This window comes from Roseateles depolymerans (assembly GCF_003387155.1).
GTDB lineage: Bacteria > Pseudomonadota > Gammaproteobacteria > Burkholderiales > Burkholderiaceae_C > Roseateles > Roseateles depolymerans.
Map to the genome: position 1 here is coordinate 1 of NZ_QUMT01000003.1, position 57,671 is coordinate 57,671.

The following is a 57,671-nucleotide window of genomic DNA, read 5'->3' on the forward strand; positions in this document are numbered from 1 at the left end:
GTGTCCAGCGCGTTCTCAAGCTTGACGTCCCGCCCCGCCTGCACGGCGGTGGCGGCGTCAGACACCACATTGGAGCCCTGCACCCGAATGTCCTGACCGGCCGTGATCGCCACGGTGTCGCCGGAGATCGTCGAGCCGGTTGCGGTGGTGCGCTCCAGCTGCGTTTTGCTGGTGGTGGTCGTGGACTTCAGGAAGCCTTTGACCGTGTGTTTGGACGCCTCATCCAGCGACTCGGTCGATTGCGCCGCCACCAGTTGCACATCCCGGGCAGCGTTCAGCTGCACCGCCCCTGCGCTGTTGACCGAAGCTCCTTGAGCGGTGAGGTCCTGCCCGGCGCTAAGCAGCACCGTGCCCTTGGCTTCCAGAGAAGTGCCCACCTGCTGGGTCCGGCCCTGCTGAAGGTGGTTGTTGGCATCAAACGTCGCCCGGTCGCTGCTGGCGGTCTGAACCGTCGAGAGCTTCAGATCGCGGCCGGCCTGCACAAACACCCCGCCCGTGGTGTCCGTGCTACCCGTCTGCCGGACCTGAGCCGCCTCCAGCACCACATCCTGCCCCGCCTGCATCAGCATCACACCACCAGCGGTCAAGCTGGCCACCCGATCCAGCACGGTCCGCTGGCTCGTGGCGGTCGTGCTGCTCGCCGTGGTGGTGGTCACGATCAGGTCGCGGCCGGCCTTCAGGCTCATCGCGTCAGTCGCCGTGAGCGAGCCACCGATGTTGCGAAGATCGTCCGCCGCACTCAGCGCCAACTGCGCGCCCCGCATGCTTCCGCTGTTGACGATGTTCTGCGCCGTGGCTCGCAGTCCCTTAGACGCCCGCAGATCACCGCTGTTGTTCAGCGTGCCGCTGAGCGCCAGGTCCACCCGGCTACCGGCAATCAAGGCACCGCTGGCCTGCAGATCTCCGTCGCGCGGCAGCAGGTACACCTGCGGCACCAGCACACGCTGCGTACTGCCATCGGCCAGCGTGATCGATTGCTCCACCAGCCACACCAGGTCGGTGGTCAGCTGCGACATCTGCTCGGCCGTCAGCGCAACGCCAGGGCGAAGCTCATGGGCCGCTGCAAAGCTCGCGCCGTTGGTCAGTAAGGCGCGATACATCTCCTCATCGCTTGAATACCCCTGCAGGAACGTGGAGCCGGTGAGCTGACCGATCTGCTCACGCACCAGTCGCTGCTCATAGAAGCCGTCTCCCAGACGCTTCTGCACCGTGGCCGGATCCACCGCCAAGGCCTGCAGCAGATAGTCGCTGGAGAGCCAGTTGCGGTAGTTCGCGTAACGCGGGTCCGTCTCGACCAGGTAGCCGCTGCTCGTGTCCGTGCGCAGTTTGAAGAGGCTGTTGGTCGGCAGACTCAGGGACACCGGCACGGCACGCAGGCGTCCGTTGGCATCCAAGCCCTGGACCGCCACCGCAGGCTTCAACGACGTGCTCAACCCGCCCGGGCCCGTACGGACCATGGTGATGGCCCGCCGCGCCTGGGCTTGCTCGCCCTGCTCGACGTCCTGTCGCTGCATGCCCACGAGGCTGCCCAGCGGACCCTGCTCGCCGGCACGCAAGGCGGTGGCCTGGCTCAGGCTCTGCCCCTGCGCACCATCGGTTCCGGTCACCCCGCCGGCTTGCTGCCGACCGCCGGGAGCGGACCCCGACACCGCACCGCCCGCCCCCAGTTCCGGCAGCGTCAGCACCACCGTGCCGTTGATCGCAGCGTCGGTAGTGGTGTACTCATACTCGGTGTTGGGCACGCCGGAGCCGCCGTTGTAGGTGCGGTAGACATCTGTGTGCTCCGAGCCACTCACCGCCACGCTGGTGCTGCGGTTGTCAATGGAGGCCGACCGGATGTCCACACCGTCGCGGCCGATGATGCGGCTCATGTCATTGACGATGCGTCCGCCTTCAACATCGAGCGTGCCACCCACGATGATCTGACCGGCCGCGCTCTGCGTGACCTTGGCGCTTTCGGTGGTGCGGCTGTAGCTGAACGCGGTGAAGTCGCCCACCAGGCGGCTGTTCGCATCCGCAAAGAATGCAGCCACAGCGGCGTCCAGCGCAGCGTCGTCCCCCGGGGTGACCCCAAAGTCGGACCAGATACGGTCGGACGCCGGGTAATGCGCGCCCGGGACGGCCACCTCTTGGATCACGCCGTCGTTGTCCGGATATTGGTAGACGTGGTCCGCACTCAGCCGCCAGACAAAACTGCGATCGGCGGAGCCGTCTACATCGCCGCCCAGCCCGCCGAGGTAGCGCCCGAAAATCTCATTCGGATAGCGCGTGGACGGCAACAGCATCTTGCGGTTGTAGGTGTCCTTCGACCAGTTCGACGTCTTGGGGTGGAACTCGTAAACAAACGGCTCCAGCGACCCTTGCGCATTGCTGCCCCACGGACTGGACCACTGCTCCCCATCAAAATTCATCGCCCACAGCACGCGGATCTGGTCCGGCGTGTAGCGCACCGTGCTGCCGGGCGCCTGGAACTCCCAACCGCTGGTGGTGGTGCCCGCCACCTTCTGCCACTGCAGATATGGGTTCAGGTTCTGAATGTCGCCAGACTGCAGCAGCAGGTTGCCGCGTACTTCGATCGTGGCGCCGCTGTTGATCAGCTGGCCCGTGCTCAGTCGCATGTCCCCACCGCTGCTGATGAAGGCCTTGCTGGCCAGCACGCGCGGGGCGTTGGGGTCTTGCGGCAATGCATCCGCGCCGTCGTGGACGCTGCGGTTGGTAATGGCGCCGCTCACGTCCATCTGCAAACTGCGGGTGGCTTCCAGCGTGGCGTTGGTGTTGTCGACGCTGGCAGCGGTGAGGTGCAGATCGCCGTCCGCGAAGATCAGCCCCTGTGCGCTGTTGCTGACCGCGCCGGTCAGTTGCAGGGTGAGGTCGCCGCGTGAGGCAATGACAGCCGCCTGGCCGTTCTCGGCGCCGTTGGTGAGCTGTCCGCCGGAGAGCGTCAGATCACTTCCATAGATGCGGCCGGTGCCCAGGTTGCTCAGCTGGCTGGCCGTGATGCGCACCCGCTCGCCATCGATGAGGCCGCGGTTGGTGAGCGTGTTGGCGGCGGTCAGGCGGGTGTCCGCGCTGCTCAGTTCGCCGGAGGCGCGGTTGTCGATGCTTCGCGCCTGGATGTCCAAGGCGCCGCCCGCACGCAGGATGCCTTCGTTGACGAAGGTGCCGCCCAGCGTGAGGCCGATATCTCCACGCGCCTGCAACAAGGTGCCCGTGCCGTAGGTCAGGTCGCCGCCCAGCGTCAGCTGGAGCGATCCGCCGCTGGAGAACTCCCCGCCGCCCGTGAGGCTCGCGGCGGTGACGGCCAGGCCGGTGCCGCCCCACACAGTGCCGCTTCCGTTGCTCACCGCCAGCGCCGATGTGCGTGCATCCGCGCTGCCGTCGCCCACCACAGTCCGGCCCAGGCCACTGAGCACGCCCCCGCTGTTGTCCAGCGACTGGGCGGCTGTGATGCGCAGGTCGGCATTGGCGCGGACCTGACCGGAGCGGTTGTCGAGCTGTGATGCCTGAAGCGTCACCGCGTCGCCTTGAAGGCCCAAGTTGGTCGCTTGCGAGCCTTGGGTATTGCCTGACGTGTTGCGGTTGTCCAGCAGGCCGGTGGCACGCAGGTCCAAGGTCCTGCCGCCGTAGATCAGCCCGCCCTGGTTCAGGATGCTGGCCGCGGCCGCCGTGGTGCTTTGCAGTCCCACCAGTTGGCCGCTGCTGTTGTCCAGGGTGCCCGCGATGGTCAGTGCCAGCGTCTGGCCCGACACGGTTTGACGGTTGGTCAGCGAGGCCGCATTGAGCGTGACCGCTGACCCGCCGATGCCGGCGCTGTTCTCCACAGCCCCCGCGTCAATCTGCATCGCGCCTTTGGACCGCAGGCCCGTGGGCGTGATAACGGATGCATCGAGCGTATTGGCCAGCGCCGCGCCGGAGGTATGGATCGTGAGCGTGTCGTCCGATTGCAGCAGGCCACCGAAGTTGTCCAGCGCGCCACTGCGCACGGTCATCGCTTCGCTGGACAGCACCTTGCCACCGCGGTTGTTGAACGCCTGGCCGAAGGTCTGCACAGACACGGTGGTGCCGGAGAGTTCCCCGCGCACATTGGTCAGGCCAGACGTGTTGATCGTCAGGGCACCGGCGGACAGCACCGACCCCTGGGTGTTGTCGAACAGCCCCCGCGTGGCGATGGACACGGCACTGCCGGCACCACCGCCACTGGCGATGCGCCCCTGCTGGTTGTCCAGCGTCTCCGACGTCAGATTCAACGCTTGCTGCGCCAGCAAGCTGCCTTGTGCGTTGAGCACGGCCCGCGTCGTCTGGAGGCTCAGCGCGCCATCGCTGCCCACCCAGCCGCCTCGGTTGTCCAGACGGCTCACGTCCAGGCGCATGTCCGCGCCACTGCGCAGACGTCCGCCCTGGTTGTCGAGCCCTTGGGCGCCGGCGAGCCCGGTCGATCCGTTCAGGTCCGTTGTGTGGACCTGCAGAACGCCTCCGGCCTGCATCAATCCACCTGCCGCATTGCTCACTCGGCCGGCGTCCACAGTCAGGGCCGTGCCGGCGACAAGCGTCCCGCCCTGGTTGGTCAGCCCATCCATCACGTCCAGGCGCATGGCCTGGCTGCTGACCATCTGGCCGCCGTCATGGGTCAGGCTCCCTGCCTGGATGTGGAGCGTGTCCGCCTGCGTGGTGGCGCCGTTGAGCGCCAGCGCGCCGGTCACCGTCCAGTCCAGCGCACCGAGCGCCAGGACCTGCCCCTGCGCACCATTCCAGGCATCCGCATGAAGCGTCAGGTCACCGCCCGCCTGGGCGATGCGACCGGCGGTGTTGTTGACCGCTGCCGCACGCAGGGTCCATCCCCGACCCGCTGATTCGATGGTGCCGCGCTGATTGTCGAGGTTGCGGGACAGCGTCGAGACGAGCGCACCGTCGGCCGTCGTCTGCGTGACACGGCCAGCGGTATTGATCCAATCCCGGCCGGTCAGCTCCATCTGACTGGCGCTGATCAGCCCGCGGGCGGTGATGAGGTCCTGCTGGGCACTCAGAGACAAGCCCTGGGCCGCCACCGTGGCGCCGTCCAGCGACAGATCACCCGCGGTCGCTCGCAGGTTCACCGCGCGGGATTGCAGTTGCGCTCCCTGGAGTTGCACCGTTGCACCCGTCGCGGACAGCTCACCCACGGATGTCATGGCACCGCTGAACTGAAGTGCCTGGGACGCGGTGACACCCAGGTTGCCTTGCGCTGCCAGTGTGTTGTCCGCCCGCAAGCCGGCAGCCAATCCCCCCGCGCCGCTCAAAGCGCCGACGGTGACACCCACATCGCCTTGCGCAGCGACCGTGCCCGGATTGACCAGTTGGTCCGCGCGAACGGAAGCGGCGCCCTGCGCGTACACCCACCCAGCATTGCTGAATGTGCCGGAGACCGCGACGTCTGCCGCGCCGCTGCTTTGAAGAGCCCCCGTGTTGGACAGTTCACCCGCCTGCACGGTCAGCACGCCCTTGGAAGCCTGCGCGTCGGCCAGCGGCGTCAAGGTGCCATCCGCGCGCAGGCCGGCTGCGATCAGCCCCGATGCCAGCACTCGGTCCGCCCGAAGCTGAAGCGCGCCCCCTGCGCCCAGCACTCCGGCGGTTTGCAGCGACTCCGCCGCGATGTTGGCCTGTCCCCGCGCGTAGACCGTGCCGGCGCCGTCCCAGCGAGTGGCCTTCACGATCAGCGTGGAGGCTTCCAGACGACCGTCGCCGTGTTGCCATGCGCCGACGTCTACCGCTGCTGTCTGGGTCGCCGAAACCAAGCCACCCGCATTCAGCACCTGCCCTGCGGCCAATGCCACCTCCGCCGCGCCCAGTTGTCCGCCGGTGTTGTCAAGGAGGGTAGGCCGCTGCGCAGCACCGATGGTGAGCCGCTGATTGGCCAGCAGCACACCGCCATGATTGCTCAGGCTGCCGCCATCCACGCTCAGATTCCCCACCGACGACAGCAGGCCGCCGCGGTTGTCGAGGGCCGCGGCCTGAAGCGTCAACAGGCTGCTGTTCGATTCGATGCGGCCGAGCCGGTTGTCGATCCCGCCAAGGCTGACGATGCGAGACGCTTCCGTCCCTGCCACCTGCGTGTGGCCGCCCTGATGGGAGAGCTGCCCAGTGGCCCAATCCACTGACTGAGCCACCACCTGGGTGCGATCCAGCGATGCAGCACCCGCCGCCATGTCAAAGCGCCCACCGCTCATCACTTGGGCGTCGCTGAGGTCCAGCGCTGCGCCCTGCGACTGAAGGGTGGCGGCATCGAAGGCGTCGAGACGCAGGGCAGCCATCGCGCTGCCGCTTCGCAGTGACAGGCTGCCAGCGCCGTAGTGCTCGATGCGGGCCCCACGCGCGCTGATCGACGCGGCGCTCACGCTCAAGTCGCTGGCATTGGTGGCGATGCGTGCACCATCGGCCGTAAGCGCGCCGTTCAGGCGCAGGGCCATCGCCTGGCTGCCGGTCTGCAGGAACTCACCGCCGGAGAGATCCGCTTGCTGGGCCGACAGCGTCAGCACGTCCCCCATCAGCGAGGCCTTGGTCGCGGAGAGCCGATCCCCCGCCGTCAGTTGCAACGCCCCCACGGCGGAAAGGGCCGCGCCATCCACCCGGACGTCGCCGCCGGTCACCTGAACGGTCTGCGCATGGGCCTGGGCGCCGGACAGGTCCGCTGCGCTGCGCGCGGTGACGGACAGGCTGTCCTTGGCAAGCAATGTCGCCTCTCGGGCCGTGACCTGCTCGCCATTCACTGCCATCACGGCAGACTGCGCTTGCACCCCGCTGAGGTCCAGCGACGGCGCCTGCACATCCAGCCGCGTTGGCGCGATCAATTGCCCGGCCTGCTTTTGCCGGGCGCTGGCGGTCAGCGTCAACGTCGCGGGGCCAGCGCCGACCGTCCCATCAGCCGCCATGCCAGCCGCCGTCACACTCCCGGTTGTGGACCGCAGTTGCGGCGCGGCGATGCCCACACCGCCCTGCGATGCCATCCATCCCGCATTGCGCACCCCTTCTCCCGAGGACACCTGCAACGTGGGTGCCCCCGATGCATCCGCTTGCTGCGCGTAGACCGAGCCGGTGTTGTCCAGCCACCCATCCGCCCTCAGCGTGAGCTGCCCGCCCACCATCTGGCCGCCCTGCCGCACGCCCAGCCCGGCCTCGGTGCCGACCAGGATGATGCGCTGCGCATAGATGCCGCCCAGCGCGGTGCTGTCCAGCGCATACTGCGGCCGCTCGCCGCTCGCGGCGACGGTCTCACCCGCACCCTCGCCAGCGCCAGCAGTCTCCGCCGACATCACCTGCGTACCGGTCTGGATCCGCGCTTCCTTCGCCCAGAACCCGGCGTTGAGTTCCACGGCGCGGGACAACAACGCCGTGTAGTCCGTCGAGCTGGCATCCAGCCCTGCCCCGTCGATGCGGATCAGGCCTCCCTGCACCGCGAACCCGCTGACATTGCCTGCGGCATCGAACCGTGCGGTGCCCGTCGTCAGCGTCGCACTGCTCGCATTGATGAACCCGCCCCCATCGACCTGGATACCGGCCGGGTTCGCGATGATCACTTCCGCCCGGCGCCCCGCCACTTCCACATAGCCATTGAGCTGGCTCGGTGCGCTGCTGTTCACCTCATTGAGGATGACCCGCGCCTCGCCCCGGCCCAGCCAGGGGTTGCCCTGCACCCATCCGCCCAATTGGGTGCTCACGTCAGTCCGCGAGTTGTTCAGGATGGCGCCCTGCGGCCCGACATCGAACTGGCTGTAGGTATTGCGCGAGACCCCTGCGGCACTGGGCGTCTGGATGTTGACCAGCGGGGTGCCGTTCGGTGCGGTGAGCACGGTGGGCTGCTGGCTCTTCGGCGCGGAAGGATCGGCCACGATGCGGGTCGGCGGCTTTTGCCGGGACTGCAGATCCGTGCGCGACGGTGACTGGGCTTGTGCCTGCGCAGGCGGGATCGGCAACAAGGTCAACACAGCCCCGGCCGCCAACGCAGCCGCCAGCGCGATCAGGCTCGGCGGGCCGCAGGCGGTGGGGACCACCGTCTCCGCTGTGACCACGCCACGCCGCGACGGACCCTCGGTCTGCCCAGCCGCCTTGGTCTGCGCACGGACCGTCTCCGCCACGGCCATCAACTGGCCGCGTTGCTTGTTGAAAACGATGCGGTACTGGAGGCGGTTCATTGCGAATAGCTCAGAGAGAAACCGGCCGTGAATCGGGCGACCGGGAAATTGCTCGGTTGCTGGACGGGCGTGGCGGCGAACAGATCCACGGAGAAGCCCTGCCCCCGCAGCCGCGTGCCGATGACGGCGCCCACCAGATGCTTGTCCGCCAGTCGGCCGGCGCTGGGGCCGGACACCACACCAGCGTCCAGGCCCAGGTACATCGAGGCCATGCCGGTCAGTGGCAGCTCCGCTTCGTTGCGGGTGAGCAGACCGTTGTCAGCGGACAGCGAGGCATCGCTGAAGCCGCGCACCGTGTAGCGGCCGCCAATGGAGAAGCGGTCCTGCGGCGTGAGCGGTCGCAGCGCATACTGGCCGCGCCACTGCGTGCTCAGTTGCAGCTTGCGTTGACCCAGCGGCACCGCACCCGCCACGCCAAAACTGCCCTGCAGCAGGTTCATGCGTGAACTGCCTTCTCCGAAGGCTTCCTCCGGCGCTTCCAGCGCATGGAAGGCGCCGGTGCCATGCTTCAGGCTCAGTTCCATGTCGGTGGACACACTGCCCACCTGGCGGCGCAGCGTGACGCCGGTTTCCCATCCGCCGATGCGCCGCCGCTGCACTTCCACTTCCGTGTCGTCGATGTAATTGCGAGACGAGCGGCCAAACAGCTTGGCAAAGCCGCTGAACTTGTATTGGGAATCGCGCCAGAGCATGCGGGTGAGCTTGAGCTCCCCATTGCTGCTGGTGCCGCGGTAGACATAGCGCTGATTGGCGCCAATGACCACCTGTTGGTAGCCATTGCGGCTGAAGGTGATGCTCAGGAGCGAGTGGCCCCACGGTAGCGAGTAGTGCAAGACATGTCCTCCGGTGCCAGGCATTGGCCCCGGTTTGTCATGCAGGCGTTGATTGAGTTCGCGGGTATCCCGATTCAGGGTGATGTAGAAGAGGTCGTTGAGCGTGAGCGGATGGTCCAGCGACGCGGTGAGCGACAAGGGATAACGGCCGGTCGATTCGCTGCCGCTGTCGTCCAGCGACATCTGCCAGCGCCAGTTTCGTCCGCCCTGGTAACTGACCGCCAAGTCGCTCCAGCCCGGCTCGGTGGTGTCCTGCGAGGGTTGCACCTGAATATCGGCTTGGGCGCCGGGCACGCGTTGCAGGTTCTCCAGCGCCTGCTCCATGTCTCGCAGGTTCAGCACATCGCCTTCCCGGATGGGCAGCGCATTGGCCAGGCGCACTTGGGGGGATGTGCCCTCCCGAAGGCGGATGCGGTGGACACGCCCTGGCACCACCGTCAGCACGAGGCGGCCGCTGGAGAGATCCTGCGGCGCGGCCAGCACGCGGGTGGTGATGTAGCCGGCCTCGATGACCGCGTCCTGCATGCGCGTCACCACGGTGCCGATGCCCTGCGCCCCCAAGCAACGACCGATGGGGGCGTCATCGCCGGCGGGCCCGTCGACGGCGCGGATCAGCCGCGCAAGGGCCGGCAAGTGGTCGGCGCCTTTGAGCTCGATATGCTGAATGACAAAGCAGGGGGACTCGTCGTCCCGCAGGCGCTGACGGCTGGGCGGCGCGCTGGCTTGCAGGCGCACATCCGGCTCTCGTTCCAGCGACTGGCGTTGCTGCGCCTCCCGCAGCTGCTGCAGTTGACGCTGGGCGTCCGGATCCACCACGCCCGGGGGCGAGGACTGGCCCCAGGCCCACCCGGCGCTCAGGCCGAGGCTCAGGCCAAAGCTCAAGCCGAAGCTCAAACGAAAGGCCGTACGGACGGCCTGTTGAATCAGGGACAAGGAAGAACCGACACCTGCCTGGCCCTCCCCATGCAGGTGCAAAGAATGCAGCTTCATTTCTCACGCGCTGGTTGAATTCTTGTGAACCCAAGGTGCGCAGCACGTCAGAAGAAGCCGTTCAGCTGGATGGCAACCGCATGGTGACAATCGCGCTGGCGGCCCCGCTATCTCCATGGCCGTGAAGGCGGGGAGACCGGAGGCTTTGCGTCACCGGCTCGCGCCGGTTTTGCCCTGGGGGCCCGCGTCTGAGTCGTCGCTCAGTGAGGGGCCAACGTGGTGGGAATGTATCCAGGCGTATCTACTTCGTGAACCAACCCGGAGGGGGTGGTTGACGGAAGCGCCATGCAGGCGTTAGCAATGCCGCAGTTTTTCTCTCTGTGGGCCCCCGAGGTTGACGCGTGCAACCCACATCGCTTCGGCCCCTGCGTGCGACAACAGAACAAGGCCTTGCCCGCATGCCGATGTGCGTGAGGAGTAGAGTAGAGCGATCGGGGTCTCGGACCTGCCTCGGCGGTCGCCGTTGGACGTCCCTACGCTGTTGTTACGCGGCTGGGTAAAGTCTTGTTGCCTGGTCAACGGCGCAGCGGCCCAAGGCGTTGGCCCCCTATCAAGATGGAGTTCTGATGATGAAAAAGCTGCTGATTGCCTCCCTGGTGGCCGTGCTGGCCGCCTGCCAGACCACCAATCCTGATGTGATCCAGCGCGGCGATGCGCAGCGCCTGTCTCAGGTGCAGGACGCCACGCTGCTGTCGGTCCGCCCGGTGACGGTGGACGGCAGCCAGAGCGGCGCCGGTGCAGTGACCGGTGGCGTGGTGGGTGCCGTGGCCGGCGGCAGTGTCGGCGGCCGTCGTGAAGGCCTGGTGGTGGGCGTGCTGGGGGCTGTGGCCGGCGCCGCCTTGGGTAACGCCGTGGAGCGCAGCGCGACCAAGGAAGATGCGGTCGAGCTGCTGCTGCAGATGCGCAATGGTGAGCGCCGGGCCATCGTCCAGGCCAAGGGCGCAGAGGTGTGGCAGCCGGGTGAGCCGGTCATCCTGGTGACTACCGGCGGCCGCACCCGCGTGATGCGCGCACCGGCCACCACCGGCGCTCCGCAGTCCAACTACCAGCAGCCGCAATACCAGCAGCCGCAGTATCGCCAGCAGTAAGCCTTCGTCGGCTCGCTAACGAAACAGCCACCGCATGCCGGTGGCTGTTGTCATTTCAGCGGCCCCACGAGATCACTTCACCCGCTGCTTCTCCAGCTTGCGGGCCAGTGTGCGCCGATGCATGCCCAGTCGCCGGGCCGTTTCCGAGATGTTGAAGTCGGTGGCCGCCAGGGTTTCGTGGATGTGTTCCCACTCCAGCGTTTTGATGGAGGTGGTGGCCCGCTCCGTCACCTCCACCTCCGCGTCCCCCTGGGCGCGTGAGAACGCCGCCTCGATGTCATCGGTGTTGGCCGGCTTGGCCAGGTAGTGGCGGGCGCCCAGCTTGATCGCTTCCACGGCCGTGGCAATGCTGGCGTAACCGGTCAGCACCACGATGACCATCGCCGCGTCATGCTCATGCAGCGTCTGCACGCAGGACAGGCCCGATCCGCCCGACGCCAGCTTCAGGTCCACCACCGCATACTCCGGCGTGTCGTCCGGCCCGCGTTCCGCCAGCAGCTGCTGCACCTGCTCGTGGGTGGACGCGCGAAGCACCGTGTAGCCGCGTCGCTCGAAAGAGCGAGTCAAAGTGCGGGCAAAGGCGTCGTCGTCCTCAACGATCAGCAGCAGGCGGTCTTCTTCATCGGCCATCATGGGCTGCATTGTCCGCGAGGCCCTGAGGCACCAGTGCGGACAGTGGTAATCGGATCTCCACCTCCGCCCCGCTGCCCTCCTCCGGGGTCAGGTTGCGCGCCTGCAGATGACCGCCGAGCGAGCGCGTCACATTCAGCGCCAGGAACAGGCCCAGGCCGCTGCCGGGTCGTCCCTTGCTGGACTGGTAGGGCTTGCCCAGACGGTCCAGCATCTCGGGCAGGAAGCCGGGGCCGCGGTCGCGCACGCGCAGCACCAACTGGTCGTCCTCGGCGAAGGCCCGCAGCAGGATGGGCAGGCCGGCCGCCGCTTCCAGCGCGTTATCCAGGATGTTGTCGATCATCTGCTTGAGACCGACATCCGAGACGATGTGCAGGTCCGGCAGGTCCGGGTCGGGCCGGTACTCGAGCCGGCCGGTCGTGCGGGTGCGTCGCCAGTGACCCACCAGGTCATCCAGGAAGGCGTGCATCGTGGTCACGGTCGGCGCTTCGCCGCGCATCTCCCCGGCGGACATGAGGATGCCGCTGACGATGGACTTGCAGCGCTGCAGCTGCACCTGCATTTCCTCGATCTCCTGGCGCAGCTCCGGATCGCCGGCAAACGGCGCCATGCGGGCCCAGTCGCCCAGGATCACCGACAGCGTGGACAGCGGCGTGCCCAGCTCATGCGCCGCGCCCGAGGCCAGCAGGCCCATGCGGACGATGTGCTCTTCCTCGGCGGCGCGCTGGCGCAGGTCGGCCAGGCGCGCATCCCGCTGGCGCAGGTTGCCGCTGATGCGGTGGATGAAGGTGACCAGCAGCGACGCATTGATCGCAAAGCAGATCAGCAAGCCGCCCACATAGTGCGGCGGCAGGGACAGGCCCGCCAGGTCCGGCAGCCGCAGCGGCTCGTGCCACTGGGTCAGCGCCAGGAAGCAGGCGGCCGTGAGCCACACCATCGGCCAGATGTATCGAGCCGGCAGCAGCACCGCGCCCACCGCGATCTGCAGCAGATAGAGAAACACGAAGGGATTGGTGACACCGCCGCTGTAGAACAGCTGGCCGCTGAGCACCGCCACATCCACCAGCAGGCCGGCAAACAGCTCGGCGTTGCTGACGCTGGGGACCCAGCGGGTGCGCACCCAGCAGGCCAGGTTGAACAGCAGCAGCACCAGCAGCAGCGTGAGCATCTCCGCCACCGGCAGGTGGATGCCCAGTGTGTAGTGCACCGACACGACGGTGGCGAACTGGCCGGCCACGGCCAGCCAGCGCAGCTGCACCATCTGCATCAGGTTGGAGCGGCCGGCCTGGCTGTCCGGCGCCAGCGCACCGGACAAGGCGGCCAGGCCCGGCAGGCCGGACAGACCCATCCAGCGGCTGGACCAGCGGCTCTCGCCGGGGTCCCGATCAGGGCGTCGGAGGGGCACGGGGGGCCTCGTCATCCTCGTCCAGCAACCCCTCACGCAGACGGCGACGCCGCTCGCGCCACAGCCAGATGCTGATGCCCGCCGTCATCGCCGCCATGGCATACCAGGTCAGCGCGTAGGACAGATGGCTGTTGGGGAACCGCACCACGGTGAGCCCGCCGCGCGGCCAGGTCTCGGTCGTCGGACTGGGGCGTGTGTCCGCTTCGTCGATGAAATAAGGTGCCAGCGGGCCTTCGAGCTTCTGCGTCCGGCCGATGGCCTCGACATCCCGCGAATACCAGCGCCCCGCTGCCGGGTCGTTCTTGCGCAGCAGGCTGCCGCCCGGCTCGGTCAGCCGCAGCAGGCCGGTGACCTCCACCTCGCCCTGCGCTTCCGTCGCCGTGCGCGACACCCGGGCCTTGTACTCCGGCGGCACGAAGCCCCGGTTCACCATCACCCAGTTGCCGTCGCGGCTGCGCAGCGGCGTGAGCACCCAGTAGCCGGTGCCCAGCACCGTGCTGGCGCCCACCAGCACCTCGCGCGAATGGTCGAAGGCGCCGTGCACGACCACCCGGCGGTACTCATCGTCCGCCTTGGTGATGCGGTCCCAGCGGTCCGCGGGCGGTGCTGCCACCGGCGGTGCCGACAGCCGTTTTTCCACCCGCGCGATGAGGTCCTGCTTCCAGGCCAGCCGCTGCACCTGCCAGGTGCCCAGCGCAATGAAGGCCACAAACAAAAGGGCCGCGCCCAGCTGCAGCGCCCGGCGGGCGATGCGGCGGCGCGGCCGTGTGACCGGAGTCAGGTCCGTCATCAGGGCATGTTACGCATGTCGTGGACGGTGGGCATCATGTTGCTGTTCAGGTGGAACATCACCCACACCGAACCGGCCAGCATGATCACCACGATGGCGACGGTGAAGATCAGCGCCAGCATGGACCAGCCGCCTTCCACCTTCGAGTTCATGTGCAGGAAGTAGACCATGTGGACCACGATCTGCACCGCGGCAAAGGCCAGCAGCACCAGCGCCATCGTGCTCGACGACTCGATGCCCTTGGTCATCACCAGCGCGAAGGGGATGGCCGTCAGGATGACCGACAGGATGAAACCGACCACGTAGCCCTTGACGGTGGCGTGGTAGCCGACGTCGTCGTCGTGATGATCGTCGTGGTGGTCGTGATGATCGTTCTTGTGCTCGCTCATGGCAGCACCCCCATCAGATAAACAAAGGTGAAGACACCGATCCAGACCACGTCCAGGAAGTGCCAGAACATCGACAGGCAGATCAGCCGGCGCTTGTTTTCCTTGGTCAGGCCCAGCTTGGCCACCTGGACCATCAGCACCACCAGCCAGATCGCACCGAAGGTGACGTGCAGGCCGTGGGTGCCCACCAGGGCGAAGAAGGACGACAGGAATGCGCTGCGCTGCGGGCCGGCGCCTTCGTGGATCAGGTGCGCGAACTCATAGAGTTCCACGCCCAGGAAGCACAGGCCCAGGATGCCGGTGATGGCCAGCCAGCCCAGCACGCCGGCCTTCTTGCCCTTGAGCATCGCGATCATCGCGAAGCCGTAGGTGATGGACGACAGCAGCAGGAAGCCGGTGTTCACGGCCACCAGCTTCAGGTCGAAGAGGTCCGCGCCCGACGGGCCGGCCGCATAACTGCGGCCCAGCACGGCGTAGGTGGCGAAGAGCACCGCGAAGATCAGGCAGTCACTCATCAGGTACAGCCAGAAACCCAGCAGGGTTCCGTGCTGCGGATGGTGATCGCCGTTGTCGTAGAACACCGGCGTGCCGGTGTTGTTCGTCAGGGTCGTTGCTTGCATGTTGAGTTGCTCGCTCGGGTTCAGGCCTGTGCGGCCAGCACACGGGTGCGGGCTTCTTCCGTGCGGGCCACTTCATCCGCGGGGATGTAGTAGTCGCGCTTGTAGTTGAAGGTATGGACGATGGCCGTGGCCACGACCGCCAGCAGGGCAATGCCGGCCACCAGCCACATGTGCCAGATCAGCGCGAAGCCCAGCAGGGTGGACAGTGCCGCGATGATCACGCCGGCGCTGGTGTTCTTGGGCATGTGGATCGACTTGAAGCCGCTCACCGGACGCTGGTGGCCGCGGGTCTTCATGTCGAACCAGGCGTCATGGTCGTGCACCACCGGGGTGAAGGCGAAGTTGTACTGCGGCGGGGGCGACGAGGTCGACCACTCCAGCGTACGGCCGTTCCACGGGTCGCCGGTCACGTCACGCAGTTGGTCGCGCTTGAGGTAGCTCACCACCAGCTGGATCAGGAAGCAGCCAATGCCGGCGGCGATCAGCAGCGCACCCAGGGCGGCGATCTGGAACCAGATCTGCAGCGACGGATCGTCGAAGTGGCTCATGCGGCGGGTCACGCCCATCAGGCCCAGCACGTACAGCGGCATGAAGGCCACGAAGAAGCCGATCTGCCAGAACCAGAACGAGCACTTGCCCCAGAACGGATCCAGCTTGTAGCCGAAGGCCTTCGGGAACCAGAAGGTGATGCCCGCCAGCAGGCCGAACAGCACGCCGCCGATGATCACGTTGTGGAAGTGGGCGATCAGGAACAGGCTGTTGTGCAGCACGAAGTCAGCCGGGGGAACGGCCAGCAGCACGCCGGTCATGCCGCCGATCACGAAGGTGACCATGAAGCCGACCGTCCAGTACATCGGCACATCGAACTTGATGCGGCCGCGGTACATGGTGAAGAGCCAGTTGAAGATCTTCGCACCGGTCGGGATCGAGATGATCATCGTGGTGATGCCGAAGAACGAGTTCACGCTGGCACCCGAGCCCATGGTGAAGAAGTGGTGCAGCCACACCAGGTACGACAGGATCGTGATCACGACCGTGGCGTAGACCATGGAGGCATAACCGAACAGCTTCTTCTGGCTGAAGGTGGAGGTGATTTCCGAGAAGATGCCGAAGGCCGGCAGCACCAGGATGTAGACCTCAGGGTGACCCCAGATCCAGATCAGGTTCACGTACATCATGGCGTTGCCGCCCAGATCGGTCGTGAAGAAGTTGGTGCCGACGTAACGGTCCAGGGTCAGCAGCGCCAGGGCGGCCGTCAGGATCGGGAACGAGGCCACGATCAGGATGTTGGAGCACAGCGAGGTCCAGGTGAAGACCGGCATCTTCATCATGGTCATGCCCGGTGCGCGCATCTTGATGATGGTCGCGATCAGGTTGATGCCCGAGAGCGTCGTGCCCACCCCCGCCACCTGCAGGGACCAGAGGTAGTAATCCACCCCCACTCCCGGACTGGCCAGGATGCCGGACAGCGGCGGATACGCCAGCCAGCCGGTGCGGGCGAATTCACCCACGAACAGCGAGAACATCACCAGGATGGCACCGCCGGCGGTCATCCAGAAGCTGAAGTTGTTCAGGAACGGGAAGGCCACGTCGCGCGCGCCGATCTGCAGCGGCACCACGTAGTTCATGAAGCCGGTGATCAGGGGCATCGCCACGAAGAAGATCATGATCACGCCGTGGGCGGTGAAGACCTGGTCGTAGTGATGCGGCGGCAGGAAGCCGACGTTGTCGCCGAAGGACAGCGCCTGCTGGGCCCGCATCATCACCGCGTCGGCAAAGCCGCGCAGCAGCATGACGATGCCCAGCACGATGTACATGATGCCGATGCGCTTGTGGTCGATGCTGGTCACCCAGTCGCGCCAGAAGGGGCCCCACAGCTTGAATTTGGTCATCAGCGCCAGCACGAACAGACCGCCCAGGGCGACCATCGCGAAGGTACCGATCAGGATCGGCTCATGGTATGGAATCGCCTCGATGCTGAGGCGTCCGAAGATGAGCTTTTGCAGGTCAATCATCTTGGATCTCGGTAATGCGTTCGGACTTTCGGTCCCGGCGGCCGTCAGTTCTGGCTACGGGTGGACGACCACTGCGCGGCGTATTGGCCGGCGTTGTCGGGCGTGCAGAGGGCGGCCACGAAAATCCGCTTCTGGTCGTTGCTCCAGGGCTTGCTGGCCAGGCCGTTGATCGCGCCCTTGCCGCCGCCGCCGGCTGCATCGATGGCCATCATCTGGCCCATGCACATCTTGCTGCCGTCCACACAACGGTTGACGATCGCATCGAACAGGCCCGGGGCCACGGAGGCGAAGCGGCGGACCGGCTCCTTCTCGCTGGGCTTTTCCAGGGTCTGGTACAGCTCGCGGTTCAGCTCGACGCCGTCGGCCTTGTTGCGGTCCACCCAGGCGGAGAACTCGTCGTTGCTCAGGCCGTGGAACTTGAAGCGCATGTGCGAGAAGCCGTCACCGCTGAAGTTGGCCGAGAAACCGTCGTACACGCCCGGCTTGTTGATGACCGCATTGAGCTGGCTCTGCATGCCGGGCATCGCGTAGATCATGCCGGACATCGCCGGCACGTAGAACGCGTTCATCACCGTGGACGAAGTGATCTTGAACAGGATCGGGCGGTCCACCGGGGCGGCCAGCTCATTGACGGTGGCAATGCCCTGTTCCGGGTAGAGGAACAGCCACTTCCAGTCGAGCGCGACCACTTCCACCACCAGCGGCTGCACGCCGGCCGGGATGGGACGCTGCGCATCCAGACGCTCCAGCGGCCGGTAGGGGTCCAGCTTGTGGGTGCTGATCCAGGTCATGGCGCCCAGGGCGATGATGATCAGCAGCGGCGCGCCCCAGATGATCAGTTCCAGCCGGGTGGAGTGATCCCACTCCGGCGAGTAGGTGGCTTCCTTGTTGGAGGCGCGGTAGCGCCAGGCAAACGTCAGCGTGAGGATGATGACCGGGACGATGATCAGCATCATCAGCAGCGTGGACGCCACGATGAGTTGCGCCTGCTGGTTGGCGATGTCACCCGAGGGTTTCATCACGACCATGTTGCAGGCCGTCAGTGGCAGGGCCAACGACAGCAGCCCGAGACGGGCCAGACTTGTTTTTAGTGATGCTTTGAGGTACATGAGATACAGCCAGCAGGCGGTTGACCATCGCCAGGGTCCGCGGAGCCCAGTGGGAGACCACTGAAGAACCACTGACTCAGGCGCCGGACATCCGGTTGTGGGCGACACGGGGGTTTACGACTAACGGGTAAACGACACTTGTCGACCGTTGCACACCGGGCGCAGATTTTGCCTCATCGACTCAAACCAACTATTGGACATTTTGTCCCAGGTAGGAGACTCATGAACAGCAACACGCTTTCAACAGTGGGACAGCCCCTCCCTCGCGGGACAGGAGTGGCCACTCAGGCCGAACAGGACGCGGTCGCCCCGGGCGATATCGCGGTGGGGGTGGTGATCGGCCGCGCCTCCGAGTATTTCGACTTCTTCGTCTATGGAATCGCCTCTGTGCTGGTGTTTCCGGCGATCTTCTTCCCTCACCTGGAACGGCTGGAAGGCACGCTCTGGTCCTTCGCGCTGCTGGCCTTGGCCTTCGTGGTGCGGCCCATCGGCACGCTGCTGGGCATGGCGCTTCAAAGGCGTTTCGACCGTGGTGTCAAGCTGACAGTAGCCCTGTTCCTGTTGGGTATATCCACCTGCGTCATCGCCGTGCTGCCGGGCTACAACGCCTGGGGCCCGGCCGCCATCCTGGCGCTGGCGCTGGCCCGGATCGGCCAGGGTCTGGCACTGGGCGGCTCCTGGGACGGGCTGCCTTCGCTGCTGGCCATCAATGCGCCGGAAGGCAAGCGCGGCTGGTACGCCATGCTGGGCCAGCTGGGCGCGCCCACCGGGTTCCTGATTGCCGCATCGCTGTTTGCCTATCTTTGGGGCAGCCTGAACGCGATCGACTTCCTGAGCTGGGGCTGGCGTTTCCCCTTCTTTGCCGCTTTCGCCCTGAACGTGGTGGCGCTGTTCGCACGCCTGCGTCTGGTGATGACGCATGAGTACGAAAAGAACCTGGAAGCGCATGAGCTGGACCCCTGCGACACCGCTCAGCTGTTCCGCGAGCAGGGCTACAACATCTTCATCGGTGCGTTTGCCGCCCTGGCCAGCTATGCGCTGTTCCACCTGGTGACGGTGTTCCCGCTGTCCTGGCTGATCCTGCATTCGGAACAGTCGGTCGGCCAGTTCCTGACCGTGCAGATCATCGGAGCGCTGCTGGCCGGGCTGGCGATGCCGATTTCCGGCCTGGTCGCCGACCGGATCGGCCGGCGCAGCACCCTGGGGACGCTGGCGATCGCCATCGGCATCTTCAGCCTGTTCACCCCGCTGCTGCTGGACAGCGGCAGCATGGGCCAGAACATCTTCATCCTGGTGGGCTTCGTGCTGCTGGGCCTGTCCTACGGCCAGGCCGCCGGTGCGGTGACGTCCAACTTCCTGCCTCACTTCCGCTACACCGGTGCGGCGCTGACCAACGACCTGGCCTGGCTGTTTGGTGCGGCTTTCGCCCCGCTGGTGGCGCTGGCGCTGTCGATCCAGTTCGGGCTGTGGGCGGTGACGGCGTATCTGCTGTCGGGCGCGGTGGTGACCTTGCTGGCGCTGCGCACCAACCGGATGCTCAAGATGAAGGACCGTGACTGATTGAAGACGGAGGACGGGCCGGCCGCTGCGCTGGCTTCGTCCCCGCCCCCCTCACCTCACGTTCAGAGGGCCGCTTGCCGACAGGCAGCGGCCCTTGTTGTTTTTGGACTGCATGCAAACACGCCGTCGCCCTTTAACGCCCATGGAATAACCCCACCATTTAGTTAGCAAGCTAACTATCTACAATGACCACCCATGAGCACTGCCAAGCCTCCCCGTTCCATGTCCCGCAATGCGCGGGAGATGGCCCTGCTGCAACTGGGCGCCAGCCTGCCCATCCTGGAGCGGGCCTACCGGGCCCGGGCCAATCAATCGGTCGCCCAGGTGGGCGTGTCGCAGACGATGGCCTGGCCGCTGGTGATGATCGGCCGCCAGGGCGACGGTCTTCGCCAGGGTGAACTGGCCGAGCTGGTGGGCATCGAAGGCCCATCACTGACCCGGACGGTGGACCAACTGGTGGAGGCCGGCCTGGTCGAGCGCCGCGAACATCCCGAGGACCGCCGCGCCCGGACCCTGCACCTGACCGACGCCGGCAGCGAGGCTTGCGAAAAGATCGAAGTCATCCTGCGCGACCTGCGCAACGAGGTGTATGCCGGTGTGGCCGATGCCGACATCGAGGCCACGCTGCGGGTGTTTGCCGTCGTGCAGGAGCGGCTGGGCTGCCCCAGCGCGCTGGTGCCGCCGCGGCGCAAGTAAGCCGGATGCGCCGCCGAGACCTCACGCCATGAGCCTGCAGTCCCCCACCGCCCTGCTGCGATTCAGCCGGAATGAATGGCTGTTTTCGGTCAAGGCCTTCGCCGCCGCCATGCTGGCCGTGTTCCTGGCCAACTGGGCCGGCCAGCCGCGACCCTTCTGGGCCATGATGACCGCTTACATCGTGGCCCATCCGCTGGCCGGCGCGGTGCGCTCCAAGGCGCTGTACCGCTTCGTCGGCACGCTGGTGGGCAGCACGGCCGCCGTGCTGCTGGTGCCGCGTTTTGCCAATGCGCCTGAATTGCTGAGCCTGACGCTGGCACTGTGGGTGGGCACTTGCCTGTGCTTGTCCCTGCGGGACCGCACGCCGCGGGCCTATGCCTTCATGCTGGCCGGCTACACCGCGGCACTGATCGGCTTCCCTTCGGTGGATGTGCCGCTGAACATCTTCGATTCGGCGGTCGCGCGCGTGGAGGAAATTGGCCTGGGCATCCTGTCGGCCACGCTGGTGCACAGCCTGGTGCTGCCCAACGGACTGGCCGGCACGGTGCTGGGGCTGCTGGACCGCACGCTGGGCGACACCCGGGCGTGGCTGTCGGACCTGACCGGCCGTCGCGACAGCGGCGCTGACCGCCGGCGTGTGGCTGGTGACATCAGCCAGTTGCGGGTGCTGAGCACCCACATCCCGTTTGACACCAGCCATCTGCGCTGGACGGCCGATGCGGTGCACGACATGCAGGACCTGGTGGCGTCGCTGACGCCGCAGCTGTCGGCGGTGGAAGACCGGCTGCGGGCGCTGGAATCGACGGAGGGCGGGATCGCGCCGGATGTCGCCGCTCTGCTGGCGAGGGTCGCGGAGTGGATCACCTTGCCGCCCGAAGAAGCGCGCGTTCAGTGGCCTGCAATCAAGGACGCACTGGACGGGTTGGGACAGCCTGCGGCTGTTGGCACGACTGCGAATGCAGCTGAGGGTTCGGATGCGAATGCCGGTGCGGATGCGGATGCGGATGCGGATGCGGATGCGGATGCGGATGCGGATGCGGATGCGGATGCGGATGCCGGTGCAGATGCGGATGCCGGTGCGGGTGCTGGCACCGCGACGCCCCTCGCTGCCGATGCATCGGTGCTCGACCAATGGCCCCGCTTGCTCCGTCTCGCGCTGGCCGAGCGCCTGGAATTGCTGCTGACCGGCTGGATGCACTGCATGCATCTGCGCGCCGACATCGACCATGGCCTGAGCGGCGCGCCCATGCCCACACGCCCGCGCCCTGCATTGACAGGCCCGCGCCTGCACATCGACCTCGGCATGGCGGCCCTGTCGGGCGCGGCAGCGGTGGTGGCCATCCTGGTCTGCTGCACCTTCTGGGTCCTGACCGGCTGGCCGATGGGCTCGGCCGCCGCCATGATGGCCGCCATCTTCTGCTGCTTCTTCGCTGGCATGGACGACCCGGTGCCGGCCATCAACGGCTTCCTGAAGTGGACCGTGCTGTCCATGCCAGTGAGTGCGCTGTATGTGCTGGTGCTGCTGCCGCTGGTGCAGGACATCTGGACGCTGGTGCTGGTGTGCGCGCCGGTCTTCCTGCTGGCCGGCTGCTTCGTGGCCCGGCCAACGACCATGGGCGCCGCGCTGCCCTTTGTGCTGGGCGTCGCCGGGACGCTGGCCATGCACGACACCTCGCAAGCCGACCTGCCCGCCTTCCTGAACTCCATGCTGGGTCAACTGGCCGGTGTGTTCGTGGCGTCGCGGGTCACGCGGCTGATGCGGTCGGTGGGCGCCGACTGGAGTGCCCGTCGCATCCAGCGGGCCACCTGGCGGGAACTGGACGAGCTGGCACGACTGCCGCGCTCGACCGCCCGCAGCCAGTCCTACCTGCTGCGCATGCTGGACCGCATCTCGCTGCTCGCGCCGCGGGTGGCCCAGGCGGGCGGATCGGTCCCCGGCGTGCCCACCGACGACGCCCTGCGCGACCTGCGGCTGGGCGCGGACCTCGTCACACTGCAGGCGCAGCGCGACCAGTGGCCGGCACTGGCGCTCAAGCCGCTGCTGGGCGGCGTGGCGGACTGGCTGTCGCAGCGCATGGCCGGGGTGCTGACGCCCCCGCCGGCGGCGCTGCTGGGGCTGATCGACGAGGCGCTGCGCCGTCTGGTGACGGTCTGCCCGTCCGGCGGGCCATGGCCCTCATCAGCGCGGGCGATGGCCAGCGCGCTGCTGGGGCTGCGCCGGAACCTGTTTCCGGAGGCGCCCGCCGCAGAGGCGCCCACTCCGGATTCCCCGGATGCCGCCGCCCCCACGGCTTGTCCGAATGGCCCGCCATCCCCGGAATTCCCGCCCCACCGCTCTGAGGAGACCCCGGCATGACCGGCGCTGTTGATCTGTTCGGCCTGTACCTGCCCTGGCTGATGCCGCTGGCCTTTGCCGCGCTGCTGCTGCTCTGGGGCGTGCGCCGTGTGCTGGCGCTGTGCGGCGCTTACCGCTGGATCTGGCATCCAGCGCTGTTCGACATGGCCTTGTACGTGCTGCTGCTGTGGGCCCTGAGCGGCCTTTCCCAGGACGCCGCGCCCACGCTGCTGCGCTTCTTCTCGCCCCTGAATTGATCTGGACCTGACCGTCATGACTTCGCTTCCCTCCTTCCTTCGCCCTCGCCGACTGGCCTCGCTGGCGGTCACCCTGCTGGTGGTGCTGCTGGCGGTGTGGGCCGCGCTGCGGCTGTGGGACCGTTATGAACTGTCCCCCTGGACGCGTGACGGTCGTGTGCGGGCCAACGTCGTGCAGATCGCGCCGGACGTGTCAGGCCTGGTGACCGCCGTGCCGGTGGCCGACAACCAGACGGTGGCGGCGGGCACGCTGCTGTTCGAAGTCGACCGTGCCCGCTTCGAGCTCGCACTGCGTCAGGCCCAGGCCCAGTTGGCTGCACAGCAGGTCGTGCTGGCCCAGGCGCGCCGCGAGGCGGATCGCAACACGGGTCTGGGCAACCTGATCTCGCAGGAAGTCCGGGAGCAGACGCGCAGCCGTGCGGAGCAGGCACGCGCCGGTGTGGCGCAGGCGCAAGTGGCGGTGGAAGCAGCGCGCTTGAATCTGGACCGCGCGCTGGTGAAGGCGCCGTCGTCCGGCACGATCACGAATTTCGACCTGCGCCAGGGGGCCTATGCCTCGGCCGGTCATCCGGTGCTGGCGCTGGTGGATGAGCATTCGCTGTATGTGGAAGGCTATTTTGAAGAGACCAAGCTGGCCCGCATCCATGTGGGCGATGCGGTGCAGGTGCTGCCGATGGGAGCGGCCCATCCGCTGAGTGGCCGTGTGGAAAGCGTGGCCGCCGGCATCGCCGACCGGGATCGCAGCACCAGCACCAACCTGCTGCCCAGCGTGAACCCGAGCTTCAACTGGGTGCGGCTGCCGCAACGCGTGCCGGTGCGGGTGAAGCTGGACCCGCTGCCAGCGGGTGAGCATCTGGTGGCCGGGCAGACCGTGACGGTGCAGGTGGTGCCAGGGTCGGCGGCGACCGGCTCGTCGGCACGGAACGCTGGAGCGGGCAGACCGGCTGCTTCTCGCCTGGCAGCCCCGCAGGCACATCGAGGAGCGCAGGCATGAGCGCCGATCGTCCCTTCCAAGCACGTCGTTCACCGGTCCAGCGCCTCGGACGCGCCACGTCGATCGTTGCCTTCGCGGCAGCCACGTTGCTCGCCGCCTGCTCCACGGCCCCCAAAGGCCCGGACTATCACGTCCCCACCGACGCCGTCGTCCAGCGCCCACAGGCCTCCGCGCCGTTCCTGGAACAGCAACGCGCCGCGAGCGAGCCGAACGGCGCGCCCTACGTGGCCGAGCCGCTGCCCGCGCACTGGTGGCGTCTGTTCCATGACGACCAGCTCGACGCCCTGGTGCAAAAGGCCTTGAGCCACAACACCGACCTGCGCCAGGCCGCGGCCCATCTGGAGCAGGTCCAGGCCCTGGAAGCGGAAGTCTCGGGCGCGGAGAAACCCAGCGTCAGCGTGAATGCGGCGCCGTATTTCGGCCATCCGTCCGGCACCTCGATGATCAAGAAGGACTATGTCCCGCCGGACACCTTCCGTTATTCGGCCAGTGTGGGCGTGTCGTATCAGCTGGACCTGTTCGGCCAGATCCGCCGCGCGGTGGAATCATCGCAGGCCAGCACCGAAGCGGCTGCTGCGGCGCTGGACCTGGTCAAGGTGAATGTCGCGGCCAGCACGGCTCGCGCCTATGCCGACGCCTGTGCGAGCGGGCAGCGGCTGGAGACCGCCCGCCACTCGGTGGAGCTGCAGCGTCAGGCGCTGGACATGACCGAGCGCCTGCAGCAGGCCGGCCGCGTCGGTGAAATGGATGCCGCGCGTGCCCGCAGCCAGCTGGAGCAATTGCAAGCCGCCCTGCCGCCGCTGCTGGCCCAGCGGCAATCGGCGCTGTATCGACTCGCAACGCTGACCGGCGACCTGCCCGAGCAATTCCCCGCAGCGCTGGCGGAGTGTCATGAACCGCCGAAGCTGACCGGCACCATTCCCGTGGGCGATGGGGCGGCATTGCTGCGGCGCCGCCCTGACATTCGCCAGGCCGAGCGCGAATTGCACGCGGCGACGGCCCGCATTGGCGTTGCGATTGCAGACCGCTATCCGAAGATCAGCCTGGGGCTCTCCGCCGGTTCGGGTCCGAACACCTTCTCCCGTTTCGGGCGTTCGGATTCACTCAGCTTCAGCCTGGGCCCGCTGATCAGCTGGACCTTGCCGAACAACGGCGTGGCCAATGCGCGCATCGCGCAGGCCGAAGCCTCGACGCGACAGAGTGCGGCCCGCTTCGACGGCGTGGTGCTCAATGCCCTTCGCGAGACCGAGACGGCGCTGAATCAATATGCCCGGGAGCTGGACCGCCGCGCGGCGCTGCAGCGTTCGCGGGATGCGGCCGCAGTGGTGGCCGACCAGGCACGGCGGCTGTATCGCGCCGGCAAGGTCGGTTATCTCGATGCGCTGGATGCAGAACGTGCGCTGGCCGCCAGCGATGCGACGCTGGCCGCCTCGGAAGCGACGCTGGTGGATGAGCAGGTGCAGCTGTTCCTGGCGCTGGGCGGAGGATGGGAACAGGACTAGGCCGCTGCCACGCGCTGAGACCCGGCCGGTCATCCCGGTCCCTCACGCGTGCCAGTCGCGTCTGCCGGTCACGCGTCCCCGTCACGCGTGACCGTGGTACCCACCCGTCAGACCTGCCCGGGCGACCGCTGCGCCGCCACCACCTGTTGCGCCAGATGCAGCCGCAACTGCTTTTCCAGCTGCGCGGACGGACGCTCCGGATCGGGGGCTCGCAGGGAGCCGACGAGGTTGCGCAGGACTTGCACCGGCGTCATCACCAGGCCCCACGGAAAGCCCCACCACCCCAGCACCAGCGAAAACGCCGCATCCCCCAGCCGTCGCTTGTTGCCGCAACGCCGGCAGCAAATGGCCGGCCGGCTGGACCATTGGGTCATGAACAGCGCCGACCACACCCGGTGGGACGTATGCACGTCCACCGGTCCCTGACCGTCGCACTTCGGGCAATTGCCCCGGTGCACCAGGGTCACGTGGTGCGCGACGTCCTGGGCGGAAAAGCTTTCGGCCGCAATGGCCAGAGCGCCATGGGTGGCGCATTTGTCGCCGCAGTAACGGCGCTCGCCAATCTGTTTGCCGCCAAAGAGGATACGGGTGTCGCAGTATGCGCAGCGGGCCATGATGGAATCTCCCTCGTCTCGTTGATCGCGGGTCCGTGAGCCCGGACCTTGGTGCACGCAGTGTGCCCCTGTGCGAGACCTCGCGTCACCGGCCATTGACCTGGCCGCGACACTGCGCAGTGTGGAATCCATCACATCGGGAAATCCGCACGAAGCCATCGCCTTCACCGCGCCCTCCCCCCGAAGGAGCGATAGGCGAAACGGCCAGCCTCGATGAGGCGGGCCCGTCCGCCAGCTCAGGGCTTCAGGCCGTCAGGCCAGCCACTCAGGGATAGCTGATCGTCAACCGATACGGCGACGTCGGGCTGGACCCGGCATAAGCCTGCACCTTGATGTAGACCGTCTGCGCTGCCGTGCCATTTTGGTAGGTCAGCGACTCGGCACTGGTGCCGCCCTCGGACCGGGCCAGACCCGCGCCGGTGCTGCTCACCACGTACAGGTCGTAATCCACACCCGCCGTCGTCGGGCCGGTCATGTCCACCCGCAGGCGCTGGTTGGCGGCCAGGGTCACCTTGAAGTAGTCCTTGTCCGAGGCCGTGCTGATGAAGCCGGTGATGGCTGTCCGATTGCCCACCGCATTGGCCGTGGCAATGGTCCCATTGGGCTCCACTTCGTCACCCGCATTGACCACATTGCTCACCGTGAAGCTCACCGCTGCCGACGTGGTGCTGTTGCCCGCCGCGTCATAGGCCTTGGCCACCAGGTTGTGGCTGCCATTGGCCAGTTGCGTCGAATCCACCGCGAGGGTGTAGGGCGCTGTCGTCTTGGTGTCCTTGAGCACACCGTCCAGCCAGAACTCGACCCGTGTCACCCCGACGTTGTCCGCCGCAGCGGCATTGAAGGTGATGGTGCCGGTGCTGCCGGAGACCGATGCAGTCACCGTCGGCGGTGTGGTGTCCCCGCCCTGCACGCCCTGGTTGACCCAGATCGGCGCGGACCACAGCACCTTGCCATCGTCCTGCGTCACCTTCGCATAGTAGAAATGCTTGCCATTGGCTGGCGTCACCGTGGCCGTGGCCGTGGTCGCCAGGCGCGACACCGTGCCATTGCGTCCTGGCACCCCTTCCCAGATCTCGGTGGACACCACCGTGCGCCCATTGGGGTTGTAGAAACCCACATTCAGGTTGAGCGCGCCGCTGTTGTCAAAGCGCTCTCCCATGATCTTGCCGTTCGCGCTGAAGATCAGTTGCGAGTTCTTGTCCAGGGTCGCAAACACACGCCGCGCCTTGAGCGCCTCCACCAGGCTCGCCTTGGTCAGCGGCGTGCCAGTGGGAATCAGCACCGCGGTCCGGTTGGTGTAGCTGGCGCCCCAGTTGGCGCAGTGGTTGTCCTGGTTGGTCGCCGGGGCCACGTGATAACCCCGCTCCAGCAGCTTCTTCCAGGCGGTTTCGTAAGAGCTGCGGGAGGTCTCGGTCTCCGTGGTGTTGGACGAGAAGGCGGACGTGTTCATCACCTCGGCCATCACCATCACCTCGTCGCCATCGGCGCTGTAGGCCATGTCGGTGCCGTTGATGATGAACTGGCCGGTGTCGTCCGGGTGATTGAACTGGCCGACCAGGCCCTGCGCCCGCATCACCGAATACAGCGTTGCGTAATCGCTCTTGGCGATGTAGCGGTCGCCGAAGAGTTCATTGCTGGCGTTGTACTCCCACGAGAACAGCTCATTGCTGTTGAAGATGTTCAGATGGCCGCCATTGCTGATGACGCCCCATTCCATGCCGTAGACCGCCAGGAAGCCCGGATTGGCTGCGCTGTAGTCCGCTGCAATCGTCAGGCCGCGTTGATACCGGGCCTTGGCCGCGGTGGCGCTGCCCGAGGTGTTGGTGCTGGAGGAGCCGTCGAAGTAATGGTTGTGGTCGGTGTTGGCGAAGAAGTCCAGACCGACATTCTTGGCATAGGGGAACGCAGCGTCCGGTCCGTAGGCACCGGTCTGGGCCGGCTGCGACGAGCTGCAGCTGCCGATGGCACCGCCGCCGTCCGAATCATTGGTCTGGCCGTGAAAGCTGCCGTAGTAGACGGTGTAGGGCCAGTTGCCCGCCCCCACCGACGCTGCCAGGCCGCGCACCCGCTGGGTGGCCTCGCCGGCGGCGCCGACAGCCAGCGGACGCAGCGTGCCCATCGCGATGCTGGGCGGCTTGCCCACCGCCAGGGCCCAGCTCTGGGTGACCGGTCCGTGGCCGCCGCTGGTGCTCAGCGCCAGCAGCTCGTCAAAGCGCGCGCTGTCCGTCTCGCCCTTGAGTGTCGTGCCGGCCGGCGCGCTCACCGCCACCAGGGTCGCGGTATAGAGGCCGTTGGTGGCGCTGTCGCCGGGGCCGGCCCAGTCGAGCTTGAGCGTGCGCACATCGCCGGCGTAGGGCTCGGTACCGCTCCAGGTCTTGACCAGCGCACCAGCGGTGTTACGCAATTCCACGCGCCAGCCCAGCAGCGTGCCCGCGGGGGCGCCGACATAGTCCAGGCTGACGGTGAAGGTGCGTGCGCCGGTGGCGTCCACGCCGTTGAACGGCACGTTCAGCGCCGCATCGAATTCGTGATGATCCGGATACTTGGCCGTGGCATCGGCGGAGAGCGCGGAGGCGCGCTCCTCGCTGGCCGCCGCGATGGTCACCGTGGTCTCGCTCGTGCGACCGCCGCCGCATGCAGCCAGGGCCAGCACCAGCAGGCTCAGGCTGCCCAGTCGGACGCCGCGGGCGATGGAGGACGACAGCGTCGGCTGCTGTGCCGGGATGTGCTTGAAGTTCATGGCAGGCTCCTTGAACGTCTTATTGCGCGCGGCGACGGCGCGCCATCAGGCCGACGGCGCCCAGGCCGGCGAGCATCAGCGCATAGGTGGCGGGTTCGGGCACGGCCGGTGTGGGCACGACCGGCGCCAGGATCTCGGTGCCAGTGAAGCGGACCATGTCGTAGCGAATCGTGCCGCCTGCCGCATAGGCACTGGTGGTGCCGGCGTAGCTGCTGGTGCCCGGCGCAAAGATGCTGACCAGGCGCACCGCAAAGCTGTCGTTGTTGGCCACGCCCAGCACGGAGGAGAAGTCAAAGCTCAGTCCGTTCACAAAGCTGCCCTGCCGGGTCATGCGGTAGGTGGCCGCATCCAGCCAGCTCTCACCGTCCACGGTGTAGAGCAGCTCGGTCCAGGCGGACGCGGTGGCGCTGTTGCGCTGGTCGAAGCTGAAGACGATGTTTTCGTAGCCCGACGTGTCCACGCCGAACTGCACGCCATACACGCCGCTCTGCGTGCCTTGCGGCGCGTAGTTGGCGGTGTTCAATGCCTTGCCATTGGTGATCGGATCGGTGCTGCCGGTGGAGGACACGAACTGCGTCGTCAGCGTGGTGCTGCCGCTAAGGAAAGCAATGCTGGCGCCGTTCTGGCTGAAGTCATGTTTGGTGGTGCCCTGGTAGCCGCCATTGGCAGCGTCAAAGGCGCCATTGAAGTCCCATTCCGCGACGGTGGTGGCGACGGTGGTCTGTGCACCAGCGCTGGTGGCGATGAAGGCGGCCAAGGCCAGCCAAGCAGGTTTGAAAGTCATGTGGTTCTCCTACCCCTAATCGATTTCGCAGTGAATTCATTTGCGCAAACGTTTCCGGCCACTGATTTGCGCAAAGATGTCGAACTGCAGCGGACAGTCAATGAATGGCAAGCGCCGGTGAAGCGGCCGGAGCGTATGCGCCGTTGATGACAAGACGGTTGCGGGGAAGCCCGAACCTGGGCCTCTCCCTCCCCCGCAATTGCGGGAAGGGTTTACGCGCACACGCCCCGCAAGCCGCACGGGGACGGTGCAAACCGCCGTTCCCCTGCGCATGGCGGTGCAACGCCGACACGCCTGCACCGGTTTGGAATGCGCGGCTGATTGCATTCAGGGCCGGGCCCGTCATTTGCCTGAAGGCGTGCCTCCCTCCACCGCGCAGCACCCCGCCATGACCGACATCCGCAAAGGCCAGCAACCGGCTGAACTCACCCGTGAGCAGTTCCACGAGCGCTTCATGCGCCAGTTCACCGACCCGGCCTTTGGCACGGAATCGGAGGCCTTGGCCCGGCTGGAAGCCATTGCGTTTGATGCCATGAAGGACGGCCGCAAGGCGCCCATCACGCGGCGGGCGGGCGACGAGTTTGCCGACCCCAGTTATGAGCTGTCGGTCGATTGGCTGCTGACCCGCGACCGGTTGCGGACGGCGCAGGAGAGATGGCATGAAGCCTCCACCCCGTCGCGGGTGCTCCTGGTGTGCGGCAGTGACCGCAATGACGGCACCTGCCCCGGCGAAATCTCCAAGACCTGGCGCATGACCCAGATCGCCAAGGACCAGTTGTCCGCCCGCGATGTGGAGGTGGACGTGCTGGACCTGAGCCTGACGACGTCCGAATACGGTCGCTCCATTCATCCTTGCAAAGGCTGCGTGTCCACGGCCATGCCGCTGTGCCATTTCCCCTGCAGTTGTTATCCCAACTACGCGCTGGGCCAGTCGCATGACTGGATGAACGAGATCTATGAGCGCTGGGTGAGTGCGCATGGCGTCATCCTGCTCACGCCCACCTACTGGTATCAATCGCCCAGTGCGCTGAAGCTGATGATTGACCGTCTGGTGTGCGCCGACGGCGGTAATCCGGACCCGACGACCACCCACGGCAAGACCGTCCAGGAAGCCAAGGCGCTGGAGGAGAAGGGCTGGGACTATCCCAAGCATCTCGCCGGCCGAGCCTACGGCGTGGTGGTGCATGGGGATGTGGCCGGCATTGAATCGCAGCGCCGCAATCTGAGTGACTGGCTGGACTGGATGGGCCTGATCGAAGCGGGCAGCCAGTCGCGGCTGGACCGCTACATCGGCTACTACGAACCTTATTTCAACAGCCACGAGGCGCTGGACAAGGACGAAGCAGTGCAGCAGGAAGTCCGCCAAGTGGCCGATGCGGTGGGCGATGCCGTGGCGCTGCTGCGCCGCGGTGAGCTCAAGCGCCCGGAACGGCGGCCGGCGCCTCGCACGAAGTGACGCGGCCCGTCGCGAGCGGGCGACATCGGCGCCCGGGAACACCGCCGCTGGGAATGCCTCTTGCTGACAACCCACCATCCACCGGCCGACGGCGCATCAGCGCCCGGCCATTCGTTGACCCAAGCTTCAGGAGCCTCCAATGACCGCATCCCTGCCCCAGACCCAGGCACCGACCCACGGCTCGGCCACCGACATCGACTACGTCTACCAGCAACTGGTCAAAGGCGTGGGCCGCGAACTGGTGACGGATGCCAACGCCCAGGAACTGGCCGAGCGCGCCGACCAGGACGGCCACACCATCCTGGCCACCGAACTGCGGGAGTGGCAGGCCCCCTGCTGATCGGCGATCGGGCTCACTGGCGCGTGCCTTCGTCGAAGAAGGCCCAGCGCGCCTGAGGGGCAAGACGTGGGGCGCGGTCCGCTAAGCTTGTCACAAGCGGACCTCCGCCAACGTCTTGCTTCCCATGGACGACGCCACCCAATCCTTTCAGCGCCTGCGCCCCCGACTCCGCGGCATTGCCTACCGCATGCTGGGCACGTCGGCGGATGCCGATGAACTGGTGCAGGACGTCTGGCTGAAATGGCATGAGGCGGACCGGTCCGAGATTCAGAACGCCGAGGCCTGGCTGGTCACTGTCACCACACGCCTGTCGATCGACCGCCTGCGCACGGCGCGGCTTCAGCGGGCGCATTACGTCGGTTTCTGGCTGCCGGAGCCGCAGTTGGACTTGGAGGCGCTCGCCCCCTCCCCCACCGACGACGCCCCCGCCACCCCGGAGCAACTGCTGGAGCGGGCGGACGACCTGTCGGTCGCTTTCCTCGCCGTGCTGGAGCGCCTGGCGCCGGAGGCCCGCGCCGCCTTCCTGCTTCGCGAGGTGTTTGAGGCCGACTACGCCGAGGTGGCCCAGGCCCTGGGCAAGTCGGAGGCGGCCTGCCGACAGATCGTCTCCCGCGCCAAAACCCAGCTGAAGGACCAGCGGCCGCGCCAATCGGTGTCGCCCGAGCAGCACTACCGACTGCTCTCCGGTTTTGCGGACGCCGCCCGCCGCGGCGACTTCGCCCAGCTCCAGGCCTTGCTGGCCGAAGATGCCGAACTGATCAGCGACGGCGGCGGCATCGTGCCCAGCTTCGGCCGTGTGCTGGCCGGCGCCACCCGCATTGCGCAGCTCTACTTTGCAGTCTGGCGACGCAGCGAACGGGGCGACGCCCGGCAGCGTCTGGCGCTGGCGCGCTTCAACGGCGAGTGGGGCCTGCTGCGCTACATCGACGGCCAGCTCGAATCCGCCCAGAGCCTGGAAACGGACGGCCGGCGCATCGTGCGCATCCATACCCAGCGCAATCCGGAGAAGCTGCGCGCGATGGCGCAGGCGCTGGCGCGGGTGGGTGTCACAAACACGGACGCCAAAGCGTCTGGATGAGCAGGAGGCGCCCGCCCCGGGCCCTCCCCCTGAACCGTCTCCCAGTGGAGACGCCCCTCATCTGCCATCCGGAGTGTTCCCATGACCCAACGCCTCGACTACGCCCGCCAGGCCCCCGAGCTCTTCAAGAAGTACCTGGACTTCAGCCTCGCCCTCAAGAAGACCGGGCTGGCGCTCGCGCTGCTCGACCTCGTCACCCTGCGCGCCTCCCAGCTCAACGGCTGCGCCTTCTGCGTCGACATGCATGTCAAGGAAGCCACGATCCATGGCGAGCGCGCCCTGCGCCTGCACCATGTGGCGATCTGGCGCGAATCCCCGCTGTTTTCTCCGCGCGAGCGTGCCGCGCTGGCCTGGGTGGAGCTGTTGACCCACCTGCCTGCGCACGGCGTCCCCGAAGCGGACTTCCTGGCCGTGCGCGAGCATTTCAGCGAGGAGGAGATGGCGGCGCTGAGTTTTGCCATCGTTGCGATCAACGGCTGGAACCGCCTGTCGGTCGGTTTTGCGGTCGTGCCGGGCTCCCAGGACGCGCAGTACGGCCTGGACAAATCAGGACTGACCTGACCGCTCTCTTCGTGAATTCCGTCACCTCTTCGCGCCACCCTGAGGCGCTCATCGCCCACTTCCCTCTTTAATCGCACCGGCGCCACACGGATCTCGCAAGCCGCCATACCGGCGGTAAGCGCATTTTGTTATGGTGCAGGCGGCCTGAACGAGACAGGTCACCGGCGCCCCATCAAAACATTCCATGGCGCTGACGAAGAGGGAGTGAGCGTGGAGTCCAAGTTTCTTCGGAGCGGCCAATGGCCGCCACCGGTCTGTGATGTTGTGCCCGACGTTCTGAGTCGGGCGACGTCGACGGGTGGGCAGGCGCCTGCGATGGCGCCCGACAGTGCGCCTTCCCTCAGCCCCGAGCCCGGCGCCCAGGACCCGCTCACCGCCCTGATCCTGCTGCCGCGCTTTGCCGACCGCGACGGCCTCACGCGCGCCCTTGGCATTCCCCCTGGGGCCGACCGGTCGCAGCGCATCACCGCCGCATGGTTCCTGCGCCAATACGACGGCCAGCGCACGCCCGCCCTGGTGGAAGGTCTGCTGGCCGACCCCTGGTTGGTGCAGGGCGACAGCCCGCTGCAATGCCATGCGCGCGCCCGGGTCCAACTGGCGCTGGCGGACGCCTGGAACCTGCGCGGCGACCATGAGTCCGCCCTGCGCCTGGCGGGCGAAGCCCGCGACGGCTTCCGCACGCTGGGCCACCTCGCGGGTCAGTCCGATGCCGACTGGGTCGCCGCCAATATCGTGCACGACCTGGGCGACGCCCGCATGCGCAATCAATTCATGCGCAGTGCTGCCGCGCTGGCCGAAGCCGCCGGCGACACCGACCGCCTGGCCACTGCCGAGATGGCCCTGGCCTGCTTCGCCGCTTTTGAAGATGCCCCCGCCGCCGGCATCGCCTGGAAGGCCACGGCGCGTCGTTCGGAAGACTCGCCGTCACCCGCCCTGCGCGCCCTGGCCCAGTTCTTTCTGTTCATCACCGAATGGGGCCGCGGCGCCTGCGATGCCGCACTGGCCCATGCGCTGCTGTCCATCCAGGCGTCGGAGGAATGCGGCCAGATGCGCCGGGCGCTGCTGGACAACGCCAACGTCGCGTCCCTGCTGATGGAGCTGGGCGATCTGGAAGCCGCCGCCGCCCGGCTGTCCCACCGGCTGGACGTGGCCCGGCACTGCGCCTGGCCGCATCCGCTGGGCTGCACCCTGTCGGTGTTCTCCGAGGTGCTGGTACGCCAGGGCCGGGCCGAGGAAGCGCGCGGTATGGCCCGCGAGGCGGTGACCGTTTTGGCCCGAGTGCCGCGCACGACCCACTTCCTCCATGCACAGCTGGCCCTGGCCGATGCCGAGCTGGAGTGCGGAGACGTGGACGCCGCCGAACGCGGCTTCATGCTGGTGAATGAACAGGGCCGCCATGTGGAGCTGGTGGAAGACCGCGCCTATGCGCTGTTCGGACTCGCCCGGGTGGCCCATGCCCGCCAGGATCTCCCCCGCGCGCGGGCCCTGCTGGACAAGGCCCTGCAGCAGCCGCATCTGGATCCGGACCAGGCGCTGCGCACGCTGATCTGCCTGTCCCGCGTGTCGCAGGCGCAAGTGGACGCGGGCGCAGCGGATGTGTGCCCCGACGAACCGGTGGCCCTGCTGGAGCGGGCCCTGCGCATTGCCGACGAACAGCTGGAGGGCGCGCAGCGCCACGAGCTGCTGCTGGAGCTGGCCGACCGCCTGCAGGCCCGCCGCCGCGACCCGGACGCCATCGTGGCGCTGCGCGGCGCGCTGCAGGCCCTGGCCGCCGACAAGCGGCGCGCCACCGAACGACAGGGCATGGCGATGGAAGCGCGCCACCGCAGCGAGACCGTGCTGGCCGAGGCCCAGCATCACCGCGAATTGGCCCGCAAGGAGGCCGCCCGGGCGAGCGAGCTGCAGGCCACCAATCGCGAGCTCAGCCGCGCCGTGGCCGCGCTGGAGGCCGCGCAGCGCGAGCTGATGGAACGTCATCAGCAATTGCAGCAGGCCAATGAACGCATCCAGGAACTGAGCCTGACCGACCCGCTCACCGGCCTGCGCAACCGCCGCTTCCTCACCCAGGTGATCGACAAGGCGGTGGCCGAGACGCTGCGGGCCCATGCACGACCGGCGCAGGCGCCCGATCCGCTGGCGGACGGCCCCGGACCCGGACGCGACCTGCTGTTCTTCCTGCTGGATGTGGACCACTTCAAGCAGATCAACGACCGCCACGGCCATGCCACCGGCGACGCGGTGCTGGTGGAGGTGGCCGCCCGGCTGCGGGAAGCGACCCGCGGGGAAGACCTGCTGGTGCGCTGGGGCGGCGAAGAATTCCTGATCGTGGTGCGACATGCCCGCCGCGAGGAAACCGCCCTGGTGGCCGAGCGGCTGCTCGCCAGCCTGCGGGACGCGCCGATCCGACTGCCCACCGGCGAAGTGCTGCACTGCACCGCGTCGCTGGGCGCTGCCAGCTTCCCTGAGCTGCCGACGCTGCCACCAGGCACCAGTGATGCGCCCCCCCTCTCCGGCAGCTGGGAACGCGCCCTGGAGCGGGCCGATGCGGCGCTGTACGAAGCCAAACGGTTGGGCCGAAACCGCTGGTCGGAATAAGCGCAAGCCCCTGCCCGCCACCCGGGGGCGCCAGCCACTAGACTTCACACGGACCGTGTCCCGAGGAGTCGCCATGTCCCAACCGCCGCTGCTGCTGCCCGCGCCCACTTTCGAGGGCGTCCGCGAGGTCGTGGCCGAGCCGCTGAAATTCAAGGCGAAGCTGGCCATCGGGGAAGACGCGTACACGTCGCTGCGCATGATCAACCGCACCCGGGAAGTCTGGGATGTGCTGGGCGCGGCAGGCGCCGGTGCGGCGGTGGCCAAGTCCGGCATGGTGGCGTCGGTGCTGGGAGCGTCGGCCACGCCGCTGGGCTGGGTGGCCTTTGCGGCGCTGGCCTCCGGCGGCGCCTGCTACGGCCTCTATCGCCTGCTGGGCAATACCAAGGGGCAGCGGGTCATCGAGATTCCCAAGTATCTGAACACGCCGCTGGACACGCTGGGGCTGGCGCTCTTCGACCTGATCGCGCCGCTGTCTCTGCGACTGGCCGCGCGGGAGGGGACGGTGCAACCGGCGCAGCGCGACTTTCTCATCCGCCACCTGATCCAGGACTGGGGCCTGGGCGCGCCGTTCGTGACGCAGGCAGTGCAGGCGGTCGAGCTGGGCCTGGCAGACGCGTCGCTGGAGGCCATTGCGATCGAGGGCGCGGAATTCCTGCGGATGAATCCGGACTGCAATCACCAGGCCATCGTCGATGACCTGGCGGTCTTCCTGCGGGAGATGCTGGAAGCGGGCGGTCCCCTGACCGCCCAGGACGCCGACACCCTGGCGCGCACCGTCGAGTTGCTGCGCACCACCCCGCCCAGCGAGCTGACCAAGGCCTGGACCCAGGCCCTGGCGGCGGCGGGCGGCGCTGCGGCGCAGGTGCGCACGGCAGCGGGTGGCGCCGCGACGCAGATGCGCACGGCGGTGTCCGGCGCGGCCACCTGGACGCAGGAGCGGCTGCCCTCCCCCGACACGCTCCGGCGCGTGGGAGAAGGCGCCGCCCAGCAGACCGTTCAAGTGGCCCAGCAGACGCTGCAACGCGCGCAGCAGATGGCGCAGCAGGTCGCACAGCAGACGGCCGATGCAGCGGGCAAGGCCGCGCGCACCGCCGCAGACCTGGCGCAGGAGCGGCTACCGGATGCAGAGCAGGTGCGGCAACAGGGGGAACGGGCGCTGGAGCAGGCGTCCAAGGTGTCCAAGGCAGCAGCTGAGGCGGCTCGTCAGGCGGCGACCGAAGCGGCCCGCCTGGCGGCCGACAAAGCCGCGGCATTGCTTCAGCAACGCGGCGCCCTGACGGACCGCCTGCTGCGCAAGCGTCCTCCGTCGCAGTCCTGACCTGCAGCATCGCAACGACGTCGAGAAGGCGAGTCCAGCACGTCGAATGCGCGAGGAGACGGCCTTGTCCGTCGCGGACGCGGCATGCTGTCCTACCCGACGGCGTACGGCCGGCGCATAACGTTGTGGGATGAATGCCGCGTCACCCACCCCCCACCCGCCCTCCCAGCAGCCTGCTGCCCCACAGAGCCCCTCGTCGGCCCCGGGTGACGGCTACCGTTCGCAAACGACCATGACCGCTGCGGAGGGTGCCTCGAGCCCGCCGCGAAACACCCGGCAGGCTGCCGATGCTGCACCGGGGCGCCGCCTGACAAAGCGCCCATCGGACACTGACGACAGCGACGGCGCCCCCGCCTTCCTGCGCGGCTTCTCGGTGGTGCATGCGCTGCTGGCGCTGCTGTTCATCTGCATGGCCCTGCTGCTGCTCTTCATCGCCGCCAAGGGCACCTGGGAAGTGCTCAGCACCGACCTCAACGAGCATGCCGCCCAGCTGGTGATCGAATCCATGGGCGTGCTGGCCGCGGCCGTGGTGGCGCTTCAGATTGCGCAGACCATCACTGAAGAGGAAGTGATCCGCACCGCCCACATCAGTGCACCGACACGGGTGCGGCGTTTCCTGTCCCGCTTCATGGTGGTCATCGTGGTGGCGCTGGCCATCGAGGGCCTGGTGGCCACCTTCCGCGCCTCGCATGAAGGCGCCACGCTGCTGCTGCATGCCGCCGCCATGGTCACCGCCGTGGGCGTGTTGATGGGCGGCTGGGGCCTGTTCATCCGTCTGAACCGGTATGCGGAGGAGCTGGAGCCCGAGGCGATGGAGGATGCGAAGCAGGAGGATGAGAAGTTGAAGGAGGACTGACCCGCCGCCCTCCCCGGGTTGCCAGCCAGCACAGCAGCGACCCGGCGCACACCATGCAGGCTCCCTGCCAGAAATGCCAGGACAGCGGGGTCTGCAGCACCACCGCCGCCAGCGCTGCCGACATCACCGGAATGAACTGCGACGCCCCCGCCAGCACGGTCACGTTGCCCCGCAGGATGCCCACGTTCCAGGCGGAATAGCCAAACGCCATGGCGCAGGACGACAGCGCCAGGAAGCCCAGGGCCTTGGGGCTGGGCTGCATGGGCGGCTGCTCGCCGAGCGCGAACTTGATCCACAGGGCCACGGCCGAGGCCATGAAAAACAGCGTCACGCCGTTGCTCCCGTTGGCCCAGCGCGGCGTGACGGTGCAATAGGCGGCCCACAGCACCGCGCCCATCAGGGCCAGCCCATAACTGACCGGATTGCCGCGGACATTCGTGAGCATCTGGGCCAGGTCCAGCCCCTGGTCCCCGCCAAGCACCTGGCACACCCCCAGCACGCCCAGCGCAAAACCTGGCACGATCAGCGCATTGGACCGTTGCCCGTTGAAGAGGATGGCCGCAGTCATCGTCAGCGTCGGCCAGAGGTAGTTGCACATGCCCACCTCGATCGCCTGGCGGCCGGAACTGGCATACCCCAGCGACAGCGACAGACACAGCTCATAAGCCACGAACAGGGCCCCGCCGCCCAGCAGGTAACGCCGCGGCAGGGTCGACACCCGCGTCGGCCCCAGGGTCAGCAGCAGCACGACCGACGCGCAGGTGTAGATGAGGGCGCCGCCGCCGGTCGGCCCGAAGCTTTCGCTCACGCTGCGCATCAGCCCGACGGAAGAACTCCACAGGAGGATGGCCAAAAGGCCGATGAGGGTCGCGGGCGGTCGGCGGGGCATGCAGGCACAGGGGGTCAAAGCCGCTGCAGTGTAGAGCGGACAGCGGCTCCCCTTCCCGGGGGGAAGCGCCTCGGAAAGACTGGACTCGCCCCCGCATTTGCCGGATCATCAATCGGCTGCAATGGGCAGCAGGGGCGTCTGTGCATTCGTGACTCGACTCACACTCAGAAACCGCGTCATTGGGCTCACACTCATCGCCTTCTCCTTGCTGGGGGCGATGCTGGCCTGGCATTTGTACAGCGACGGACAGGCGCGCATCCAGGCCTCCGAGGAAAGCCACCTGGTCCGCGCCAAGCTGATCGCCGCCCGGCAGGACATCCTGGTGGAGCGCGCGGACGCGTTGCTGGACACGCTGATGGCCAGCCCAATGCCCAGTTCGCCCGAGGCTGCGGAATTCTGCAACAAGCAGTTGGCCGCCCTGTTGGCCAATGAACCCGATTACGACCAGTTCGGCGTGGCCGATGCGCAGGGCAATCGCCTCTGCTCGGCGGTGAATCCGGGCCGCCCGCTCAACTTCTCGGACCGGGTCTGGTTCCAGCGCGCGCTCACCAGCCAGGACATCAGCGTCGGCGACATCACCATCAGCCGCACCATCGGCAAGCCCACCGTCACGCTCGCGAAGGCCCGCCGCGATGCCGACGGCAAGGTCATCGCCGTCTACTACGGCGGCTTGAACATGAAGTGGCTGGAGCGGACGGTGAACGTGTCCGACCGGCTCCCCGAGGAAACCCTGTCCGTCATCGACAGTCGCGGCGTGCTGGTGGCGCGTCATCCGGACGTCGAGGGATGGACCGGCACGCCCATTCCCAGCACGGTGATGACCAAGATCCAGGGCGCGGACGCGGAAGCCTTCGAGGCGATCAACCGTGCGGGCCAGCGCCGGCTCATCGCCCACGTGCCGCTGCTGCGCACCACCAACGGCAGTCACTACCGGCTGCTGATGGCCTCGCCGATGGCCCTGATCGAGGCCCCTGCGAAGCGGGAAGCCATCGCTGCCTTTGCCGTCCTGCTCTCGGTGCTGCTGGGAACCGGCGTGGCCCTGCTGATCGGCCTGAATCACTGGCTGGTGCGGCCGCTGCAGCATCTCTCGGCCATCGTGCAGCGCCAGCGTGCCGGGGAACGCGGCGCCCGCACCGGCCTGCGCCACGGCGGGGACGAAATCGGCTTCCTGGCACAGACCATCGACGAATCGGCCGAGAAGATCGAGCAGCGCGAGGCCAGCCTGGAATCGTCCAACCGCGCGCTGCGGGTACTCTCCGCCGGCAACCGCACCCTGCTGCAGCGCCATGACGAGGCCGCACTGCTCAACCAGATGTGCAAGGCCATCATCGAGGCCGGCAACTTCCGCATCGCCTGGGTCGGGTATGCGTCCGAAGAGACCCTGGTGGAACTGATGGCCATGTATGCCAGGCAGCCGGAATTGCTGCATGCGCTCTACGCCACCTGGGACCTGGCGCGCGACGGCTCCGGGCCGGTGGCACGCGCGCTCAAGACCGGCGCCAAGCAGGTGTGGACCCGCAGCAGCACCGATCCGGCCGATGCGGTCTGGCGCACCGGCGCCCTGCGCCGCGGCTGCCTGGCGACGCTGTCGCTGCCGCTGGTGGTGGACGGTGCGGTCATCGGCGTGCTGAACATCTGCGCGGCGGAAGAAGACGTCTTTGATGCCGGCACCCTGGAGGTGCTGGAGGAAGCCTCGCACGACCTGTCCCTGGGCATCAGCGTCGCCCGTGCGGAAGTGCAGCGCCGCCACTTCGAGGAACAGCTGCGCCTGCATACCGACGATCTCGAAGCGCTGGTGTCCCGCCGCACCGCCGACCTCATCGAGGCCCGAGAAAGCGCGGAAGTGGCCAACCGGGCCAAGAGCGCCTTCCTGGCCAACATGAGCCATGAGATCCGCACGCCGATGAATGCCATCATCGGCCTGACCCACCTGCTGCGCCGCGACACCGACGAGCCGCAGCAGCAGGACCGGCTGACCAAGATCGAACGCGCCGCGCAACATCTGCTGCAGGTGATCAACGACATCCTGGACCTGTCCAAGATCGAAGCCGGCAAGATGGTGCTGGACAGCATCGAGTTCTCCCGTGACGACCTGCTCTCCAACGTGCTGGAGCTGGTGGGCGACGAGGCCGCGCGCAAGAAACTGGAACTGGTGCTGGACACCGACCACCTGCCCGAGCGCATGCGCGGCGATCCCAAGCGCCTGGCACAGGCCCTGATCAATCTGCTGGCCAATGCGGTGAAATTCACCGAGCAGGGCTGGGTGCGCCTGAAGGGCCATCTGCTGCAGGAAAAGGATGGCCGGCTGCAGCTTCGCTTCGAGGTGCGCGATTCCGGCATCGGCATTCCGCTGGAGCGACAGGGGGCCCTGTTCAGCGCCTTCGAGCAGGCCGACATTTCCACCACCCGCCGTTATGGCGGCACCGGCCTGGGCCTGGCCCTGACCCGGCGCATCGCGGAGCTGATGGACGGCACCGTCGGCCTGGACAGCCAGCCCGGCCGCGGCAGCACCTTTTGGTTCACCGCCTGGACCGACCGGGCGGATCGGGCCGACCCGCAGCAGATGCGCGGCCGTCTGGAAGGTCGCCACGTGATGCTGGTGGACGACCTGCCTGAAGCGCTGGATGCCATTGGCGACGCGCTCAAGGTGCTGGGCATGACGGTGGACGGTCACCTCTCCGGGCCCAGTGCGGTGCGACAGGCCGACGAAGACCTGGAGGCCGGCCGCCTGCCGGACCTGCTGGTGGTGGACTGGCGCATGGTGCCCTGGGACGGCCTGCTCACGCTGCGCCGGCTGCGCGAGGTCATGGGCGAGGCGCTGCCGCCCAGCATCCTGGTCACGGCCTATGACGGCGACCTCATTCGCGAGGAAGCGCTGCAGATCGGGTTTGGTGCCGTCCTGGCCAAGCCGGTGACGCCCACCGACATGCTGGACACCATTGGGCGGCTGCTGGCGGACAGCTCGGACAGCTCCGCTGCGGCGTCAAACGAAGCGGGCGAAAACCTCTCGGGCCCATCGACGTCGGACCCGCCAACGAATTCATCGATTTCCGCGAATCCAGCGAATTCATCGGATTCAACGGTCCTCTCTCAATCCTCAACACATCCAACACTTTCAGCATCTTCACCTGCGCCCGCACCAGCGGCGGTCACGGCAGCACCTGCTTCCCGTGAGCCCACGCCGACGTCCGCAAGCCATTCGGAGCGTCGCCTGAGCGGCCACCACCAATTGGAGGCTCTGCGCCAGCGACATGCCGGCCGCCGTGTACTGCTGGCCGAGGACAACCCGGTCAACCAGGAGGTGGGCCAGGAACTGCTGCTGTCGGCCGGCCTGGAGGTGGAAGTGGTGGACGATGGGGCCAGCGCAGTGGCCCGGTCCCGTGAGGTGGATTTCGATCTCATCCTGATGGACGTTCAGATGCCGGTGCTGGACGGACTGGCCGCCACCCGGGAGATCCGCGCGCTGCGCGGCCCTGGCGTGCCCATCATTGCCATGACCGCCAATGCCTTTGGCGAAGACCGCCAGGCCTGCCTGGACGCCGGCATGAATGACCACATTGCCAAGCCGGTGGATCCCGCGCGTCTGTATGAGGTGCTGATGCGCCAGCTCAATGCGGCGCGGGCCGCGGCAGACAGTGTGGACGTTGTGGACAGGGCCAGCGCCAGTGACGCAGACGGCGCGCCGTCCTCCGCGGCCCCCGGACCTGTTGCCGGCGACAGCCTGGGCGCTGTGTCCGCCCTTCCCGACCTGGACACCCGGGCGGCTTTGGAGAGCGTCGGCGGCAGCGCGGCGGTGCTGCTGCGCGTGCTGCAGCGCTTCGCCGAGACCTACGCCCGGGGCCAGCCTGACCTGGCCGACCGCTCCCCCAAGGACCGGCAATTCCGCTGGCGACAGGCCGCCCATTCGCTGCGGGGCTCCTGCGCCACCATCGGCGCGACTGAACTGGCTGCGCGATTGCAGGCCTTCGAATCGGCATTGAAGGCCGACATCGACCGCTCCGAATCGCTGCTGGCCACGGCCCTCCAGTTGAACGCGGATGTGCAGAAGTTGTCGAATGACATCTCAAATGCGCTGAAAAAGCTCTAAACGTCAGTCGGATATCGCGACAAAACCGCCAAGAGCGATCACGATACGCACACAACAGGCTGATCACAGCCACCCGGACACACGCCCTGGACACAGGCTCCATGGCGTCGTGCCCTGCAAAGGTCCGCTGATACGTTGACGGCGCCAAGCCGTCCCACACAGGGAGAACTGATATGCAGGCATTGAAGGACCGGTCCATTGCGACCCGCATGCGGCTGGGGTTTGCACTGCTCATTGTGATGAGCATGGCCGTGGCGGGATTTGGCCGGGTGGCCCTCCAGCATGTGGGGAGCCAGATGCACGAATTGACCGGCAAGCATCTGGTCATCGTGTCGCTTCTCACCAATGTGAAGGACAACGTGAATGTCACCGCCCGGGTGGCCCGCAACATTGCCTTGTTGACCGATCCGGCCGCCAAGCAGCGGGAGAAGGAACGCATCGACGCCAATCGCGCCTCCACCCAGGAACTGCTCAAGCAACTGCAGGCGCAACTGGCCGACCAGAGCGGCAGTGAACTGCTCGAACGCGTCACCCGCACGCGGGAGGCCTATGTCAAGGCCATCAATCCCGCCATCAAGCTGGGCATGGAGGGCAACAACGAAGCCGCCCGCGACCTGCTGGTCGGCGAGGTCAGCCAGACCCAGACCGCCTATTTCAGCGCCCTGGACGAGCTGATCGCCGCGCAGCGCCAGGCCATGGAGAACGCCCGCGCGGACGCGGACACCACCATCGACCGGGCCGCCTGGTCGATGATCGGCCTGCTGTCGCTGTCGGCGGTGCTGGGGGCCAGCGTGGCGGGCTGGATGGCGCGCAGCGTCACACGGCCGCTGCGCGCGGCCATGACCATCACCCAGCGCATTGCCAAGGGCGACCTGAGCACCCGGATCCAGCCCGAGTCCCGCGATGAAGTGGGGCAATTGATGGGGTCCCTGCAGCAGATGCAGGACGCGCTGCGCCATCTGGTCGGCGTGGTGCGCACCAGTAGTGACTCGGTGGCCACAGGCGCCGGTCAGATTGCCGTGGGCAACGGCGACCTGTCACAGCGCACTGAACGCCAGGCGTCCAGCCTGCAGCAGACGGCCGCTTCGATGGAGCAGCTCTCGGGCACCGTCACCCACAGCGCGGAAACCGCTCAGCAAGCCACCAGTTTCGCCACGGCCGCCAACCGCGCCGCGGAAAACGGCGCAGAAGTCATGGGCCATGTGATCCATACCATGACGAATATCAATGAGGCCAGCCAGCGAATTGGCGACATTGTGAGTGTCATTGATGGCATTGCATTCCAGACCAACATCCTGGCCTTGAATGCGGCCGTGGAGGCGGCCCGAGCCGGGGAAGCCGGCCGCGGTTTCGCCGTCGTCGCCAGTGAAGTCCGCAGTCTTGCGCAGCGCTCCGCCACCGCCGCGCGGGAAATCAAGCAGCTCATCATCAGCAATGTGGAGACGGTGGAGGCGGGGTCCCGACTGGTGGACAGCGCGGGTGCCAGCATGCAGGAGATCCGTGACCAGGTGGCCCGGGTCGTGGGCCTGATCAGCGAGCTGGGTCAGACCTCCCAGGCGCAGAGCCGCGACATCCTGCAGATCAACAGCTCGGTGGCGCAACTGGACGAATCGACGCAGCAGAACGCGGCGCTGGTGGAGCAGTCGGCCGCAGCGGCGGACAGCCTCAGCCATCAGGCGCAGTTGCTGGTGGATGCGGTGAGTGCCTTCAAGCTGGAGGCCGAGCCTGCATGACCGACCATGGCCGAGCTTGCATAAAAAACGTGCCGCATTCACCCCACAGATTGCGGAATCCGGAGACACCGACATGAGAGATCATCAAGACCCAGACTGAGCCAGACGATCGATCGACTCCTTCATGCGGATCGAGCGTCGCCCGGCACTGCGCTGCGCCGCCTTTGCAAGGTCCCACACCAGCATCCGTTCCAAACACATCAAGCCAGGGCGCCGTCGGGAGGGTTATGGCCAAACAGAAGTCGCTGTTGCTGGTGGACGATGATGCGTCCACGCTTCGAGTCCTGAGCAAGGTCCTGGCGGGCTATCCCGATCAACGCCTGGCCCTGTCCGGGGAACAGGCGCTGGCGCTGGCCCGCGCGCGGTGTCCGGACCTGATCCTGATCGACATGGAAATGCCGGGCATGTCCGGCACGCAGCTCTGTTCCGTCCTCAAGAACGACTCGTCGCTGGCCCACGTGCCGGTGCTGTTCGTCACCAGCGACGACTCCGAGGCCACCCGGCTGGAAGCGCTGCAACTGGGCGCGGCGGACTTCGTCACCAAGCCCATCGTGGCCGAGCAGTTGCAAGCCCGGGTGGGCGCCGTGCTTCGCACCGTGGCCGAGGTCGAGCGGGCCAAGGCGGAAGCCACCCAGGCCGCGCTGCACGAGCCGGAGGTGCTGCGCGCCGGGCCCTCGCGCCTGCTGGTGGTGGGCAGTGATCCGGTGGAGGTCTCCGGCCTGCATGAGACGCTGGAAGGCATCGGCGAGGTCCGCACCGCCGATGCCCGCGACCTGGTGATGATCATGGTGCTGGCCCGCACCTGGCGTCCGGACCTGGTGCTGGTGGACACCGCCCTGCAAGGCCGTGAAGAACCCGGCTTCGACCTGTGCCGCCTGTTCAAGGCGGCGCCCACGCTCAGCCACGTGCCCATCGTGTTCGTGAGCCGCCAGGCCGATGGCTTCGACGAAACCCGGGCGCTGGCCCTGGGCGCGGCGGACATCCTGGCCCGGCCCTTCTCCGGCACCGTGCTCAAGGCGCGGGTGCGCAACCTGCTGGAACTCAAGCGCCGCACCGACATCGAATTGGCCATGGCCGCCAGCGAAGGCCAGCGGCTGCAGGCGGATCGACTGGCGGCGGTGGTGGAAGGGGCGTCGGATGCCATCATCACCATCAATGCCGCCGGTGACATCGCCCTGATGAATGCCGCGGCCGGGCGCCTGCTGGCGATGGACCCGCTGCTGTCCACCGGCCGGCCCGCTGCCGACCTGTTGACCGAGCGCCTGCCCGGCCTGGACCTGACCCAGCCCACCTCGGGCCAGCGCGTCCTGCTGTCGCGCTGTGACGGCACCGAGGTCCCGGCGGAGGTGTCCATTTCCATCGTCGGCAATGGCACGCTGCGCCTCACCACCCTGATGTGCCGGGACCTGACCGACCGGGAACGCCTGGCCGCCGAGTCCAGTGCCCGCGCCGCCGCGGAGGCGGCCAACAAGACCAAGGCGCTGATGATCTCCTACGTGGCCCACGAGATCGGCAATCCGCTCAATTGCATTCTGGGCTTTGCCCAATTGATGGCCTGCGACCGGGTGGCGCCGCTCAACGCCACGCAGGCGCAGCGGGTGGCGATGATTGAGGCGGGGTGCACCCAGCTGTCCACCCTGATGAACGACCTCAGCGCCCTGGGGCATTTCGAGCTGGGCCAGCTGTCGGTGCGACGCGGCCCGGTGAATGTGCTGGAAGTGCTGGACAGCGCCCTGCGGACCACGGCGGGCCTGGCCGAGCAGATGCAGGTGACGCTGACCCAGTCGCGGGAGGTGCCGGAAGGCGTTCTGGTGCTGGCCGACGGCAACCGCCTGCGGCAATGTCTGGTCAACCTGCTGAGCAATGGGATCAAGTACAACAAGCGGGGCGGCTCGGTGACCATCGCGCTCAAGGTGCAGGATCAGTTCCTGCAGGTGTCGATCACCGACACCGGCATCGGCATGAGCCCCGAGCAGATCGCCCATTTGTACGAGCCTTTCAACCGGCTGGGCCTGCAGGACAGCCGACTGCCGGGCACCGGGCTCGGCCTGGTGGTGACCCGCCAGCTGATCGATGCCATGGGCGGCCAACTGACCGTGACCAGCAGCCCGGGCGACGGCAGCTGCTTCACCTTCACCCTCTTGCTGGCCGAGGACCTGCTGCCCCACTGACACCATGCTCAAGGTCCTCTGGCGACGATGGAATGCCCTGGCCGGCCGCGATGCGCTGACGGGGCTGCTGATCGGCATCGTGCTGTCGGTGGCGGCCGTGATCTGGCAATACCTGGAAAACCAGGACACCATCGCCACCCGCAGCCGTGCGCTGGCCCAGGAGGTCGCGGCGCAAGTCCAGGCGCGGATGCGCAGTTATGAATACGGCCTTCGCGGCGCACGAGGTGCACTGGTCACGGTCGGCGTGGACCGTGTGTCGCGGGAGGACTTTCGCCGCTACAGCCTCACCCGCGAGATCAACCGCGAGTTTCCAGGAGCGCGCGGATTCGGCTTCATCCGCCGGGTGCCCCGCGACCAGCTCGAGGCCTTCAGCTTGCGCGCCCGCCAGGACAACGCACCGGCCTTTGCGGTGCACACGCTCGGGCCCAACGAGGGCGAGGCCTTTGTCATCCAGTACATCGAGCCACAGGAGTACAACGCCGCGGCGGTGGGGCTGGACATCGCCTCGGACAACAGCCGGCGCGAGGCGGCGGTGCGCGCCATGTCGGAGGCGCGGGCCATCATCACCCGCCCGATCACGCTCGTACAGGCCCAGGGCAAGCAGCGCCAGTCCTTCCTCTTGCTGCTGCCCATCTACAGCACCCTCATGCCGCCGGACAGCGAGGTGGCGCGCCAGAGCGCCGCCGTCGGCTGGGCCTATGCCCCGCTCAGCGTGGATGACGTGCTGAACAACCTGGACAGCCGCCCGGAGTTCTATGACCTCAGCTTGCGAGACGTGGAAGCCTCTGTCGGCAGTACCCGACCGCAGCCTTTCTTCTCCACGGTCCTGGACCGCTCCGCCCGGCACGGGGTGCGCCCCACCCTGCTGATGCTGGACATCTACGGCCGACGCTGGGAAGCCGAGATCCAGCCGAGCGACAGCTTTGTCCGGTCGCTGAATCTGCGCTCACCGGCCGAAGTGGCGCTGGAAGCGACGCTGGCCGTGCTGCTGCTCACCACCATGGCCTGGCTCTACGGCCAGTCCAAGCGGCGGCAGCAGGAACTGCGTGCGGAGCAGGCGCGACGGGCGGCGATCGTGGAGGCTTCCAGCGATGCGCTGATCGGCGTGGCCCTGGATGGGCGTGTCATGTCCTGGAATGCCGCGGCCACGTCCATGTTCGGCTACAGCAGCCTGGAGGCCATCGGCCAGCCGCTGCACGGGTTGATCGTGCCGGAGGCCCTGGAGGAAGAAGCTCGCACCATCCGCGATCGTCTGGCGGTGGCGCACGCCGTGCCGACCTACGACACCGTGCGCCAAGACCGCCACGGCCGCAAGTTCGATGTCGCCATCTCGATGACGCCGCTGCGCGACGACGAGGGCACCGTGATCGGCATGCTCAAGACGGTGCGGGACATCAGCGAGACCAAGGAAGCAGAGCGACAGCTCCAGCGCCTGACGCGGGAACTGGAAGACAAGGTGAAGGAGCGCACCGCCAGCTTGCAAGCGGCGCAGCGCGACCTGCGCAACATCCTGGACGCCCTGCCTTCGATGGTCGGCTACTGGGACCGCCAGCTTCGCAACCGCTTTGCCAACCGGGCCTACCGGACCTGGTTCGGCCTGGATGAGAGCCAGATGGCGGGCCATACCTTGCAGGCGCTGCTCGGCAACGAACTCTATCTCCGCAACCGCCACCATATCGAGGCTGCCTTGCGCGGGGAACCGCAGGTGTTCGAGCGCACCATTCCGCGCCCGGACGGCCAGGGGGTCCGCCACTCGCTGACCCACTACCTGCCGGATGTGGTGAACGGCAAGGTGCTGGGGTTCTATGTGCTGGCGCATGACGTGACCGAGTTGCGACAGAGCCGTATCGCTGCCGCGGACAGCCACGCCCGTCTGGCGCTGGCCACGAGCGCGGCCGGCATCGGTGTCTGGGAATATGACCTGATCGACGGCTCGACCACGTGGGACGACCGCATGTACGCGCTCTACCACCTGGATCCGCGCAGCGGCCCGCAGAGCGATGTCTTCTGGCGAGACACGATCCATCCGGACGACCGCGCCTCGGTCGACGCGAGGCTGCAGGACTGCCTGCACGGGCGCAGCAACTTCAATATGGAGTTCCGCATTCTCTGGCCGGGTGGCGAGGTGCGCCACATTCGGGCAGTGGCCCGGGTGGAACCCGATGCGGAAGGCCATTCCCGCCGCATGATCGGTGTGAACTGGGACGTGACCGACCAGAAGCGCGCGGCCATGGAGCTGGTGGAAGCGTCGTCGCTGCTGCGCACGGTGCTGGAGTCTGCCTCCGAGGTGTCCATCATTGCCACCGACCGGGATTTCATCATCCGCGTCTTCAACTCCGGCGCCGAGAAGATGCTGGGCTACCAGGCGGCTGAGGTCATTGGCCATGCCACGCCGGGGCTCATCCACGTGCCCACCGAAATCAAGGCCCGCGCCCGCGAACTGGGCCAGGCACTCGGACGCCGGGTGGCCGGTGAGCAGTACTTCCGCGAGCCCGGTGCCCACGGCCAGACCCAGGTGTGGACCTATCGCCGCAAGGACGGCTCCACCCTGCCGGTGTCGCTGGTCATCACCGCGATGCATGACAAGCAGGGCCAGTTGCTGGGCTACCTGGGCATCGCCCATGACATCAGCGAGCAGCAGCGCCACGAGCGAGCGCTGCTGGAGGCCAAGGCCAGCGCCGAGCAGGCCAGCAAGGCCAAGAGCCAGTTCCTGGCCAACATGAGCCATGAGATCCGCACGCCGATGAATGCGGTCATCGGCCTGGGCTTTCTGCTGGAGCAGAGCCGGTTGAACGGCCAGCAGTCCGAGCTGCTGAACAAGATGGTCCGGGCCAGCCAGCATCTGCTGGGCATCATCAATGACGTGCTGGACCTGTCCAAGATCGAAGCCGGTGAGCTGAGCATCTCCCTGCAGCCCTTCGTGCCTGCGGACCTGCTGGACTATCTGGTGGATGTGATGAAGGTGCAGGCGCAGCAAAAGGGCGTGAGCCTGATGCAGCATGTGCCCAAGCCGCTGCCACCCCTGGTGATGGGCGACGCGATGCGGGTCAACCAGATTCTCACCAACCTGCTGGGCAATGCGATCAAGTTCACCGACGCCGGCCATGTGCGGCTGTCCACCGAGTTGCTGCCGGCTGCACCTGGCCAGGTGCGCCTGCGCTTCGAGGTGGAGGACACGGGGATCGGCATTGCGCCCGAGGCCGCCGAGCTGCTGTTTCAGCCCTTCGCGCAGGGCGACAGCTCCATCACCCGCCGTTTCGGTGGCACGGGCCTGGGGCTGTCGATCGTGCGGCAGTTGGCGGAGATGATGGGCGGTCAGGTGGGCCTGTCCAGCCAGCCGGGCCGGGGCAGCCGCTTCTGGGTGGAGCTGCCCTTTGCGCTGGCGGATGAGCGCCTGATCACGACGCCGGCCCTGCCCACCAGCACCGCCGCCGACGCCCTGGCCGGCGTCTCCGTGCTGGTGGTGGACGACAGCGAGATCAACCTGGAGGTGGCCAAGCGCATCCTGGAGTCCTGCGGCGCTGATGTGTCGCTGGCCACCGATGGCCGGGAGGCGGTAGACCATCTGCGGCAGCATGCCGCCCATTGCGACCTGGTGCTGATGGACATCCACATGCCGGTGATGGACGGCATGACCGCAACCCGCATCATCCGCCATGACCTCGGCCTGGTCGAATTGCCCATCGTGGCGCTGACCGCAGGCGCACTGGCCAGCCAGCGACAGGAAGCGCGGTTTGCCGGCATGAACGACTTCATCGTCAAGCCCTTCCAGCCCAATGAGGTGATCGAGTGCATCACCCGCCTGGTCAAGCGCTTGCACGGGCAGGCGAGCGCAGCCGGCGCGGAGGCCGCCACCCACCTGCAAGACGGCGGCCAGACGCGTGATCGTGCGCATGCCACGGCTGCCGTACATGCCGCACAGGCTGCCGGAAGCGCCGATGCGGAGGCCGGCGGTGCCGATGCTGCAGCCACAGCCGCAGCCGCAGCCGAGTCGGCCGACCCGATGCACGACTGGCCCGAGATCGAAGGCATCCACACCCAGGACGTGCGGCAGCGGCTGGATGGAGACCACACCCTGTTCCTGTCCCTGCTGGGCGTACTCCTGAAGGACCATCCGGCGCTGCCGATGCCCGGCACCGGCGGCGAGGACATGCCCACCATGGCGGCCCGCCTGCACAAGCTGCGGGGCAGTGCCGGCAACGTGGGGGCGGCGGCCGTGGCGGCAACGGCCACGCTGGCGGAAATGGCCTGCCGCCATGGCGACCTTCAGACCGCCACCGGCCATGTGGTGCGGCTGAATGAGCAACTGGCCGCACTGGCGGCCGCGGCAGCGCCATGGCTGGGCCGAAAGGACTTCGGCGCAGCGGCATCCGGCGACCACCCGCCGGAGCTGGCCGCCCTGATGCAGTTGCTGCAGGACCAGCAGGCCGAGGCCCTGGGCGCGTTTGACGCCCTGTCCTCCCGCCTGAGGGACCGGCTCGGTGACGCGCGCTTCGAACAGGTCCGGACGCTGGTGGATCAGTTGCGGCTGGCCGAGGCCGGTGCGCTGCTGGGCGAATGGTTGCAGGCCCCGCCCACGACGGTGGACATGGACGGCGCTGTCCCGTGACGAAGTGGCGCTGACGGCGGTGATGGGCCTTGCGCCCCGTGAATGAAGCGCACCCGCGCGTGGCGGTCAGTCCTAAACTGGACGCCACGAGCACACCGGAGATGCTGTCATGCATGCGGATGCTTCACCGCCCGTGGTTCTGTTTGTTGATGACGAGCCGTCCATCCTGAGCGCCTTGCGCCGGCTGGTCCGGCCGGTCGGTTATCGGGCCCTTCTGGCCTCCAGTGGTGCGGAGGGCCTGGCGCTCCTGGCCAGCGAGCCGGTGGATGTGGTGGTGTCGGACATGCGCATGCCGGAGATGGACGGCGCAGCCTTCCTGGAGAAGGTGCATGCCGGCCATCCGGACGTGGGCCGCATCCTGCTGACCGGCTACGCCGACATCCAGACCACGGTGGCGGCTGTGAACCTCGGCCAGATCCAGCGCTACATCGCCAAGCCCTGGGACGACCGCGAGCTGCTCGCCGCCATCGAGGATTCCATCGCACGCCGCCGGCTGGCCCTTCAGAACCGCGACTTGTTGGCGCTGACGGCGCAGCAAAATGCCGAGCTGGCCGCCCTGAACCAGGACCTCTCCCAGCGGGTGAAGGCGCGCACGCAGGAGCTGGAGCAGGTCAACGCCATGCTGGAGCGGTCCTTCACCCAGGTGAAAGAAAACTTCCTGCTGTCGGTGCAGGTGTTCTCCGGCCTCATGGAACTGCGCGAAGGCGGCATGGTCGGTTATTCCCGTCAGGTGGCCGACCTGGCCCGCCGCACCGCGCGGCACCTGGGACTGTCCCAGCGCGAGCAGGACGATCTGCACCTGGCCGGCCTGCTGCACGAGATCGGCAAGATCGGCCTGCCCGATGCCTTGCTGCGCAAGCCAGTGTCGCTGATGACCGCCGACGAAATGGCCCGCTACCGCCGCCACACGCTCAACGGCGAGGCCGCCCTGCTGCCACTGGCGGAGCTGCAGCATGTGGCCCGGCTGGTGAGAAGCCAGCATGAGCGGCTGGACGGGCACGGGTTTCCGGACGGGCTGGCCGGTGACGCCGTACCGCTGGACGTGCAGGTGCTTAGCGCGGTGAGCGACTACTGCTCCGCCCTGAGCGGGCGCCTGGCCGAGAAACGCTATGCCCCGCCAATGGCCGTGCAGCTGATCCGCGGCGGCGCCGGCACCCGCTACCTGCATGACGTGGTGGAGGCCTTGCAGAAGGCGCTGGCCGAAGCGCCGGCCTACAACGTCAATGAACGCGAGCTCGGGGCTCACGAGATCCAGCCCGGCATGCGGCTGTCCCGGGACCTGCTGACGCCCAAGGGCACGCTGCTGCTGGCGGCCGGCCATGTGTTTGACGCCCGCATGGTCCGCCAGATCAGGGAGTTCGCCAACCGCGAGGGCGTGAAACTCACGTTCTCCATCCAGATCGACGAGAAGTCCGGCCCCAAGGGCACTTCCGACGATCCGGCCACAGCCGCGCCTCAGGTGGCGTGAGCGGGAGCCCTGCATGCAAGAACGCATCCTGATCGTGGACGATGAGCCCGGCATCCTCCACGCGCTGAACCGCCTGATCCGTCAAGGACTGACCACGCCCGGCGGCGAGCGTTATGCCGTCGATGAATGCAGCAACGGCGCCGAAGCGCTGGAGCAGGCGCGGCGCCATGTGTATGCGCTGGCGATCTCCGACTACCGCATGCCGGTGATGAACGGGGTGGAGTTCCTCACCGGACTGCGAGCGCTGCAACCGGACTGCCAGCGGATGATCGTCTCCGGCTATGCCGACATGGATGCACTGGTACGCGGCCTCAACGATGCCGGCATCGTGCGTTTCATCGGCAAGCCCTGGGTGGACCTGGACCTGCTGTGTTCGGTGCGGCAGGTGCTGCAGATGCGGGACGTGATGCTGGAGAACCAGCGCCTGGCGGACCTGGTGCGGGTGCAGCAGGGGCGGCTGACCGCCCAGGAGGCCGAACTCAAACGGCTGGAGCTGCTGGAGCCGGGCCTGACGCAGGTGCAGTGGGACGACGACGGGTCGTTCATCCTGGAAGATCCCGGTGAAGTGCGCCTATGAACACGCTCATGCCGACGGCCGCCAGCGTGTGGCCTCCTGTCCTGCCCGATGCACTGCATGGCGCCTGGGAAGCGGTCATGGCGCCGGTGCTGGTGCATGACGAGACGCGCATCGTCTATGCCAACGGCGCGGCCCTGCGACTGCTGGGCTACGACGACGTGAGCCTGGCGGCCATGCCGATCGACGGATGGGCGACCTCGGACGATCAGCAGCCGCTGCGGGACTATGCCCACGGCGCGCTGGTGCAGGTGGACCGGCAGCCGCCCGCCTTCGAGGTGGAAGCCCTGACCGCCAGCGGCGCGGTTCGGGTGCTGGAACTGACGGCCCGTGCCTTCCTGCTGGAGGGTCGAGCCTTCAACGTGCTGACCATGCAGGACCTGAGCGACATCCGCTATGTGCAAACCAGCTTGCTCACCGTCGGCCGCGTGCTGCACCAGATCATCGAGAACAGTCCGGTGGCCAGCTTCGTGCTGGATGCCGAGCATCGGGTGACCCACTGGAATGCGGCCTGCGCCAAGCTCACCGGCCGGGACAGCATGGACATGCTGGGCGGAGACGAGGCATGGACGGCCTTCTACCCCGAGCGCCGCCCGCTGCTGTCGGACATGATCATCCACGGCGCGACGCCGCAGGACTACGACAAGGCCTACGACGGCGCCTGCCGCCGCTCGGCCATCGTCGACAACGCGTATGAGGTGGAAGCCTTCTTCCCGGACATGGGCGACGGTGGCCGCTGGCTGTTCTTCACCGCCGCCCCGCTGATGGACGCGCAGGGCACGGTGGTGGGCGCCATCGAGACCTTGCAGGACGTGACCCAGCGGCGGCGCTCGGACGAAGAGCTGCGCCGCCACCGGGATCAGCTGGAAGAGCTGGTGGCCGAACGCACCGCCGAGCTGCTGCTGACCCACCATGAGCTCGAAGCGTTTCTGGAGAATGCGTCGGTGGGCATCATCACCACGCAAGGCAGCCGCATCCTGCGCGGCAACCGCAAGTTCGCCGACATGTTTGAGCTGGAGGATGAACCGGCCGCGGGCCAACGCACGCGTCGTTTCTTTCCGACGGATGAAGCCCTGCATTCGCTGGTGGAAGTGGCCACACCCGTCCTGAATCGGGGCGAGTCGCTGCGGCATGAGATGGAGCTGGTGTCGGCCAAGGGGAAGCGGCTGTGGGTGCAACTGATCGCCTATGTGGCCAACCCCCAGGCGGCCGACACACAGACCTGGTGGCTGCTTCAGGACCGCACCGAAGAACGCCGGGTGCAAATGGCGCTGGAGGAAAACTTCGAGCGCATCAAGTCCACCAACACCCGGCTGGAGGAAGCGCAGAACCAGCTGCTGCAGGCGGAGAAGATGGCGTCCATCGGCCAGTTGGCCGCTGGCGTGGCGCATGAAATCAACAACCCCATCGGCTTTGTCAGCTCCAACCTGCACACGCTGCGCGGTTATGTGGAGCCGGTGTTCGCGCTGCTGGACGAGTTGCGTCAGCTGCCGCCGCACAGCCTGCCCGACCCGGCCGCCCGTGACCTGCAGGCGCTGGACCAGCGCATCGATCTGGAATTCGTCAAGGAAGACCTGCCGCAACTCCTCGATGAAAGCGAGGATGGCCTGGTGCGGGTGAAGAAGATCGTGCAGGACCTGAAGGACTTCTCCCGCGTGGACCATGCGGAATGGCAGGACGCCAATCTCAATGCGGGTCTGGACTCCACGCTCAATGTCGTGATGAACGAGGTGAAGTACAAGGCGGACGTCCGGCGCGACTACGGCGACCTGCCGCCGGTGCGTTGCATTGCGGCGCAGCTCAACCAGGTCTTCATGAACCTGATCGTCAATGCCGCGCATGCCATCCCGCAGCGCGGCGAAATCCGGCTGCGCACGGCGGTCGAAGGCGAGTGGGTCCGGATCGAGGTGGAGGACACCGGCATCGGCATGTCGGAAGAGGTGCGGCGGCGTATCTTCGAGCCCTTCTTCACCACCAAGCCGGTGGGCAAGGGCACGGGGCTCGGGTTGTCGCTGTCCTATTCCATCATCCAGAAACATGCGGGGCGCATTGAAGTGGACAGCACGCCCGGTGTTGGCACGACCTTCCGGGTGTGGATTCCGGTGAAGCCGCCGGGGGATCCAGGCAGTGCAGCTGCGCCTGCCATGGCGACGGCCCCCTCGGGATCGGCTCAGGGCCCTGCCCAGGCCAGCAAAACGGGCCTTGCGGGGACGCGCGACGCGGTTCGAGCCTGAGCCCCAGGGCGCCCCAGGGCGGCCCGCCTCACCCTACTCTTGTCGCGAGCGCATTGCGGTCGATCCGTTGTCCAGGCGTTCTGTCGCCTCCGCCGCGCAATTCGTCGAATGCCGCCCCTTGGGCAAAACCTGGAGCCTTAAGAATGCCGTCCTTTCACGCATGCTCCGGGAGGGAGAATGAAACAAAGACAATGGATCACCGCGCTGGCGATGAGCGTGGTGTTGACCGTCATGGCGGCAGGGCCGACCGCCGCATCGGCCCAGGGCCAAACCCAAACGCCGGAGCAAACCCGGGCCCAGACACAGCCTCTAGACCAGACTCAAGCGCAGACGCAAGCCCAGGCGCAGGCCCAGACGGCCGAAGCCATCGCCAAGTCTTCCTGGTTCAAGGTCCAGCCGGTGGACGACGCCTGGCGCCAGTCGCTGCCACTGGATGCCAAGGCCGCCACCCAGGCCTACATGGACCGCATTCCTGCCGACGTGCTCACGCGATCCAACGACTATTACGAAGGCGGCTACTGGCTGCAGCTGTGGCACCTGCTGCTGGGCCTGGTGGTGGCGGCGGTGTGGATGTCGGGGCGACGCACCGCGCGGGTGCGGGACTGGGCCACGCGCGTGGGCCGCGGCCCGCTGCCCCGGGATTTCCTGTTCTCGGCCGTTTACCTGGGCATCGGCACCCTGGTCAGCCTGCCGCTCACCGTCTATGAGGAATGGTGGCGCGAGCATGCCTACAACATGGCGACCCAGACCCTGGGCGCATGGATGGTGGACTGGACGGTGGCCAGCCTCATCAATCTGCTGATCGGCGCGGTGGCCTTCGTTGGACTCTACGCGCTGATGCGCCGCGCCCGCCAGCATTGGTGGGCCTGGGGAACAGCCGGGGCCATGGCCCTGCTGACCCTGGTGATTGCCATTTCGCCAGTCGTGTTCGAGCCAATGTTCAACACCTACAAGCCGGTGGAGGACGGGCCGCTGAAGCAATCGCTGCTGCGGATGGCCCATGCCACGGGTGTGCCGGCCGACGATGTGCTGGTGTTCGATGCGTCCCGTCAGACGACCAAGGTGAGTGCGAATGTGTCGGGCCTCTTTGGCACCGCCGCCATCCGCCTGAACGACAACCTGCTGCGTCGCACGACCGAGCCGGAGATCCGCGCGGTGACGGGCCATGAGATCGGCCACTACGTGCTCAACCACATCCCCAAGATGCTGCTGATGCTGGGACTGGTGGTGTTCGCCGCCTTCCTGGTGGCCAAGGAGGTGATGAACCGGATGCTGCGGCGCACGTCGTCCGCCTCCGGCGTGGACGACGTGGCGGACATCGCGGGTCTGCCGCTGCTGATGGCCATCTTCTCGGTCTTCTTTGCCCTGGCCACGCCGATCACCAACACCATGATCCGGGTGCAGGAGGCGGAGGCGGACCAGTTCGGCCTGGCGCTGTCCCGGGAGCCGCTGGCCTTTGCCGAGGGTCAGCTGCGCCTGGTCGAGTACCGCAAGGCGGACCCTGGCCCGCTGGAAGAGGTCTGGTTCTACAGCCACCCGAGCACCCGAGCACGCATCTTTGCGGCCATGCGGTGGCGCGAGGCCATGAACACGCCGGCCAACGCTCGTCCCTGAGGGCCTGAGTGGCAATGACCGACAGGCGCGGCCACACCGCGCGCCTGTCGGCATTGCGCCCTGCGATGCGGTGAGCCCGGTTTCATTGGTGACAAATTGATCGGCGTTTCACGGCACTGTCGCCAAGCGTGGCGCGCCTCCATGAGCGACTGAGCTTATGGATCAACCATTTAACGGAAGCCCTCCCTCATTGAGCCTGTTTTCCACTTTCGAAATGGTCATTGAGCGAAAGTTGTGAAAGCCAAATCGCAATGATAGAAACCACCCCGCCCGAGGCACTGAATCGACCTCAGTCCGATGGCGATTGGCTTTTCTTTCATGAATGCGTGATCTCCGAGGTCGTTAATGAATGCAGTGTCGTTTTCGATTCAATCGAAACCGAAAGCAATATCCTGCTGCAGTCATCAAACCCTCGGAACCGGCCATGCACGCGGACTCCGCCAACGCCTCAGAAACGCAGCGACTCGCACCTCGGGACACTCAACCCCGGCCTTGCGCCGCATACGGAGGATTCCTCAATGACCACAACCACCCGCCGCCTCTGGAAGCTGTGCGCTTCCCTCGCCCTGCTG

Annotated in this window: 36 protein-coding genes and 1 riboswitch (1 of these 37 running past the window's edge); of the genes, 23 read left to right on the top strand and 13 right to left on the bottom strand. The window is 67.2% G+C overall.

All coding sequences use genetic code 11. The features are described from left to right. Both DES44_RS13875 and DES44_RS13880 read right to left on the bottom strand, forming a co-directional pair. The coding region (locus DES44_RS13875; RefSeq protein ID WP_116001612.1) for a two-partner secretion domain-containing protein at positions 1-8,165 on the bottom strand (8,165 nt) is incomplete at its 3' end. Continuing rightward, a complete protein-coding gene (locus DES44_RS13880; protein ID WP_170156677.1) occupies positions 8,162-9,931 on the bottom strand; it encodes a ShlB/FhaC/HecB family hemolysin secretion/activation protein in 1,770 nt (589 codons plus the stop codon). The genes DES44_RS13875 and DES44_RS13880, both read right to left, overlap by 4 nt. Positions 9,932-10,082: 151 nt before the next feature. Beyond that, positions 10,083-10,172: riboswitch (cyclic di-GMP riboswitch) on the bottom strand. A gap of 382 nt (positions 10,173-10,554) precedes the next feature. Between DES44_RS13880 and DES44_RS13885 the strand changes: the two genes are divergently transcribed. Next, entirely contained in the window at positions 10,555-11,076 is a 522-nt protein-coding gene (locus tag DES44_RS13885; protein WP_232309939.1) for an outer membrane lipoprotein, read from the top strand. Positions 11,077-11,148: 72 nt separating this feature from the next. Here DES44_RS13885 and DES44_RS13890 read toward each other — a convergent pair whose 3' ends face one another. The 7 genes from DES44_RS13890 to cyoA are packed head-to-tail and all read right to left on the bottom strand — an operon-like array spanning position 11,149 to position 18,034. Next, complete coding sequence (locus DES44_RS13890) at positions 11,149-11,706, bottom strand: response regulator transcription factor (RefSeq protein ID WP_058934074.1); 558 nt, start codon at positions 11,704-11,706, stop codon at positions 11,149-11,151. Next, positions 11,696-13,111: an ATP-binding protein gene (locus tag DES44_RS13895; RefSeq protein WP_232309938.1), complete on the bottom strand. Its 1,416-nt coding sequence runs from the start codon at positions 13,109-13,111 to the stop codon at positions 11,696-11,698. Before DES44_RS13895 ends, DES44_RS13890 begins: the two co-directional genes overlap by 11 nt. Beyond that, on the bottom strand, positions 13,092-13,901 hold the full coding sequence (locus DES44_RS13900) for an SURF1 family protein (RefSeq protein ID WP_058934072.1): 810 nt from the start codon (positions 13,899-13,901) through the stop codon (positions 13,092-13,094). The genes DES44_RS13895 and DES44_RS13900 overlap by 20 nt, the downstream gene beginning before the upstream one ends. Then, a complete protein-coding gene (gene cyoD, locus DES44_RS13905; protein ID WP_058934071.1) occupies positions 13,901-14,290 on the bottom strand; it encodes a cytochrome o ubiquinol oxidase subunit IV in 390 nt (129 codons plus the stop codon). The genes DES44_RS13900 and cyoD overlap by 1 nt, the downstream gene beginning before the upstream one ends. Then, positions 14,287-14,910 (bottom strand): cytochrome o ubiquinol oxidase subunit III, encoded by a 624-nt coding sequence (cyoC, locus tag DES44_RS13910; RefSeq protein WP_058934070.1) that lies wholly within the window; start codon positions 14,908-14,910, stop codon positions 14,287-14,289. Before cyoC ends, cyoD begins: the two co-directional genes overlap by 4 nt. Positions 14,911-14,930: 20 nt before the next feature. Next, a complete protein-coding gene (gene cyoB / locus DES44_RS13915; RefSeq protein ID WP_058934069.1) occupies positions 14,931-16,925 on the bottom strand; it encodes a cytochrome o ubiquinol oxidase subunit I in 1,995 nt (664 codons plus the stop codon). A gap of 44 nt (positions 16,926-16,969) precedes the next feature. Further along, positions 16,970-18,034, bottom strand: coding sequence for a ubiquinol oxidase subunit II (gene cyoA / locus DES44_RS13920; protein WP_058934068.1), 1,065 nt, complete (start codon positions 18,032-18,034; stop codon positions 16,970-16,972). Positions 18,035-18,256: 222 nt separating this feature from the next. Between cyoA and DES44_RS13925 the strand changes: the two genes are divergently transcribed. The 6 genes from DES44_RS13925 to DES44_RS13950 all read left to right on the top strand — a co-directional run bounded on the left by DES44_RS13925 (position 18,257) and on the right by DES44_RS13950 (position 25,378). Beyond that, on the top strand, positions 18,257-19,594 hold the full coding sequence (locus DES44_RS13925; RefSeq protein WP_058934067.1) for an MFS transporter: 1,338 nt from the start codon (positions 18,257-18,259) through the stop codon (positions 19,592-19,594). Between the two features lie 195 nt (positions 19,595-19,789). Continuing rightward, positions 19,790-20,290, top strand: coding sequence for a MarR family winged helix-turn-helix transcriptional regulator (locus tag DES44_RS13930; protein WP_232309937.1), 501 nt, complete (start codon positions 19,790-19,792; stop codon positions 20,288-20,290). Positions 20,291-20,318: 28 nt separating this feature from the next. Further along, positions 20,319-22,646, top strand: a complete 2,328-nt coding sequence (locus DES44_RS13935; RefSeq protein WP_083525379.1) for an FUSC family protein — start codon at positions 20,319-20,321, stop codon at positions 22,644-22,646. Continuing rightward, a complete protein-coding gene (locus DES44_RS13940) occupies positions 22,643-22,882 on the top strand; it encodes a DUF1656 domain-containing protein (RefSeq protein ID WP_058934065.1) in 240 nt (79 codons plus the stop codon). The genes DES44_RS13935 and DES44_RS13940 overlap by 4 nt, the downstream gene beginning before the upstream one ends. Positions 22,883-22,898: 16 nt before the next feature. Next, positions 22,899-23,876 carry an efflux RND transporter periplasmic adaptor subunit gene (locus tag DES44_RS13945; protein ID WP_058934064.1) on the top strand — a complete coding sequence of 326 codons (978 nt, stop codon included), beginning with the start codon at positions 22,899-22,901 and terminating at the stop codon, positions 23,874-23,876. Further along, complete coding sequence (locus DES44_RS13950) at positions 23,873-25,378, top strand: efflux transporter outer membrane subunit (RefSeq protein WP_083525378.1); 1,506 nt, start codon at positions 23,873-23,875, stop codon at positions 25,376-25,378. Before DES44_RS13945 ends, DES44_RS13950 begins: the two co-directional genes overlap by 4 nt. A gap of 107 nt (positions 25,379-25,485) precedes the next feature. On the opposite strand, the gene DES44_RS13955 is transcribed toward DES44_RS13950, so the two are convergent. The 3 genes from DES44_RS13955 to DES44_RS25615 form a co-directional block, all read right to left on the bottom strand. Next, complete coding sequence (locus DES44_RS13955; RefSeq protein WP_058934063.1) at positions 25,486-25,992, bottom strand: hypothetical protein; 507 nt, start codon at positions 25,990-25,992, stop codon at positions 25,486-25,488. Between the two features lie 265 nt (positions 25,993-26,257). Then, positions 26,258-28,732 carry a CehA/McbA family metallohydrolase gene (locus DES44_RS25095; RefSeq protein ID WP_058934062.1) on the bottom strand — a complete coding sequence of 825 codons (2,475 nt, stop codon included), beginning with the start codon at positions 28,730-28,732 and terminating at the stop codon, positions 26,258-26,260. Positions 28,733-28,751: 19 nt separating this feature from the next. Beyond that, the gene (locus DES44_RS25615) at positions 28,752-29,516 is read right to left on the bottom strand and encodes a PEPxxWA-CTERM sorting domain-containing protein (protein ID WP_058934061.1); all 765 of its coding nucleotides are present in this window, start codon (positions 29,514-29,516) and stop codon (positions 28,752-28,754) included. 388 nt (positions 29,517-29,904) lie between these two features. Here DES44_RS25615 and DES44_RS13970 point away from each other — a divergent pair, with 388 nt between their 5' ends. The 7 genes from DES44_RS13970 to DES44_RS14000 all read left to right on the top strand — a co-directional run bounded on the left by DES44_RS13970 (position 29,905) and on the right by DES44_RS14000 (position 37,720). Beyond that, entirely contained in the window at positions 29,905-30,972 is a 1,068-nt protein-coding gene (locus DES44_RS13970; protein WP_116001615.1) for a flavodoxin family protein, read from the top strand. A 139-nt stretch (positions 30,973-31,111) separates the two neighbouring features. Next, positions 31,112-31,312 (top strand): hypothetical protein, encoded by a 201-nt coding sequence (locus tag DES44_RS13975; RefSeq protein WP_058934060.1) that lies wholly within the window; start codon positions 31,112-31,114, stop codon positions 31,310-31,312. A gap of 124 nt (positions 31,313-31,436) precedes the next feature. Next, entirely contained in the window at positions 31,437-32,390 is a 954-nt protein-coding gene (locus tag DES44_RS13980) for an RNA polymerase sigma-70 factor (protein WP_058934059.1), read from the top strand. A gap of 81 nt (positions 32,391-32,471) precedes the next feature. Continuing rightward, complete coding sequence (locus DES44_RS13985; RefSeq protein WP_058934058.1) at positions 32,472-32,951, top strand: carboxymuconolactone decarboxylase family protein; 480 nt, start codon at positions 32,472-32,474, stop codon at positions 32,949-32,951. Positions 32,952-33,266: 315 nt separating this feature from the next. Then, positions 33,267-35,546 (top strand): GGDEF domain-containing protein, encoded by a 2,280-nt coding sequence (locus tag DES44_RS13990; protein ID WP_058934057.1) that lies wholly within the window; start codon positions 33,267-33,269, stop codon positions 35,544-35,546. 73 nt (positions 35,547-35,619) lie between these two features. Continuing rightward, a complete protein-coding gene (locus DES44_RS13995) occupies positions 35,620-36,864 on the top strand; it encodes a hypothetical protein (protein ID WP_058934056.1) in 1,245 nt (414 codons plus the stop codon). Between the two features lie 409 nt (positions 36,865-37,273). Then, positions 37,274-37,720: a hypothetical protein gene (locus DES44_RS14000; RefSeq protein WP_058937231.1), complete on the top strand. Its 447-nt coding sequence runs from the start codon at positions 37,274-37,276 to the stop codon at positions 37,718-37,720. Here the strand turns inward: DES44_RS14000 and yddG are convergent. After that, entirely contained in the window at positions 37,632-38,609 is a 978-nt protein-coding gene (yddG, locus tag DES44_RS14005) for an aromatic amino acid DMT transporter YddG (protein ID WP_083525377.1), read from the bottom strand. The two genes, DES44_RS14000 and yddG, sit on opposite strands and share 89 nt — an antisense overlap. 148 nt (positions 38,610-38,757) lie before the next feature. Here yddG and DES44_RS14010 point away from each other — a divergent pair, with 148 nt between their 5' ends. From DES44_RS14010 to DES44_RS14050, 9 genes are all read left to right on the top strand, one after another. Further along, positions 38,758-42,696: a response regulator gene (locus tag DES44_RS14010; RefSeq protein ID WP_170156678.1), complete on the top strand. Its 3,939-nt coding sequence runs from the start codon at positions 38,758-38,760 to the stop codon at positions 42,694-42,696. A gap of 173 nt (positions 42,697-42,869) precedes the next feature. Next, positions 42,870-44,429 (top strand): methyl-accepting chemotaxis protein, encoded by a 1,560-nt coding sequence (locus DES44_RS14015; protein WP_083525375.1) that lies wholly within the window; start codon positions 42,870-42,872, stop codon positions 44,427-44,429. 227 nt (positions 44,430-44,656) lie between these two features. Further along, positions 44,657-46,600, top strand: a complete 1,944-nt coding sequence (locus DES44_RS14020; RefSeq protein ID WP_058934054.1) for a hybrid sensor histidine kinase/response regulator — start codon at positions 44,657-44,659, stop codon at positions 46,598-46,600. A gap of 4 nt (positions 46,601-46,604) precedes the next feature. Continuing rightward, positions 46,605-51,209, top strand: a complete 4,605-nt coding sequence (locus tag DES44_RS14025; protein ID WP_058934053.1) for a PAS domain S-box protein — start codon at positions 46,605-46,607, stop codon at positions 51,207-51,209. 133 nt (positions 51,210-51,342) lie between these two features. Next, the gene (gene nosR / locus DES44_RS14030; protein WP_198164912.1) at positions 51,343-52,677 is read left to right on the top strand and encodes a response regulator c-di-GMP phosphodiesterase, NosR family; all 1,335 of its coding nucleotides are present in this window, start codon (positions 51,343-51,345) and stop codon (positions 52,675-52,677) included. Positions 52,678-52,690: 13 nt separating this feature from the next. Continuing rightward, positions 52,691-53,254 carry a response regulator gene (locus tag DES44_RS14035; protein ID WP_058934051.1) on the top strand — a complete coding sequence of 188 codons (564 nt, stop codon included), beginning with the start codon at positions 52,691-52,693 and terminating at the stop codon, positions 53,252-53,254. Beyond that, on the top strand, positions 53,251-55,485 hold the full coding sequence (locus DES44_RS14040; RefSeq protein ID WP_083525374.1) for an ATP-binding protein: 2,235 nt from the start codon (positions 53,251-53,253) through the stop codon (positions 55,483-55,485). Before DES44_RS14035 ends, DES44_RS14040 begins: the two co-directional genes overlap by 4 nt. A 177-nt stretch (positions 55,486-55,662) precedes the next feature. Next, complete coding sequence (locus DES44_RS14045; RefSeq protein ID WP_083525373.1) at positions 55,663-57,099, top strand: M48 family metallopeptidase; 1,437 nt, start codon at positions 55,663-55,665, stop codon at positions 57,097-57,099. A 518-nt stretch (positions 57,100-57,617) separates the two neighbouring features. After that, positions 57,618-57,671, top strand: the 5' portion of a protein-coding gene (locus tag DES44_RS14050) for an endo alpha-1,4 polygalactosaminidase (RefSeq protein ID WP_083525372.1). It continues 786 nt past the right edge of the window; 54 of the gene's 840 nt are visible here — the first part of the coding sequence; the start codon lies at positions 57,618-57,620; the stop codon falls past the right edge of the window.

Excerpts from the sequence above, each read along its gene's own strand:
- DES44_RS13885 (WP_232309939.1), top strand. The coding sequence starts at position 10,555 with ATGATGAAAAAGCTGCTGATTGCCTCCCTGGTGGCCGTGCTGGCCGCC.
- DES44_RS13890 (WP_058934074.1), bottom strand. The coding sequence starts at position 11,706 with ATGGCCGATGAAGAAGACCGCCTGCTGCTGATCGTTGAGGACGACGAC.
- DES44_RS13900 (WP_058934072.1), bottom strand. The coding sequence starts at position 13,901 with ATGACGGACCTGACTCCGGTCACACGGCCGCGCCGCCGCATCGCCCGC.
- cyoD (WP_058934071.1), bottom strand. The coding sequence starts at position 14,290 with ATGAGCGAGCACAAGAACGATCATCACGACCACCACGACGATCATCAC.
- cyoC (WP_058934070.1), bottom strand. The coding sequence starts at position 14,910 with ATGCAAGCAACGACCCTGACGAACAACACCGGCACGCCGGTGTTCTAC.
- cyoB (WP_058934069.1), bottom strand. The coding sequence starts at position 16,925 with ATGATTGACCTGCAAAAGCTCATCTTCGGACGCCTCAGCATCGAGGCG.
- cyoA (WP_058934068.1), bottom strand. The coding sequence starts at position 18,034 with ATGTACCTCAAAGCATCACTAAAAACAAGTCTGGCCCGTCTCGGGCTG.
- DES44_RS13925 (WP_058934067.1), top strand. The coding sequence starts at position 18,257 with ATGAACAGCAACACGCTTTCAACAGTGGGACAGCCCCTCCCTCGCGGG.
- DES44_RS13930 (WP_232309937.1), top strand. The coding sequence starts at position 19,790 with ATGAGCACTGCCAAGCCTCCCCGTTCCATGTCCCGCAATGCGCGGGAG.
- DES44_RS13935 (WP_083525379.1), top strand. The coding sequence starts at position 20,319 with ATGAGCCTGCAGTCCCCCACCGCCCTGCTGCGATTCAGCCGGAATGAA.
- DES44_RS13940 (WP_058934065.1), top strand. The coding sequence starts at position 22,643 with ATGACCGGCGCTGTTGATCTGTTCGGCCTGTACCTGCCCTGGCTGATG.
- DES44_RS13945 (WP_058934064.1), top strand. The coding sequence starts at position 22,899 with ATGACTTCGCTTCCCTCCTTCCTTCGCCCTCGCCGACTGGCCTCGCTG.
- DES44_RS13950 (WP_083525378.1), top strand. The coding sequence starts at position 23,873 with ATGAGCGCCGATCGTCCCTTCCAAGCACGTCGTTCACCGGTCCAGCGC.
- DES44_RS13955 (WP_058934063.1), bottom strand. The coding sequence starts at position 25,992 with ATGGCCCGCTGCGCATACTGCGACACCCGTATCCTCTTTGGCGGCAAA.
- DES44_RS25095 (WP_058934062.1), bottom strand. The coding sequence starts at position 28,732 with ATGAACTTCAAGCACATCCCGGCACAGCAGCCGACGCTGTCGTCCTCC.
- DES44_RS25615 (WP_058934061.1), bottom strand. The coding sequence starts at position 29,516 with ATGACTTTCAAACCTGCTTGGCTGGCCTTGGCCGCCTTCATCGCCACC.
- DES44_RS13970 (WP_116001615.1), top strand. The coding sequence starts at position 29,905 with ATGACCGACATCCGCAAAGGCCAGCAACCGGCTGAACTCACCCGTGAG.
- DES44_RS13975 (WP_058934060.1), top strand. The coding sequence starts at position 31,112 with ATGACCGCATCCCTGCCCCAGACCCAGGCACCGACCCACGGCTCGGCC.
- DES44_RS13980 (WP_058934059.1), top strand. The coding sequence starts at position 31,437 with ATGGACGACGCCACCCAATCCTTTCAGCGCCTGCGCCCCCGACTCCGC.
- DES44_RS13985 (WP_058934058.1), top strand. The coding sequence starts at position 32,472 with ATGACCCAACGCCTCGACTACGCCCGCCAGGCCCCCGAGCTCTTCAAG.
- DES44_RS13990 (WP_058934057.1), top strand. The coding sequence starts at position 33,267 with ATGGCGCCCGACAGTGCGCCTTCCCTCAGCCCCGAGCCCGGCGCCCAG.
- DES44_RS13995 (WP_058934056.1), top strand. The coding sequence starts at position 35,620 with ATGTCCCAACCGCCGCTGCTGCTGCCCGCGCCCACTTTCGAGGGCGTC.
- DES44_RS14000 (WP_058937231.1), top strand. The coding sequence starts at position 37,274 with ATGGCCCTGCTGCTGCTCTTCATCGCCGCCAAGGGCACCTGGGAAGTG.
- yddG (WP_083525377.1), bottom strand. The coding sequence starts at position 38,609 with ATGCCCCGCCGACCGCCCGCGACCCTCATCGGCCTTTTGGCCATCCTC.
- DES44_RS14015 (WP_083525375.1), top strand. The coding sequence starts at position 42,870 with ATGCAGGCATTGAAGGACCGGTCCATTGCGACCCGCATGCGGCTGGGG.
- DES44_RS14020 (WP_058934054.1), top strand. The coding sequence starts at position 44,657 with ATGGCCAAACAGAAGTCGCTGTTGCTGGTGGACGATGATGCGTCCACG.
- DES44_RS14025 (WP_058934053.1), top strand. The coding sequence starts at position 46,605 with ATGCTCAAGGTCCTCTGGCGACGATGGAATGCCCTGGCCGGCCGCGAT.
- DES44_RS14035 (WP_058934051.1), top strand. The coding sequence starts at position 52,691 with ATGCAAGAACGCATCCTGATCGTGGACGATGAGCCCGGCATCCTCCAC.
- DES44_RS14040 (WP_083525374.1), top strand. The coding sequence starts at position 53,251 with ATGAACACGCTCATGCCGACGGCCGCCAGCGTGTGGCCTCCTGTCCTG.
- DES44_RS14045 (WP_083525373.1), top strand. The coding sequence starts at position 55,663 with ATGAAACAAAGACAATGGATCACCGCGCTGGCGATGAGCGTGGTGTTG.